The sequence below is a fragment of the Pueribacillus sp. YX66 genome (assembly GCF_041725775.1).
Taxonomy (GTDB): domain Bacteria; phylum Bacillota; class Bacilli; order Bacillales; family UBA6769; genus Pueribacillus.
This window is the reverse complement of record NZ_JBEUEL010000024.1, coordinates 1-46,936: the sequence shown is the minus strand read 5'-3', so window position 1 is coordinate 46,936 and position 46,936 is coordinate 1. Positions and strand designations below refer to the sequence as shown.

Below are 46,936 nucleotides of genomic sequence, written 5' to 3'. Positions count from 1 at the left end.
ACTTGTTTTCCCATCTCTGGATCAGGAATAGCCTCATAATCACGTTTCTTAATAATATCTTTAGGGATGTTATATTCCTTACGAAGATTTCTAACGTAGGACCTAACGGTACTTTCAGACACTTCTAATTCTGGGAATCTCTCTTTCAACCAATCTTCGACCTGAGAAGCTTTCATGTCTGGATGTTCTCGAAGCCAAGACAATATTAACTTTTTATACGGATCAAGTTTTTTCTTTCTTGTTTTAGTAGAATCAATCCATTCAGCCATTTCTTTTGGACTTTTATCTAAATAGCGATACAGTGTAGGTCTTGAAATTCCTAATTTTTTTGCTATAGAAGTTTTTGTAAATCCCTGTTCTAATAATTGACGAATCTGAATATACACTTCAAACTTGTCCACCTTTCTAAAACCTCCATCACCACTACCATAGTTGTTCTACTATTGAATATACCAGTGATGGAGATGTATTTTAATAGAATTGGTTGGGTAAGAAGGGGGGATTTTCAGCCCCTTCCAAATAAGAAGTGTAAAATCTTATTTATCTAAAACTGTTAATTATATTTTATCGGTTAGAGCTTTTCTCGGTTTTGTATAACATAACTTTATTTTCCCTCTATCGCGCTATCGATTGCTATCCTAAGTGGAATTCGTAAAATTCTAAAAAGCAAACAAACCGTAACGAATTAAGGGGAATAGGAAACTATTTTAAATAATCATTTTCCTATCATTGAAGAGTTAGCTGTCTCTAAGCTTATTGAACTTTTTTTCTCCAATTGATGGAGTTATGGTTGGCGTATCCATAGAAAATTACGAACAGTTTGCTTCACTTTATGGATTCTATTTTGAGAATCATTATCTGACCGTATTATTTTAATTTTCTGGGTTTTCTTTATTCCTATACATGCCTCGCTTTTTTATTTGAAATACTTTTCGATTGGATTCGATTGCCACCAAAGCTCCTCATCTCTAATGTAATCCTAATAGTTTAAGAAATACGTGCGGAGCGTGCGCACCTTTTCAATTTTTATACCGCGGATATTTTCAGTATTTGTATATCCTTCTGTTCATTCAGCTTTATTTTTGCGTTCAGCTTTTGCTTTTCCATAAGCGAAACTAAACATAACGAAGAAAAAGTGAAGAAGATGTAACTGATGAAAAGATGAATGAAGATTAAAGCATAAATTATTTAAGATGAAGAACGAAAAAAGGCCTACAAGTAAAAGACTTTGTCAACATAGGGTTTGCTCTTGCAACGGGATCCATTTTATTTAAAAGCATTTTTTCAAAAATGTGGAATTTAATGAGGTAAAATCAAGGAGAATGCCCAATAACCTAAAACAAGCGGATTAATTTACACTTTTTGTAAAATGATAAAAGAAATTAGTTCCTCTCATTTTTATTCGTATTTAATATTATAGAGAAAGAACAATATAAGAGGGTGGGTATTAGATGGACTTTACGACGTTAACTCGATTATTACCGGAAGAAAAAACGAAGCACTGGATGAATCAAGAAGCTCATCTATATGAAAAAGGTGAATATATGCTTTCGCCTGGTGAGAGTGCGATCTATGTCATATTGAAAGGAACAGCGCAAATTTTTCAACTCCATCCAGACGGAAAGGAATGTGTCATTGATATAGCAAGTAAAGGCGAGTGTATCGGATTAATTGAATTTATTTCGGAGCGTGAACCTCAACGTTTTGTTAGAGCAATGACACCGGTTAGAGCAGTGGTGCTTCCAAAAAAAGAAGTGAAGCAGATGATTAAATCTTCTTCTGAGGTTGCTTTACAACTTTTACGTTATACAGCGAATAAGTTAGAAGAGACATTTGATATATTACAGCAAGTAGCTTATGGAAAAGTAGAGGAAAGATTATTGTTCACGCTGAAAAAACTTGCAATTAAGAATGAGGATTCAGCAAAAACCTATTATGAAATCCCTTTATTTTTAACCCATAAAGATTTAGCAGGAATGATTGGTTCGACAAGAGAAACAGTCACGTTTTTAATAAATAAACTTTTGAATGAAGGAGAGTTAATTCAAAGAAATCAAACTCTTCTGGTGAAGAAAGACTAATTCTCCAAATGTCCTATGTCTTTCATCAAATCATGTAAGCTAGATTACATCCTCAAATTTTATACGCTGATATGATGGACGTATCAACGTTAAGGAGGAACATAATAATGAACGGTATCAATCTGTCAAAAGTGGAAGAAACAGTTCAAGCTATCCAGAAAGATCCACAGTTGAAATTAAGAAAATGGTATGCAAGTGCGAAATGGCTCGACGGTGTGAAAAACGAAGTAAGAATTAGAGAGTTTGTTCCATTTATTACCGATGAGCCGGAGCCATTGGGCGGGACGGATAAAGGAAGTAACCCAGTGGAAAACTTAATTGCCGCTGCATTAAGTTGCTTTATTATTACATTTGAAGTGCTGGCAACACAGGCACGTATTACGTTGAAGCAAGTAGAAGCAGAAATTGAAGCAGATTTAAATGTCGCTGTATTTTTAGGTCTTGAAGAAGGGAATGGTGGCATTATTAATCCAAAAATTAAACTTAATGCTGTCACCTCCGGATCTGAGGAAGAAGTTCGGCAGATTGCTGAAACTGCACTTGGTAAATCACCTGTCCTTACGAGTCTTAAAGCAAGTGTACAACTTGTTTAATTAAATTAATAATGTAAAGAAGCTGAATCATATGGGGCTGATAGACCTTTGGTTCAGCTTTTTGCATTTCAAGAAATGTATTAATCTGGGCTCTTAATTCAGGATATGCGTTCATCAATTTTAGATAAAGTCAAAATTAAATCTATTTCATATTAGTCTCTTTTTTCATGTATTGCAAAAAAGAAATAGCGACTACATTTCCTGGCATTCTCAATTACTTCTAAATCAATTGAAAATATTAGACTGTATTTTTTAAGAAATAAAAGGTAACATAAGGTTTAAATATTGTCTTTGAAGAGAAAAATAGAAGTGAATATGTATTGAAATGATTGAAGACGTTCTATTACATTAAATATAGATATTATACTATGATTCATTTATATTACAATATGTATAAGAAATGCTTTTCATACAACGTTCAAATTTATTTAGGCATTAAACTTGAATTAAATAAAAATATCTATATAATAATAATTACAACATTATAATAACTATATTATGATGTTGATATAAAATAACAAATGATTATTTAGGAGGAAAGATACTTATGTCACTAATCGGAAAAGAAGTAGAACCATTTACGCTTCAAGCATTTCGTCAAGGTGAGTTTGTCGAGGTAACGGAAGAAGATTTTAAAGGCAAGTGGAGTGTGCTTGTTTTTTACCCAGCAGACTTTACTTTTGTTTGCCCAACTGAACTAGAAGACCTTCAAAATGAATATGCAACATTAAAAGAACTTGGAGTTGAAGCGTACTCATGTTCAACAGATACACACTTTACACATAAAGCATGGCATGACACTTCAGAAGCAATCAGTAAGATTGAATATACAATGATCGGAGATCCTGCGCAAAAGCTCACTCGTATGTTCGACGTTCTTGATGAAGAGTCTGGGCTCGCGAACCGCGGTACATTCATTATCGATCCAGACGGTGTTATTCAAGCGGTTGAAATTAATGCGGAAGGCATTGGTCGTGATGCAAGTATTCTTGTTAATAAAATTAAGGCAGCTCAATATGTACGAAACAATCCGGGTGAAGTTTGTCCTGCAAAATGGGAGGAAGGCGGAGAAACTCTTAAGCCTAGCCTTGATTTAGTAGGTAAAATTTAAGAGATAGTATTCAAGGAGTTGGTAACTCATGTTAGATGCAGATTTAAAAGCGCAGCTCTCCCAGTATCTTGAAATGATGGAGGGAGATGTGCTCCTTAAAGTGAGTGCGGGTACTGATAAAGTATCTAAAGATATGCTATCTCTTATTGATGAACTCGCTACACTTTCATCAAAGATTAAAGTTGAGAATACTGAACTTGAAAGAACACCTAGCTTTAGTGTAAACCGAATGGATGAAGACACCGGCATCGTTTTTGCTGGTGTCCCGCTCGGTGAAGAGTTTACGTCACTTGTTTTAGCTCTGTTGCAAGTAAGTGGTAGAGCTCCTAAAGTGGATCAAAATGTGATTGACCAAATCAAAAACCTTGAAGGTGATTATCACTTTGAAACATATGTGAGCTTGTCTTGCCACAACTGTCCAGTCGTTGTACAAGCATTAAACGTCATGAGTGTGCTAAACCCGAACATTTCTCATACGATGATTGACGGAGCGGTGTTCAAAGAAGAAGCTGAAAGTAAGGATGTTATGGGTGTCCCAACAATCTACCTTAACGGAGAAGTGTTTGGAAATGGACGTATGTCCGTAGAAGAAATTCTCGCAAAGCTAGGTAATGCTCCTGATGCATCAGAATTTGAAAATAAAGATCCATTCGATGTTCTCGTTGTTGGCGGTGGACCTGCTGGTGCAAGTGCAGCCATTTACGCAGCACGGAAAGGTGTGCGCACAGGTATTATTGCAGAGCGTTTTGGTGGACAAATTATGGATACACTTGGTATTGAAAATTTCATTAGCGTAAAGCATACAGAAGGTCCAAAACTTGCTGCTAGTCTTGAAGAACATGTAAAAGAATATGACGTTGACATTATGAATTTACAGCGTGCGAAACGTTTAGAAAAAAAGGCTCTTTTTGAAGTTGAATTAGAAAATGGAGCCGTTCTGAAAAGTAAAACAGTTATTCTTTCAACCGGTGCTCGCTGGCGCAATGTAGGGGTACCAGGTGAAAAAGAGTTCAAAAATAAAGGTGTAGCTTACTGTCCACACTGTGACGGGCCAATTTTTGAAGGAAAACATGTTGCCGTTATCGGTGGTGGAAACTCTGGGATTGAAGCAGCGATTGATTTGGCAGGGATTGTTAAGCACGTCACTGTAATTGAATTTATGCCAGAATTAAAAGCTGACGAAGTTCTACAAGAGTCTCTATACAAACTGCCTAACGTGACGGTTATTAAAAATGCTCAAACGAAGGAAATTACGGGTACGGATAAAGTAAACGGTATCACATATATCGATAGAGCAACGGAGGAAGAACACCATATCGAATTAGAAGGTGTATTTGTACAAATTGGTCTCGTTCCGAACACGGAGTGGTTAGAAGGTACAGTCGAACGAAACCGCTTTGGTGAGATTATTATAGATAAAAATGGTGCGACAAGTCTGCCAGGCGTATTTGCTGCAGGTGACTGTGCGGATACAGCTTATAAACAAATCATTATTTCCATGGGATCAGGTGCAACAGCAGCTTTAGGTGCATTCGATCATTTAATTCGAAATTAATAAAAAGCTACAATGACAAAACGTATGAAGTCATTGTAGCTTTTTTAAGTAGGAGTGCGAATTTGTGATATTCGCTCATATAAATTGTTAACTATGGTGTAACTTACGTACAAACAGTTGCTAGTATTTTTTGGATATCATAAATGCTATCATCTTTATGAAATTGCTTGTCAATTGCTGGGTTTTCAGCACTCGATATCCAAACTTTTAACTCTGCATCAAAATTAAAACGGCCAGCGGTTTCAACGCTGAAATGGGAAATGCTTTTGTAAGGATATGAATGATATTCGACTTTTTTCCCCGTTAAGCCTTGCTTGTCGACGAGAGTTAATCGTTTATCAGTGAATGCGATTAAGTCACGAATAAGTTTAAAAGCTGTTTCGACTTCTTCTTGTTCCGTTAAAATCGGTTTTAATTCTTTTTTGACTTCCTCTTTGTTCACATTCGATGCATTACCTAATAATCCGTCAAATAATCCGATGTCATTATCCCCTTTTCAGGATAATTTGTTCTCATCTGACAGTTTATTTATAAATGATTTTTAAAAAGTGTCTACTGACAGCCCATCTAGCTTTGAGTTTGCTCCTTCTTGATCGTCATATATGGGTATTTTTGTGAAGTTGTTTCAATGTTTGGCACTTTTTGTAATTAGAGTTCAATCATCTCTCACTTCGTTTAACCGCGAGTGTGGGAAAGTGATGCTCATTTAGGTTGTTTTTTAGCTGTAGGTTTGATTTTGAGGTTTTAACTGTTCACTGTACTTTTAGTCCGAAGCGATCCAAATTTTTACTTAAAATCATACTATATCAGTTTTGTCGAATTAGCAAAGTGTATTTTCCAAAAATCATCATATTTCGCGCATGAAGGTTCTTGTAAAATAAAAACCAGAATAGCCTGGTTTTAAAACTTATAATCTAAAGATTTGTTTGCGAGGTTGACGTCATTTTGAAGAAGTTTTTGCAAGTGATATGCAGGATAAAAGCTTTTTGCATGCATGTAGCGAAAGACTCGGGCGTGGGTGTCGATAGCTCGAAGCAGTTGTTTTGTCAGTATTTGACGTAAGGCGGGTGTTGCTGTTTCTGTAATTGCAATTGCATAATTTCGCACAGATGTTTTTGCAAGACCTAACAAGTCACCAGCATAGAACGGTATGATAGCTTCCTGTTTGTTCGCTGATCGTTCTTCGGCTTGTGGAGCTAACGGGTAAAACGTTAGTAATTCTGTGATGTTTTTACTTAGCCCTCTTATAGCATGCCGATATACATTTTTTAATTGTGCATCATGAATAGAGCGGTACGCTTGTTTCAACCTCATCAGTCCGTTTGATTGAAAGGCGACTAATTCATGTATTTCTAATGTTTCGTGCCAAGCAAGATGTTGACGTTTCGCTTGGACATAATTTGCTTCCATTGTCATTCCCCCTCGAAAAATTGTCATAATACTGTATTCAACGAAAGAAATTGGGTGAATGACCTATTTTTAATAAGTTCACGAATATGGAAGTTTATGTTTTTATTGCTACTGTTTTTGTTTTGCATAATGACCGTTTGCCATACTAGCAATGAGATGTGCCTGTGACGAACAAAAATAGAAAGCTAACGACCAGTGTTACAAGAGAAGTATATTCGTTTGATCTTTTAAAACGATGAAGTGGCAACCAGAATAACAGGATAGCAGTGAGCGTATCTTAAATGTTTACATAGACTTGCATCATTGTGTAAAAAACGGAAAAAAAAAGAGATTTTTCGCAGTATAACGAAAAATCTCTTTTAAGCTTGTTTTAGTTATCGTTTGTAATCACCATAACAACGCGACGATTTTTGCTCTTGCCTTCTTCTGTTTTGTTTGAAGCAATGGGTTCGTATTCACCGTATCCGACCGCTTTAAATCGTTCGGGTTGCAATTCATGCGTTTCAACTAAATAACGAATGACCTCGTTCGCACGTGCTGTTGATAAGTCCCAATTGGACGGAAAACGTACGGTTGAGATGGGGCGGTTGTCAGTATGTCCTTCAACTTCGATTGAATTTGAAATGTCCGCTAATAATGGCGCCATATCATCTAAAAATGCAATTGCTTCATCAAGTAATTCAGCTTGACCAGATGGGAATAACATCACTTCCGGAAGAACGACTTCAATCCCTTTTTCTGTCGGTGTCACCGTCAGTTTATCTTCAAGTTTATGTTCAGTTGCATACGTATCGACGTAATTTAAAATCTCTTGAATATTTTCTTCGCGTTCAAGCATTTCTGCAAATTGTTCTTCTAAATCTTTTGGTACAATTGCGCCCTCTCCGCCATTCGAACCTTCGTCCATCATCGAGTGTTTTTGAAACGAACCCATGACAGATTTAAACTTCTCTACATCGGTTTCAGAATAGGAGTAGAGAAGAACGAAAAGGACGAGGATGACAAGTAACATATCAGCGAATGTAATGAGCCAAGGCTGATGATTTTTTTTCAACTCAAACTTGTCTTTCTTCATGTGGATCGTCTCCTATTGTTCCTTCAGCCACAATCGAATCATAGACACTTTCTGTAAGAAACAGATGGAGCTTGTCTCTTAGCATAGCAGGTCCTTCTTCATTACTAATGCTAATTAACGCATCGATAATGACTTCTTTCAAAAATACTTCTTCTTCTGTTAGTAACTGCAATTTATTTGCAATCGGATTGAAGACGAGGTTAGCAAGCAACACACCATAAAATGTTGTAATTAATGCAATCGCAATCGCTGGACCGAGCTCATGAGGGTTATTTAATTGTTGCAACATGAGAACAAGACCGATGATTGTCCCTACCATTCCCCATGCGGGAGAAAGTTCGCCAGCTTTTGTAATCATCTGCTGACCACGTGCATGTCGTTTTCGCATCGCGTCAATATCCATGTTCATGATTTTTCGAATCATGTCTTCGTCGTATCCATCAATGACGAGGCGAAGCCCTCTTTTTATAAACGGATCTGCCGTTCGTTCCATTTCTTTTTCTAGCCCGACGACGATCCCATCTGTTCTTGACGTCCGCGATAAATGGACGAGCGTATTAATAAAATCTTGAATTGGAATTTCTTTGCGACGGAATGTCGTATGTAATACTTTAAACATGTTTTTTATTTCATTGGCCCCGAATCCAACAAATAACGAAGCAAATAAACCGCCAACAACGATGAAAAAGGATGATAAACTAATAAATACAAGAACGCCATCATATCCACCCGCAAAATAAATCGCTAAAAATATTACCGCAACTCCTAACAAAATACCAATGGGGGTTAATATATCTTTTCTAAACATGTTGCACCTTCTTTCTGAGATAGGAAAATAGACTCTATTATTCATATCGGTAAAAAAGCAACTTTTTAAATTAAAAAATGTGAATAAAATGGGCACCCTCAAATGACTGAAAAGTCAAACGAATTAGTTTTTTAATAAAGTGTCAAAACGTTCAATTTTTACCCTTAAACATTTTGAAGTGAGGTCGATATATACATAAGGAATGAAATTAATATTTACAAAAAACAGATCATTAAAGGTCGTTTTTTTATGGAGTTTAAATAGGTTAAAAGTATGATGATGAAAGGTTTAAAAGGATAAATTTATACAAGCATGCGCAGTATATAGGTATTTTGTTGTGTTTATAACAACGGTCAATCTAATTTATATACGAATGAATAACCGTGTAGATGGAAGACGAGAACTTCAACGAGATATAGCATGTATCAGCGAGTCCATTGCGTTTCCAAAGTACACATAGAATCAAGTCAGAGCCTATGATTTACGTGCGAATGGAAATGATGAGTATGCCTCTGTTCGAAAAACCGTTACGCACGGTTTTAAGAAAAATATTAATTACGTAAAATTTAGGAGAGTGTGAAAGCATGTTGATGTTGAAACGTCTGTCAATCAAAACGAAGCTTATTATGACGTCACTGTTACTCGTCGTCATCCCACTCGTCGTTGTTGGCTTTTTAAGCTATAACTCTAGTAAAACTCACTTAGACGAGCTTGGCGCTACGAATTTAAAAAATAGCGTTAAAATGACTGTCGAATTGATAGAAGCGTTAAACAGTGAGGTTGAAAAAGGAAACCTCTCACTTGAGGATGCACAGGAAAAAGTAAAGGTAGCAATTTTAGGTGAGAAAGCTACTGATGGGACAAGGCCGATTAATGACCAGTTGGAATTAGGGGAAAACGGCTATGTATTTATCATTGATGAAAATGGAAATCAGGTGGCACATCCGAATATCGAAGGAGAAAACCATTGGGAAACAGAAGATTCGAATGGAGAGAAGTTTGTCCAAAACTTTATACAGGTTGGACAAAGTGGAGGTGGCATCGTGTACTACGATTGGTCACTTCCAGGTACGGAAGATCAAATTGAACCAAAAGTGACATACTCTGAAGCCGATCCGCATTGGGGCTGGATCGTGAATGCGAGTACATACATGCTGGATTTTAATGAAGATGCGAAAGAAGTGCTAACGTCCGTCATCATAACGATTGGGATTGCGATCATCGTTTCTATTATGATCATTTGGATTGTCGCATCAAGAATTGCAAACCCAATTAATGAAGTTGCAGACCAAATGCACGAACTTGCAGATGGAGATTTAACTCGTGAGCCAATCAAAGTTAGAGTACAAGATGAAATTGGCAAGCTTGCGCAAGCGATGAATAATATGCAATCAGGAATGAAAGACACCATTTACAACGTTGCCAATGCATCGGAAAGAATTTCGAGTCAAAGTGAAGAATTTACTCAATCCGCAAATGAAGTACGCGAAGGGAGCGAACAAATCGCAGCGACGATGCAGGAGTTGACGACTGGGGCTGAATCGCAAGCAAATAGTGCTACGACATTAATGGAGATGATGGAAACATTTAACTCGAAAGTATTGAATGCGAATCGTGATGGAGAAGAAATTGCCGAAACATCAAGGCGAGTATTACAGATGTCTGCGGAAGGCAATACGCTAATGACTAAATCTGTTTCACAAATGGAGCACATTCATCAACAAGTAAGTGAAGCTGTTAATGACGTGAAAGGATTAGACGGACAAACACGAGAAATTTCACAGCTCGTTCAAGTCATTCAAGAAATTGCGTCACAAACAAATTTGCTTTCATTAAACGCAGCGATCGAAGCGGCTAGAGCGGGTGAACATGGCAAAGGCTTTGCTGTTGTTGCGGATGAAGTTCGTAAATTATCAGAGCAAGTTGCTGAATCTGTCGAACAAATTACGACGATTGTGAACGGGATTTTACAAGGTTCAGATAAAGTCGTAGCATCACTAGAATCAAGCTATGAAGAAGTCCAGCGTGGAACAGAACAAATTCAAGAGACGGGTAAAACATTCACGAATATTAATAAAGCAGTGACAAACGTCGTCGAACGGATTCAAAACATTTCTGCTAACTTATTAGATTTAACGAAAAATAGCGGAGACATGAATCGTTCGATTGAAGAAGTAGCTTCCGTCGCTGAGGAAACAGCAGCAGGTGTCGAAGAGACGGCAGCGGCATCTCAGCAATCGAGCAGTGCAATGGATGAAATCGCGAAAAACGCTGTCGATTTAGCTACACTCGCTGAGCAATTAAATACACAAGTTCAAAATTTCAAACTATAAAACAATAGTTTTTTTTTACTATATTATGAAATTTCTGTTGAAACTAGTAAATAAGTCCTTTATACTAGCTTTATATAAGGCTAATTTACTAATCACGAAAAGAAAATACTGTGATTTTTCATGCATATGGATGAAAGGGCAAACTATTCCGAAAGGATAGGACGCAAAGTCTAGAGTCTAATGTCTTAATGGCGATGATTGTCGGGCTACCAAACATATTATCCAGGGTTTGGATAATTTGGCTACTCTACATATGTAGGTAGCTTATTTTTATAGGTAGAGACAAACAAGTTCATAAGAGACGTCATGAAAAAGGATGAACAGTAGACGATCGATTAGTTAATAGGTTTTTTTGCAATTGTTATTAAACCATTGATTAGGAGTGGTAGTATTGCAAACGAATCAGTATATTGAAGTGTTTCTTGAAGAAAGTCGAGAACATTTACAAGCGATAAACGATCATCTGCTTAACTTTGAAAAAAATCCCGAAGACAAGTCGATTGTGAATGAAATGTTTCGCTCTGCCCACACTTTAAAAGGGATGGCGGCTACGATGGGTTTTGAAAGTATTTCAAATCTAACTCATAAAATGGAAAACGTGTTTGACCAGTTACGCGAAGGTGAAATTGAGATCATTGATGATGTAGAAGTGATTGATCTTCTATTAGAGGTGACTGAGGTCATTGAAGAAATGGTTGATCAAATTAGTCGGGGGGAAGACGGTAAAAAGGATGTCTCCCACTTAATCACCCGTCTTGAACAAATTAGCGAAATTCGTGCGAATCAACCTAAAAAAACCATTGGTGATGGACATACAACAGTAATGGACCTTGATGAATATCAAAGTACGATTGTGTCGCTTTCAAGTGAACAAGGATATCGTGCTTATCATGTCACTGTCAAGCTAAGTGAGACATGTGTGTTAAAGTTTGCGCGCGTCTACATGGTTTTTGATGCTTTAGAAGATATGGGAGAAGTCATTAAATCAATCCCTCCTGTTGAAGATCTTGAAGAGGAACGATTTGAGTGGGATTTTTCTGTTGCGTACATATCAAAAGAGCAGGATGAAGTGATTGAGGAGCGATTATTAAAAGTCGCTGAAGTCGAAACGGTGCAAATTACCGCATTAACAGTTGAAAATGCAAAAAATACGATTAAACCCGAACAGAAAGGAAAAGCAGATGTATCTGCAACTCGAAAATCGAATGCCTTTTCGAATACGCTCAGAGTAAACAGCGAGCGTGTTGATCGGCTGATGAATCTATTTGAAGAACTCGTCATCGATCGAGGCCGCCTAGAAGATGTCTCATTGCGAATTAACGATAATGAACTAATGGAAACGGTTGAAAACATTTCACGAATTTCACGCGAAATGCAAAGCATGCTACTTACGATTCGTATGGTCCCGATTGAGCATGTGTTTAACCGATTTCCAAGAATGGTAAGAGGGATGGCAAAAGAGCTCAATAAACAAATTGCTCTTGAAATGAACGGGATTGACACTGAGATCGATCGGTCTGTCATCGATGTTATCGTTGATCCGCTCGTACATTTAATTCGTAATTCGATCGACCATGGTATTGAAACTCCGGATGTTAGAAAAAAACATGGCAAACAGCCAGAAGGTAAAATCATTTTACAAGCCTATCAAATAGGAAACAACATCTGTATTGAAATTAAAGACGATGGTGCTGGGATTAATCGAGAAAAAGTTGTAAAAAAGGCAATTGAAAAAGAACTTCTTAATAAAGAGCAAGTGGCGGCCATGTCAGAAGAAGAAATTAATTCGATCATTTTTATGCCTGGTTTCAGTACGGCGGACCAAGTGTCTGATTTATCAGGTCGTGGCGTTGGACTCGATGTTGTTAAAACGAAAATTCAAAGTTTGCGAGGAAGTATTACTGTTGAATCGAAGATTGGGGAAGGAAGCACGTTTTCTATACAGCTTCCATTAACGTTATCGATCTTATCGACGTTACTCGTACAAGTCGATCAAGAGATTTATGCGATTCCGCTTGCATCGGTTTCAGAAACGATTCTATTAAAAGCAGAGCAAATGATGAACGCACATGGGAAAAAAGTGATTGACTATCGAGGAAAAGTCATTCCGCTCGTTTTTTTAAAGGATGTGTATAAGCAGTCACAACAGAAAAATAAAGTGACACAAAATGAATATGCGATCGTCGTCATTCAGGATGGAGAGAAAATGCTCGGTTTAGTAGTCGACACGTTTTTAGGTCAACGTGAAGTCGTGCTTAAATCGCTAGGCGATTATTTAAAAAATATTTTTGCGATTTCTGGTGCAACGATACTCGGGAATGGAAAAGTTGCTTTAATTGTCGATCCAAATGCTCTGTTACATTAATAGGAGGGGTCCGGAGTGGAGCAAGAGAAATATATAATTTTTGATTTACATGAGGTTGAATACGGGATAAACGTACAATACGTATTATCGATTGAGCGGATTCAAGAGATAACCGAAGTGCCACGGACACCGAAATTTGTTAAAGGTGTCATTAATTTACGCGGTGAGATTATCCCGATCATTGACCTCAAAGAGCGGTTACACCTATCTGAAACTAAGTACACTGACCAAACCCGTGTTTTAATTGTTGCAGTCGATACGATTCAAGTCGGTCTGATTGTCGATGCAGCTACAGATGTCATGGACATTCAACATGATGACATTGAAAGCGTTTCTGAGAGTATAGGCGACATCGATGAAGAGTGCTTGGTCGGCGTTACAAAGCGAAATGAAAGATTAGTTGTTTTGCTTAGTTTAGAACATATTTTACAACGTGATACATTTGAAGAATCGACGAGTATCAAAAGATGAGGAGGAAGAATGAGACTCAATGGCACGGATTTTAATTACAGATGATGCAGCGTTTATGCGCATGCAACTGAAAGATATTTTTACAAAACTAGGTCATGAAGTCGTTGGTGAAGCTGAAAATGGAATTGTATCCATTGATAAGTATAAAGAATTAAAGCCTGATCTTGTCACGATGGATATTACGATGCCCGAGATGAATGGAGTCGAAGCGGTAAAACAGATCAAAGCAATTGATCCAAACGCAATCATCGTCATGGTTTCAGCAATGGGGCAACAAGAAATGGTTATCGAAGCGATTCAAGCGGGCGCTAAAGACTTTATCGTTAAACCTTTTACACAAGATCGAATTCAAGAAGCATTAGACAAAATATTTTAACAAAAAAGAGGTCAACATCATGATATTTAAAAACAGAAAAATGGTACGAATGAATGAATTGGTAGCAGAAAGTAAACATTTAGTCGGTATGATAAATGAAAATCCGCATACACGACTCCAAGTATCTTCGCAAGCTTCAATAGATGAGAAAAAAGTTGCCACTCACGTGAATGAGGTGTTGTCAAGAGTAGTAAAATCAGCAGAAGATGCTGAACTTCGGTTAGAGTTAGTGTCGAAAGCGATCAAAGTCGGTTTATGGGATATGACGGTCATTGCGGGTGACCCCGTTAATCCAGACAATGAATTTATTTGGTCGAATGAGTTTCGACGTATGCTCGGGTACACGGACGAACATGATTTTCCGAATGTGCTAGATAGCTGGGCATCGAGATTACATCCAGAGGATCAAGAAAGAGCACTTGCTGCTCTTAGCAACCATTTAACTGATTACACAGGAAAAACACCGTATGAGCTTGAATATCGCTTGAAACTGAAAAACGGCGAATATCGATGGTTCAAAGCGAATGGAACGACGACACGTAATAAAGACGGAGTTCCGTTACGAATTGTAGGAGCTCTTTTTGACATTCATGATGAAAAAGTTAAAGCAGAACAATTACAGTTTTTAGTCGAACGATATGATTTGATCAGTCAATGTTTAATCGAGGCCCCGTGGGATATGAGGATTACCGATGGGGATATAGATAATGCAGAAATATGGTTTTCACCTCAATATCGAAAAGCTTTAGGCTATCAAGATGAGAATGATTTTCCGAATGCATCCGATAGTTTAAACAGCATCCTGCATCCTGAAGATGCAGAAAGTATGTTAAGTGCATTTTCGCAACATCTGTCCGACTATACAGGTCAAACAAAATTTGATGTTGATTATCGACTTCGATTAAAAAGCGGCGAGTACCGTTGGTTTCGTAGTCGATGTGAGACGAAACGAGATGAGAACGGAGTCCCTCTTCATGTCGCTGGAACATTGAGTGACGTCACACTTGAGAAAAACAAAGAAAATATCGTCAAAGAATTGACTGAAAAAATGGCAGAACTTTCGACTTCTATTCAAGAAATGACGCAAGGAATTGAATCGGTATCGTCGCATGCTCAAGAACTTGCTTCAGCTCAAGAGCAGTCTACAGAAGCCGCAAATCAAGCGAAAGCAAGTACTGATGAAACGAAAAATGTTTCTCAGTTTATTCGTGAAATTGCGGAACAAACGAATCTTTTAGGATTAAATGCAGCAATTGAAGCGGCTCGTGCAGGTGAGCAAGGTCGTGGATTCGGCGTTGTTGCTGACGAAGTTCGAAAGCTAGCGGCAAATAGTGCAAGTGCAACAGGGAATATAGAACAAAGTTTGAATGAAATGAATCAACTGATCGATGAGATTTTACTTCAGATTAGTAATATGTCAACGATGACCGAGACACAAGCCGCTTTAACGGAAGAATTAAATGCATCGATCGAAGAAATTAATAATATGGCCCAAGCATTAGTAGATTTCGCGAAAACGATGTAAAGTGTTTTACTTACAGGAGTGAGTGGAATGTTGACTTTACAAGATATTCAAAATATTGTCAATGCTGTGCTCGAAGAAACCGATAAAAACGATGAATTTAGAGAATTTGCTTTAGTCAATATGGACGAGGCAATCGATTTTATCGTGAGACGTGATTTTTCATTTGAGATGCAAAAACGGTATGAACAGACAGTAACAGTTTATCGGAGATTGAACTTGCACAAAACAGGAAAGATAGATTCAAAAGGGTTAGCTACACACTTACAATTATCTAGTTTTAAAAAGCCATTATAGTACCTACTTTTGAAAGCGCATAGGAGGAATTTTAACATCATGAATGAGCAGCTGTCATTATTTAAAAAGTGGCATGAGGAAAATACGTTAGTCCATGTCGAAATTGTCATTCAAAAGGTAGGAAGAAAAGGGATATTTGGACGACTGATTAGTATCGATGAAGAGAAAGAATCTATCGTTTTATACGATGTTGATCAAAAAGAAGTGTTATCGTTCATGCTCAATCAAATTGACTCGATTACACCAGCTTCAGGTGATGTCAGTGTAGCAAGTCAATAAAACGGGGTTGCTAGCTGATGAGTCGAAAATCTTTGGAAATCTTCAAGGAGATGTCACGTTATGGGGCTAAACAAAATTAACGTTACAACTTTTATTAAACATAACAAAATCCTCACAATCACACCATTGCTCTTGGTCGTTTTCGTTTTGTTGTTTAGTGCCCCTCTTTACCAATTGGTAGGTGAGGAAAACTATGCCGTTACGCACTTAATTATGGCAATGTTTGTGATTATCGTATCTGCAACGATTACGATCCAAGCATGGATGTTTTTTCGGCATACGTTGTCATGTCATCGCCTTATGCTAGGCTCAATATTTTTATCCGTTACAATCATTGAAATTTGTCACGCCATTACATATAAAGGCATGCCTTTTTTCTTCGTTGAAAGCTCCGCCTACTACGCAACATGGTTTTATATGATTAATCGAATTATTTTAGCCGTTGTGACATTGCTCGTTGTTGTAACAAAAGAAAGAATTGCTTCTCAACGCTATTTGTGGATGTTTTATGGATTTGCTTTACTATATTCTTTCATTTGGATTGCGGTCATTTATTCTCCTGGTCAGATACTCCCTGATTTAGTCATTGATGGTGTTGGAACGACACCGCTCAAAAACGGTTTGCAGTGGTTCGTGATAACGGTACAATTCCTCGTCATATATTTGATTGTAAAAAAACATCAGTTTAGCAAACCTTTTTACAATATGGTTCTGCTAGCGTCGCTTTATTTTATTTTTAGTGATGTTTTTTATTCGGTTTATAGCAGTGTATACGATATGTTTAATTTTATCGGACATATTTTTCAAGTGTTTGCCTCGTATTCTTTATTGAAAGGATTGTACTATTCATCAGTCGAGGAACCATTCCGCAAGCAGAGGCAAGCAGAAGCTAATTTAAAGGAAAACGAAAAGTTTTTACATACGATTACGACGAATATGGGCGAAGGCTTGCTCGTATGCGACGCTGACGGCAAATTAACGTTTATGAATGATGAATCTGAGCGAATGCTCCAATGGACAAAGGACGAGCTAGTGGGTAGAAGTATATGCCGTTTTCTTTTTAATAAACATTCTTCTTATGAGTGTTCACAAACGGTTATGCTAAAAAAAACTGAAAAGTATAAAGTAGAAGAAGATTCGTTTTATCGAAAAGATGGAACTGAAATCCCTGTTTCATACACATTGACCCCATATAAAGAAAATGAAAGGCAAATTGGTTCGATTATCGTTTTTCGTGACATTACAGAGCAAAAAAAGGATAAAGATTTAATTAAATATCTCGCCTATCATGATGAATTAACAAAATTGCCGAATAGTCGCAAATTTAATGAACAATTGCAGAGGGCAATTCACGATTTTGCGACTGAAAAAATTGCCGTTTTACTTGTCGATATCGATCGGTTTAAACATATTAATGATTCTCTTGGACATCAATTCGGCGATAACTTATTAATCGAATTTGCGAAACGTTTGCGTAATGTGATCGATGAAGAGGTGCTGATTTCTCGCTACAAAGGGGATGAATTTACGCTTTTATTAGCTCCGTTACAAGACGAAGAGCATATTCGTGAAATGTGTCAATTGATTGAAGCGAGTTTTAATCAGCCGTTACCCGTACAAGATTTACATTTTACTGTATCGTTAAATTTCGGTGTCGCGATTTATCCGGAACATGGGGGGAATAGTGAGGAGCTCGTGAAAAATGCAAATATAGCGATGCTGCAAGCACTAGAGCAAAACGAAACGTATTTGATGTATCATGCTTCAATGTCAAAGGAGTTTCGCGAGCAACTTGAATTAGAAAGTGATTTGCATCAAGCTTTAGCAGATGAAGAGTTGTTTTTAGTCTATCAACCCCAAGTGAACATCGAAACGATGGAAGTGATTGCATTTGAAGCATTACTTCGCTGGGAACACCCGACGAGAGGACTCATATCTCCAGGGAAATTTATTCCGATTGCTGAACAGAGCGGTCTCATCGTACCGATTGGGGAATGGGTATTAAGACGAGCGTGCGAGCAGTTAAAACGATGGCATGATGAAGGGTATACAAATTTACGAATTGCAGTCAATTTATCCGCTCGCCAACTCTATCAAGAAAGTCTATCAAGTCTCGTTTTAGAAGTTTTGAAAGAGAACGAGCTAGCACCATCGCACTTGGAACTCGAGATTACGGAAAGCATGACAATGATTAACATTAAGCACTCTCTCAAAATACTCCATGAATTGAAAGAAATCGGTGTCCGGATTGCAATCGATGATTTCGGAACGGGCTACTCTTCACTCAGTTATTTAAAACATTTACCATTTGACCGTTTGAAAATAGACCAATCGTTTATTAAAGACTTTGTTTTAAATGAAGATACGAGTGCGATTGTTTCGATGATCGTCGCGATGGCACACCATTTGAATATGGAAGTGATCGCTGAAGGTGTTGAAACGCTACAACAATTAAAAGAATTGCGAAACATCGACTGTATTAAAATCCAAGGCTTTCTTTTCAAAGAGCCGATAAAAACAGAGCAATTTTCTTCTGACATTCACGCATTAGAAGCGAGAATTAAGCGAATTTTAACGGAAGAATTACAAACGATTTAATCCTCAATAATTAGTACATCTATAAAAATATGAGTGCAAAACATAGGTTGTGAATCGGATGATTTACTTTTTACACCGTATGCTTAAATTGAACGGATTAGCCCGTAGGCTATTAGACGAGTTTGCTCGCGTTAAAAGAAGAGAAGTAGGACAAGGATTCTCTGTCGTTACAGATCTCGATCAACATATTATTGAAACGATTCAATCTAATATAATACAAGCGACAAACGCAATGGACTCTAGTGAAAAAGAAGTCAAAGAAGGGATGACGCGCATCGTTGCGGTCGGTGACGTATTCGAGCAAATGATCGACTCGGTTCAAGAAGTTGTTTAAAGAAATTAAGGACTTAGCTACCGTAGCTGAAGAAATGTCATCAATGTCGGAGGAAATTGCGGCGGCATCAAAAGAAATTTCCAGCAGCGCTGAAGTGGCATCAGGAAATACGCAGCAAGTTGCAGCGGTAGCTGAACAGCAATTAGCGACGATGGAAGAAATGAAACGAACGTCGCAATCATTAAGAGAGTTAGTTCAAGAATTAAATGAGCTTATTCGTCAGTTCTGAGTTTCCATAGTTTTGTAGAATCTTAGAATCTCCTCATCTGAGGGAAATGAACAAAGCCTTTGAGGAAAGCCGTAAATTTTTGCGGGCTGAAACTCAAAGGCTTTATAAAGTCATTTTTTAATTTTTGAGAGCTTGAATCTCGTCACGTTCTTCGTCAGTAATTTCGTCGTTTCGTTTCACCGTCCAATTGCCAACCCATTCTTTTATGACAGCTAAGTTTTCTTCACGCTCTTCATCAGTTTCACCTAGATATTCATACATGTTCCCTGGTTTGCCATCTTCTGTATTTTCGCCGTTGTCCAACCTTCTCATGAGAGCACCGGTGTCCTCCCCATCAACATATACCATTAAACTTTCATAGTCATGCATCGGAAGGGGTGAATCTTCCCCGTGACACGTTAAGCAGTTGTTTGCAATCATTTCTTTTACGTCAGCTTCATACGTGACTTCTGCGTTTTCTTTTTCAACGACTTCTGTGTCTTGCTTTATTTTATTACCATTATCATTACCGTTATCGTCACTTGTTTCCGTATTCGAGCAAGCACTTATGAATAGTAGAGCGATCATCGTCATAAGTAGTGACATCCTTGGAAGAGGCAAATTTCTTACTTTGTTACCCATTAGCATATCTCCTTTCATTTCAAAGTCAAGAATTTTCTTGCTATGTCTATTACATCGACTAAATGTACTATTTCTTTAGTTCTATTAAAATTATTCAAAATGTTGTCAGATTTAGGCCAATGGGAAAGGTAATAACGATAAGGGTTTTGGATAATTATCATTTTGTTCAGTGGTGTAGAATTTTTTGAGGTTAGGAATAAAGGCCTATTTAAAGTTGGGTTTGCGTATTTTTGGGACGCGGAATATTCCGTGCGAAAGAAAAGATAACATTGAAGAGAGTTGGGAAATAATTTGAGGTCTACTCTTGATGGTGAGTAATTTTTACTTTGTTTATTTCAGTAGAGTTATCTTTTGATATTTTTTCATTTAATATGTTTATTTCGGCTTCGTGTTCAATCGTTCTTCTTGAAAGTATGTCGAGGATATGATCATGTGAATCTTGAGTCTTTTCAATGCGCTTTACAGTATCTGTAATCTCAACAACAACAACTTGGACAGACGCAATGTTATCTTTTGTCGCCATAACTTCCTTCATATTTCTTTGTTCAACTTCCAGATTTGATATTCTTGTTTCGAGAGTGTCGAACCTACTGTTCATTTGGGATTTTACATCCTGAATTTCAGTTTTTAAACCTTGTGTTTCGGATTTCAGTCCACTTACCTCAGATTTCAAGCCGTTCATATCGGATTTCAGTCCGCTTACCTCAGATTTCAAGCCGTTCATATCGGATTTCAGTCCGCTTACCTTAGATTTCAAGCCGTTCATATCGGATTTTAGTCCACTTACCTCAGACTTCAAGCCATTCATGTCGGATTTCAATCCGTTTACCTCTGTTTTCAGGTCATTCATGTCAGATTCCAGACCATTCACTTTGGCATTCAAGCCTTGAATTTCAGTTAGAATTTGTTGCAAAATTTGTTCGCTCATGTGTGTTACACTCCTTTCAAAATAAAAGTTTATATCGTAGTCTAGTGTAATTGATTAATGATTATTTAATTCGTTTTAATTCACCTTCATGATCAATCGATCTTCTGGAAAGAACGTCAAGTGTACGCTCATGTTCCTCTTGAGTCGTTTCGATGCGTTTCACGATTTCGGAAATTTCAGTAACGGAAACTTGGACAGTGGCAATGTTTTCTTTCATGCCTTTTTGTTCGGTTTCCATGCTTGTCATTTTAACTTCCATGTTTGCCATCCTTGTTTCAAGTGTGTCGAACCTACTGTTCATTTGAGACTTTACATCCTGAATTTCAGTTTTTAAACCTCGAACTTCAGATTCCAAGCCATTTACTTTGGAATTTAACCCGTTTACTTTGGAATTCAACCTACTTACTTCAGATTTCAAACCTTGAATTTCAGTTAAAATCTGTTGCAAAATTTGTTCGTTCATTTTGTTTTCCCCCTTTCTTTTATAAAATCAGTAACTTCTAATTACTTACTATCATATCACGAAAAATAGGGAAGCAAAATAACGACTTGTAGTTTTTTTATCTTACAACCGCATGAAATTAAGAAATCTTCAGCGTTATGTTCAACTCTAAAGGTTCTTTATAAATGAGTGTTCGGTAAAAGGATGAAAAGTCCCACTAATATACTCTCGGAAAATTTTTAAAAAATAACGAAAAAAAATTAAACATTTTCAAAAACGTGTCGATACATGTAAGTGAAGGCAAGAAGAGAGGTGTTTCGGCCGGCATCTTTCTTCGCGTCTACTTCCACAAGGATGTGGAGAAAAACAAAATTTCAAGGAGGAAAAAGAAATGATTATCAATCACAACATTTCAGCTCTTAACGCACACCGTCAACTCGGTGTAAATAACAATGCAGTAGCAAAAAGCTTGGAGAAACTTTCTTCAGGAATGAGAATTAACCGTGCGGGTGACGACGCAGCAGGTCTTGCAATCTCTGAAAAAATGCGGGGTCAAATTCGTGGGTTGGAAATGGCTTCAAAAAATGCTCAAGATGGCATTTCATTAATCCAAACAGCTGAAGGCGCTTTGAATGAAACTCATGCAATTCTCCAACGCATGCGTGAATTAGCAGTACAAGCTGCAAACGATACGAATGAAGATACAGTAGACCGTGCAGCATTACAAGCAGAAGTTGTCGCATTAATCGAAGAAATAGATGGAATTACTGAAAGAACAGAGTTTAACACACAAACATTATTGGATGGCACATTCACGGGTAAAATTTTCCACATCGGTGCAAATAAGGATCAAAACCTAACAGTTTCTATTGATAACATGGATGCGGAATCATTAGGTGTAGGTACTGTCTCAATTGGAACTCAAGCTGATGCTAATAATGCAATTGAAACGATTAATGATGCGCTTAATACAGTGTCAACACAACGATCTGCACTTGGTGCTATTCAAAACCGTCTAGAACACACTATTAACAACCTAGGTGCATCTGCTGAAAACTTAACTGCTGCAGAATCACGTATTCGTGATACTGACATGGCAAAAGAAATGATGGAGTTCACGAAGAACAACATCTTGACTCAAGCAGCACAAGCAATGCTAGCTCAAGCACAGCAAGTTCCTCAAGGAGTATTACAACTTCTTAGGTAATGTTGTGAACGGGCGTCTTATCTGGTAACGGATAAGAGCACAACTGGGTGAATTGCTGGAAATTCCTAAGAGCTTACTCAACCACAACGCAGCTGGAAACGGCAAACGTGACGGTTTGAAAATGAGTAAGATTGGACGATCAGCAGCCAAGCTCCTGTCTCGAAAGAGTGGAGAAGGTTCAACGACTAGAGAACACGGTCTACGGCACAACGCTATGACTATGAATCTCGTAGGACAGGAAATCTGTTCGAAGTGCCCAGCCCCTAACTTCATATAAAGAAGGGTGAAGAGATAGTCTATTCTATGACCGAAAGGCATAGTGGCGAAGCAAGCCAACCAAGTACCACAAGGTGTACTTCAGCTACTACGTTAATATTGGGAAATATGAAAAAGACTCTAGCCTTTGGGTTAGGGTCTTTTAATTTAGCTCTATTCTATTTGTTGGGGTAACGATATTATTTTGAATTTTGTCCAAAAAGAAATACACGCATCTCCAAATCTTTTATACTTGAAGTGACGAAAACACAAGATAAAAGGGAATGCATGTACGTGAACCTTAACATGGATTGGTTAGAAGTATATGATAACTAAAAGTGATCCACCATGACAATTGAAAACTGATCCACTCTTGATAGAAAATAACCCTAACGATTCTAGTTAGGGGGATATTCAGGAGTGTGGTTGATAACAATGCAAACATCAACCACGATCTTTCGCTGCATGTGCAGAACGTTAGCGAGTAGATTTCTTTCCATCGTGAATCATATCCTCATCACCAAGTAATTTCCTCGTTATCATTTCCATTAATTTAGTCGGCATTTCATTTATTGATTGAGCTTTCACTTAAAGCCCTCCAAAAATATACGTTCCCATTCTTTATTCTTCAAGTTTAAATGTAACGAAATGTTCCCATTTGTCCCTAACCCTTTTTCATCTGATTCCTAAACAATTTAAGTAATCGGTCGATATAGTTATTAAGACCTAATGAAGGGTTTTTGAATGAGTTAATGATATATTTTAACGTATTTAAGTGTATTGGATTTAACTTTTCAAGTTAGATAGAAAATACAATATTGTAAAAAAACATTGATCGTATCGTTTTTACTTATTTGGTTAAGTTCAGCTAAGTAATTGGGGGAATCAATTTGCTTTTAACAACATGGCGAAGAATTTGGGACTTACATGATCAAGTGAAGGATCTTTTTTTACTTTTTGTGAAACCAAATGTAAGTAAACTGATATTACACGATAAACCGAAATCTACGAATGGACAAGGGGGAGGAAATGAGAAAGAGCCACGCAGTTACACATCACGACAACTCATCGGGTTGTTTTTAGGTCCGCTTTTGTTTTTGCTCACATTGCTTTTTTTCAAGCCTGAAGGCTTGTCTGCTCAAGGTGTGGCTGTTTTAGCAAGTACGATTTGGATTGCAACGTGGTGGATTACGGAAGCGATTCCGATTCCGGTGACGTCGTTGTTGCCACTTGTGTTGTTCCCGTTAACGCAAGGATTAGAGATGAAAGTAACCGCGTCTTCTTATGGGGATGAGACGATTTTTTTGTTTATGGGCGGATTTATGATTGCGCTTGCGATGGAGAAGTGGAATTTGCATCGGCGGATTGCGGTGACGATTATTTCACTGATTGGAACAAATATGGATCGCATCGTGCTTGGATTTATGGTGGCAACTGGCTTTTTGTCGATGTGGATTTCGAATACGGCGACGGCGATGATGATGGTGCCGATTGGTCTTGCCATCATTTATCAAGTGTCTGATGCGCTAAAAGATGATCAGAGCATTGATACGTCAAAAGAAAATTTTGGCTTCGGGAAGGCGTTAATGCTTGGAATTGCGTATTCGGCATCATTAGGCGGGATTGCAACGTTGATTGGAACACCACCAAATACGCTCCTTGCCGGTGCGATTAACACGATGTATGGGATTGAGTTATCGTTTGCCAAATGGATGCTATTCGGTGTCCCATTTGCGTGGATTTTTATTTTGATCGTTTGGTTTTATTTAGTAAAAATTGCGTATCCGTCACAAGTGAAAACGATGCCAGGGGGACGGACGGTCATTGAAGAAGAACAGAAAAAGTTAGGTGCTCCTTCATCTGAGGAAAAACTCGTATTCGTTATTTTTGGTTTAGCTGCGTTTTCATGGATTACACGTACGTTTCTTTTGTCGAAATTTATCGAAGGCTTAAGCGACGGTGTCATCGCGATGATGTTCGCGGTACTGTTATTTATCATCCCGTCGAAAAGTAAAAAAGGTGACTACTTGCTCGATTGGGATACTGCAGTGAAACTTCCGTGGGGAATATTATTGCTGTTCGGTGGTGGTCTCGCGATTGCTACGGGTTTTGTTGATTCAGGGCTTTCGGAATGGATCGGCTCTCAATTGACAGGTCTTCAAGGAGTAAACTTATTTATCGTTATTTTACTTGTTGCAACACTCGTCATTTTCCTAACGGAAATTACGTCGAATACGGCTACGGCTTCAATGATGTATCCAATTATGGCATCGTTGGCAGTGGCGCTTGGTTTTCATCCATACGCATTGATGATTGCAGCAGCGGTAGCGGCGTCTTGTGCGTTTATGCTACCTGTTGCCACGCCGCCTAACGCTGTTGTGTTTGGTTCGGATTACTTGAGGATTCCCGATATGGCGAAAGCGGGCTTTGCTCTTAATGTAACCGGGGCACTATTAGTAACACTATTAATCTATTTTGTTTTGCCTTTCATGTGGGGCATTCAGTTAACAGAAATTCCAAAGATTTTTGTCATAGAGTAGTTATTAGAAGAAGGGGAGAAATTCAATTTTCTCGCCCTTCTTTTTGTAAAAAATAAAGTTCTTTTATCAAGTGCATACGTCTATCTAGTAGTGTAAAAACTTCTATGAAAACTCTTCGAATATAGAAGGCTTGACATTGAGCCTTCACGAGCATGAGTGATTACGCAAAGATGCAGCACTCCTAGTTGTGTAAGGCTTTATAGCTTATCTTGCTCGTCACTCAATGTAAAGCCTTAGTTAATCTCTTTTCATAAAGGGGGAGAGAATACTTTTTGCCCTTAAGTTCATTAGTACCAAGGGTTTTACAGTTTTTCATTAAAAACTTTTGACAATACGGCTTATCCGACTGGGGTGATTGAAATAAAAGTCTTCCAAACTGTGGTGGTAAAGAAGATGATGGAGAAGTCTATTATTGATACGTTTTCTAGCAAACGTGTGTGAGAATGAGTGCGGCTACCTCGATCGTCTTGACCGATGATGAACGTCCGAGAAACGTAAAAAGGGGAAATGAAATGACTACCAATGTCCAAACGTCAACAATTCTGTCCAAAAAGCCAAAAATATGTACGGAGTGAATCGTCATAAAATATGTTTTTATGCTGGCTGTTTGAGCACGCCGCTTTAAAAACAGACTATCGCTCATCAAGTTGCAAAACAAATTCTTGACAAAATCATGCGAAAAGCAGTTCATTGCTATCCACTATACAACTAAAAAATGTGCTTGATTATACATTGAAAATTGAGAGGCAAGTAAAACAAATCGAGGTGCTTTTTACGTTTGAATGAAATCAAGGTGAAAATTGAAGATAAGACTGAAAGTGGAAAAAGTCACAAAAACTAATTGGAACATTATCAAGGTAAACTGAAGATTAACCCGTCAATGGATGTCATCATTCCTTTTGTTTAAAACAAGCTATACGCCCATATACGTGCAAGAAAACTTGATAGAAAGACGAATTGTTTTTATTGGCTACGAAGACATTTATGCTGTTTTTTCACCGTTTCGTTCGGAGTTCGGTTAAGATGTTATTTTGAATAGCTAGTGGCGTTATTTTTACGAAACGTATGATACTCCGATTGAACACGAAAAACATTACAAGTTGATACGGATATGATGTGAACAGAATTTACGAGATTCGTTAGAGAAAGCAACTATATCTGTATCGGCTCATGTTTAACAAAATGACGGACGAATTATTTTCATCACTTCCAGGGCATTTTTCCACGAAAATTTTTCCGTTTTCGATTGGTACGATTAAATGAGCAAACCAATCTGGACAAATGAAAAGAAAAAAATTTCAATCCATCTCTTTTTGTATGGGTACGAATCAATGGACATGCGTCGAGAAGACAGCTTTACATCCATACAAACGGAGAAAACACCTTTCGGTTGAAGAAAAACAAGCGTACGTGCATATTCGTGATGCGATTAAAGCAGAATTACGAAAAATCAATAGCACAATTGGAAGATTATAAACTACGATTTGCAAATTACCCACATGTCAAATCTTAATAATGTCCCAATCGCAACATTAAAACAAAAATCAATCAAGAAATTCATCTCATTGCTGATGAAATTGATCGGGTGATGAGAGGTTAATGTATAAAGTGATTTAGTATGTCATTCATTTGTAAATATCGTCACGTGATTCGATATCTAATACAATAATCACAAATTTTTCGTCAATCACTCTAATAATGATAGTAAAGATTCGATAAGTATTCGTTCATCATTGAGGGGCGAACCTTCAATTAACATTAGGAATCACATATTTTTATTTAGGATGGCGCGTTGTTAGCTTTAACACTTTGATAAAGACATAAACAAGTTTAGTTAAGTCCATAATTTTGTGTTAATCATTAAGTCTATTTTTTGGGGAGAACTTAACCATTCTTCTTGAATTTCGGTTGGTTGATGGGATTGGAAATTAATAACAATTACAAAGTCCGAAATCTTTTATTTTCCTCGCGTCCATTTATTCTATACATCACGATAACTGTCTGTCTGTTCAATATTTTCTAAAAAATTGTAAAAATATTTAAAATTTGGAAGGAATTTGTCATTGTATGTAGAAAAGGGTATATTGCCACACTTCTTTTTAATTAGAACATCATATCACATTGACTCCTCTGAGCGCACAATCCTCGTACATAATCCTCTAGACCTTTTTCCATTGTGAAAAATAGGCGTAATTCTTTTGCAAAAGGGTGAAAGTTATTCGGGCTCCGGTACATAATCTGATTAGTAATGGGGATGAATGATTGCTTAAACTAATTGATACACAAGAATTTTAAAGACTCCGACATATTAAACAGCTAGGTTTATGTATCCAGGTGCAGAACATACAAGGTTCGCACATTCTCTTGGAGTCACTCATTTAATAAGACGATTTATTGACAAAATTTTGAGTCTAAAAGATCCTAGTTTTAAAACGTTTCATGAACAAATTCGGGAACATAGATTACTAGCCTTAACTTCGGCATTCTTACATGATATTGGCATGGACCATTCTTTCATGCAATCGAGTCTACGACAAATATTGATCACGAAAAGTTCTCAAGAGCCATTATCAATGGGGATACAAAAATCAACATGCTACTTAAAACCATCGTTCAGGCTTTCCAAATGAAGTGGGTTTCATCAGAGATGAAAAACGAGAAGTTTCATGAAAGTATATTTCACCCAAATATTATGATTAACGGGAATTGTTTGTAGAAGTTTTTTGATGAAACTGGAACTATTTATGGAAGAAAAAAGTTGCGGAAAATGATTCATCTTGTAAAGAGTTCAAGTGTTGAGTTCTCCTTTAAGTATCAATATCATCATTATGGTCCATATTCAGCGCAGGTACTTGCTGAGCAAAATTTTATCGAAGAAATTCCTGAGTCAAGCGCTTATATATCGGATTACGGAAGAGGGAAAAAAGTTCTAAACAATGCTGGGGACGAAAGGCAAATTCTTTTTTCATTTAGATGCAAGTCTTATTAATGCGTTAGCGAAGAAAAGTTCGCACTATATGCTTTTTACTTGATTCAGGTGATGAACCCGAACAAGCAAGAGTAAAAAAGCAAGCGAATTGAAACCACATTTAGAAACCATATCAATGAAGCGATTCAGTTTTATAATTAGATATTTTGCAATAACTGAAAAGTAGCTACATTTGTAAAAAACGTAGCTACTTTTTGCTTAAATTTTGCAAATCCTCATTCAATTTCCTTGATTCATTGCGAAAATAGAAGTAAAAGCTAAGCCACATGATCGTATAAATGACGATGAATATTATGATGGCTGTCATTACACTTTTTGGGTCTATGGGAACCCATCCGATGCCGAAGGCGAGGATGAAGTAGAGAATTGTGACGGTTACAAAATGCAGGATCGTTTGCATGAAAAGTTTAAGTGATTCGATTTCAAAATAGAGAGAGGCTGCGGAAAAGAACCAACCAGCGAACATGGAGCCAAGCGCGTTTTTTACAAATAAGTGACCGTCGAGTGTTGATTGATCCCCAATCCATACGATACTACACATTGTCAATACAGATAGAAAAGCTCCTAATAAGATCCCAATAACACTTCTAAACAAAAATGTCTTCATTTGTTTTTCCTCCTGTTCATTCGTAGTATTTCTTTAATCTTGCTTACGTAGTGACGTGAGATATATTCTTTTACGCCTGATTTAAAATAGACACATAGCGTGCCGTTGAACGATGCTTCAAAATGACTAAGCTCGTGAAGATTGGCGATGACGGATTTCGAAAGTCGAATAAAACGATTTGTTGGCAGCAACCGTTCAAGTTCGTATAGCTTTTCTTTCACTTTGAACTTACCTTCTGCTGTGATAGCTAAAACGGTATCACCATCCGATTGGAAATAATGAATGTCGTTCGGTTTTAAAATGTGCTGTTTGTCACCACTTTTCCCAACGATGAATTCGATGTTGCGTTCGTTTAGATAATTTAAGATCTCTTGGATCGAGTCGGTCATTTCCTTACATTGGATCGTCACCGTCGTTTCTTCATGCCTTCGATCGATATTTAGTATGACGCGCAATGTTTTTCCCCCTCGCTTCGTTTCTACCCATAGTATAGTGGCTCTCTGAGCGATTGTCTGCTCATTGTCGTTCACATGTTTAATTAAACCGATAAGTTGCTTTTCACCCCCGGTATCTTACAGTCCATTTTCGATTTGACATTTTTCTTGTAATCTAACATGCTGTTATCAGGCAAAACTTATCATTTTTTTACACGCTATTTATAGTCGCATGACTGGACAAGGAGGATCACGATGGAGAGCATACCGATTCATGAAACAAAAACAGTTCAAACCCGGCTTGTATTACCACCCGATACGAATCATTTAGATACGATTTTTGGGGGAAAAGTGCTTGCGTACATTGATGAGATTGCTGCGCTTGCAGCGATGAAACATGCGAGAGGTACGGTTGTGACGGCGTCGATTGACTCCGTTGATTTTCTATCTTCAGCAAAAGCAGGCGACACGCTGACGCTTGAAGCCTTCGTTACATATACTGGCTACAGTTCGATGGAAGTGTACGTGAAGGTGACAGCACACGATCTTCTAAAGGATGAGAAAAAATTAACGACAGAATCATTTGTTACAATGGTTGCCTTAAATGAAAACGGAGAACCGATTCCTGTTCGAAAAGTTCATCCAGAAACAGATGAGGATTGGAAATTGTATGAAACTGCCCCACTGAGAAGGGAGATACGCCAAAAGCGGATAGCAAGCCGTAAAAAGTAGGGGGAATCCTTGTGTTGCCATTTCTTTTTAAATGGAAAAAAATACAAAAGTATTGTGTAATCTGTAAAAATAAAACGGTTGATTCGAGCCGATATGTCGATGATCGGCTTTTTCTAAAAACAAAACTAATCCTTTTTCTTCATGCTCCTTTTTGATATCATAATGAATGAGTATTCATTCACAACAAAGGAGACGACAACTGATGGATTTAGAAAACATGACAATGAAACAAATTTGGGACGAGCTTAGTGTTGTATTTAAAGAGAATCCAGAGCCGCTCGCAGGTTCAGATGTGACGTATGCATTTGACTTATCAGGTGATGATGGTGGTCAATATGGGTTAAAAATTGTTGATGGACAAGCAGAAATGCTTTATGAAGGTCCTTCTGATTATGATTGTCAATTAAAAATGAGTGTGCAAAATTTCAAAAAATTACTTGGAGGGAATTTAAACGCAACGTCAGCATTTATGATGGGTCGATTGAAAGTTGACGGAAAAATTGGTTATGCGTTAAAACTAGAAAGCATTATAAAAAAGTACGATTTTTAAGTAAAAACGATCTGTCATCATCGGGCAGATCGTTTTTTACTAGCGAAAGACCTATACTAAAAGTTTGTTTCAAGATAAAACAGTAAAAATATAAAGAAAAAGACTCTATTAAATTCATACGTCCAGACTATAGAAAAAATTGGTAATAAATAGCTATATTTGAGACAGACAGACACTCTTCTTAGAGAAACATCAAACTTTTTTCAAATAGGGGGGTGTAAAGAACTTTCCTGTTTGGATCAAAAAGTAAAATAAAGTGTGGCAAGCCATCATAGGATGATAACAAGCATTTAAAATGAAGGAGGGTTTCACTTGAAAAAGTCTAAATTTTCGTTACTTTCTGCATTTATAGTCGCTATTCTTGTGCTCTCTGGTTGTTTTAGCGGTGACAAAGAACAAGCGGGTACAGGCGAAGAAGGTGGAAAAGCTGAGAAAAAGGTATTACGAATTAATAACAGTTCTGAACCTGGATCGCTTCATCCTGGTACCGCACAAGGAACGCACGATTCATGGATGCTTGAACATGCGTTTGAAGGGTTGACGAAAAAGACACCAGAAGGTGAAATCGTTGATGGCATGGCTGAAAAGTGGGATAGAAGTGAAGATGGGTTAACGTGGACGTTTCACATTAAAGATGATGTGAAGTGGTCGAACGGGGATCCAGTAACTGCAGAAGATTTTGAATATGCATGGAAATACGCGCTTCATCCTGAAACAGCTTCACAATATGCATATCAGTTATATTACCTTGCAGGTGCAGAGGAATTTAATAGCGCTGAAAATGAAGCGGACTATGCAGAATTAGAAGAAAATGTTGGCGTTAAAGCAGTTGATGAAAAGACGCTTGAAGTTACGTTAGGTGAGCCAACCCCTTATTTTCTTGATTTAACAGCATTTTACACATATTATCCCGTGAATAAAAATGTTCAAGAAGAAAATCCTGACTGGGCGTTAGAAGCGGAATCGTACGTATCAAACGGGGCATTTAAGCTTACCGAATGGAAGCATAAAGAAAGCATGACACTTGAAAAAAATGAACATTATTATGACAAAGATAAAATTAATCTCGATGAAGTTCAGATGGTCATGATTGAAGACGAAAATACAGCTTGGCAAATGTACCAGGCGGATGAACTTGACCTAGCTTATCCGCTCCCAAATGATATCCAAGGTGAGTTAGTTAATTCAAATAATGAAGAGTTTCACAATGCTCCAGATTTAGCGTTGTACTATTACAACTTAAACAATGATGTGAAGCCATTTAACAATCCTAAAGTTAGGAAAGCACTTTCGATGGCGATTGATCGGAAGTCGCTTGTAGAGCATGTTGTTCAAGGTGGACAAAAACCTGCTCTATCGATTATTCCTCCTGGTATTCCTGACGTGAGTGGTGATTTTCAAGAAAATACAGGTGAATTGTTTAAGGAAGATGTTGAAGAAGCGAAAAAGCTACTTGAAGAGGGGCTAAAAGAAGAAGGTATGAATAAAATGCCTGAGTTTACAATTTTGTACAACACACTTGAAGCCCATAAAAAAATTGCTGAAGCGATTCAAGAAATGTGGAGAAAAAATCTCGAGGTCGAAGTTAAACTTGAAAACGCTGAATTCCAAGTGAAAATCGATCGTGAGAAAGCAGGAGATTACGATATTTCACGTGCGGGATGGATAGGAGACTATGTTGATCCGATGACGTTTCTTGATCTGTGGGTGACGGACGGTCCGCATAACGATGCGAACTGGAGTAATGCGGAATATGACGAATTAATTAAAAAAGCAAAAACGACAATGGACGAAAAAGATCGGGCAGATGCGATGCATAAAGCAGAAGAAGTTCTCATTGATGAAATGCCAGTCATTCCAATTTACTTTTACACGAAACCGTACACGGTAAAACCGCATGTAAAAGGTGTTTTTGCACCGATCGATCGTTATCCGCAATTCATTTATGCAGATATTGAACAGTAGAAAATGGAAAGGTTCAGGTGGAATATTCATCTGAACCTTGCTATTCTACAAAAAGTGTTGGGGTGATTCTCATGTGGAAATATACGCTGAAGCGCTTCATGTGGGCAATCGTGACAATCTGGGTAATCATTACAGTTACGTTTTTCATAATGAAAGTCATTCCCGGTGATCCGTTTGCACAAGATGGAGGCTTGCCACCAATCGTTCAAAAAAATTTACACGCACATTATAACTTAGACAAGCCTGAAATTGTGCAATACGGGATGTATTTAAAATCAATTCTCCAATTTGATTTCGGACCGTCGATGAAGCATCGCTCAATCACTGTAAACGATTACATAAAAAAAGGATTTCCAGTCTCTCTTCATCTCGGATTGCAAGCATTGTCAATTGCTATCGCTTTTGGATTAATTTTAGGTGTAATTGCTGCACTCTATCAGAATAAGTGGCCTGATTACGTCTCGATGATCATTGCGATTATTGGAATTTCCGTTCCTAACTTTATTCTCGCAACGTTTCTTATTAATTACGTTGCTGTCCAGTGGAATCTGTTACCTGTCGCAACATGGAAATCGTGGTCACATACGATTTTGCCGACGATTTCGCTTGCGATGATGCCGCTAGCGTATATTGCACGACTGATGCGGTCAAGCATGCTTGAAGTAATGAGTCAAGATTATATTTTAACGGCAAAAGCGAAAGGTCTGAAACAGAGCACGATTATTATTAAGCATGCTATTCGGAATGCGATATTACCCGTTGTCACTGTCCTTGGTATTTTAATGACGAACTTAGTGACAGGCAGTTTTATCGTTGAATACATTTTTGGCATTCCAGGAATGGGAGACATGTTTGTGACGAGCATTTTTAATCGTGATTATTCGGTTATTTTAGGTTCGACAATTTTTTATAGCGCTATTCTCATCTTTTTGATCTTTATCGTTGATGTTGCATATACGTGGATTGATCCACGCATTAAGATCACGAAGGAGAGTAGCTAATGGAACGAGAAACGACATTTACAGAAGATATGTTTGTTCGTGATGAAACGAATCGACAAGAATCGGAAAAAATTTCGCGTCCTCCTGTTTCGTATTGGCCTGATGTGTGGCGGCGTTTGAAAGAAAATAAGCTCGCGATGGTCGGACTCGTCATTATTTTCCTCATATTATTGATGGCCATTATTGGTCCACATTTAAATGAATATTCATATTACGAGCAAGATTTTACGAAAAAGAATGTGTCACCGAATGCGGAGCATTGGTTCGGCACTGATGCTGCTGGACGTGATTTGTTTACACGTGCATGGTATGGGGCACGAATATCGTTGTTTATTGGTTTTATGGCGGCACTTATTGATTTTGCAATAGGAGTGCTGTACGGCGGAATTTCAGCACTTCGCGGAGGACGCACTGATAACATGATGATGAGAATTGCAGAAATTTTATATGCTATTCCGTATATGTTAATGGTCATCCTTATTATGATTGCACTGAAACGAGGCATTTGGCCGATCATTATTGCGATGACGATTACTGGTTGGATTCCGATGGCACGACTCGTTCGCGGTCAAGTGCTTCAGTTGAAAGAGTTGGAGTTTGTCCAAGCGGCAACGGCTATGGGGGCGAAAATGAGTTGGGTGCTTAGAAAGCATATGATTCCGAATACGTTTGGACCGATTCTTGTCAACGTGACATTGACAGTTCCGACGGCAATTTTTGCAGAAGCGACGCTCAGTTTTTTAGGGTTAGGTGTTCCAGCTCCTAAAGCGAGTTGGGGAACGCTTGCAAGTGATGCTCTCGGCAGCATTTTAGTCGGCAATTTTTATCAGCTATTTGTACCCGCGATTTTAATTTCGTTAACGATGTTTGCATTCAATGTGTTTGGCGATGGCTTGCGTGATGCCCTCGACCCGAGATTACGGAAATAACGAGGAGGGACCTGCGATGAAAACATTACTTGAAGTTGAGAATTTGCACGTATCGTTTAAAACGTACGCAGGTGTTGTAAAGGCAGTTCAAGGTGTAAACTTTGTCGTTCGAGAAGGAGAGACGATTGGTATTGTTGGAGAATCAGGTTGTGGGAAAAGTGTGACGGCAAAGTCAATTATGAAATTGTTGCCGTCTCCGCCAGCTTCTTATGAACGCGGATCCATCTATTTTAATGGAAAAAACTTGCTTAAAGTACCGGAAAAAGAGATGCAGATGATTCGCGGCAATCAGATTAGCATGATTTTTCAAGATCCGATGACATCTCTTAACCCGACAAGCAAAATTGGTAAACAAATTATCGAAGCGATCGTCACCCATGAAGAGATAGGGGTAAAGGATGCGAGAAAGCGGGCATTGCACATGCTTAAATTGGTAGGAATCCCACAGCCTGAGAAACGAATGGATCAGTACCCGCATGAATATTCAGGCGGGATGCGGCAACGGGCGATGATCGCGATGGCACTTGCATGCAATCCGAAACTATTGATTGCAGATGAACCAACGACAGCACTCGATGTAACCATTCAGGCACAGATGCTTCAGCTTATGAAATCAATTCAAGAAAAAACGGGCACAGCCATTATCTTAATTACACATGATCTTGGCGTAGTTGCAGAAATGTGTAATCGTGTTGTCGTTATGTATGCGGGAAAAGTTGTTGAAACTGGCCAAGTAAAAGAGCTTTTTGCGAAGCCTGAGCATCCATATACGAGAGGTTTATTGAAGTCTGTGCCAAGGTTAGATACGGAACGGAAAGAACCGCTTCACCCGATTATTGGTACACCTCCAGATTTGTTTGATCCCCCGAAGGGCTGTTCTTTTTATCCACGTTGTCATTATGCCATGCGAATCTGTAAAGAACACGATCCGAATTTAAAAGAAGTAGGAAAATCACAATTTTCCGCATGTTGGCTTCATCACACAATGGCAGATAAGACAGAGTGGTTAAAGGAGGGAAAGACGGTTGATCGTTAAATTGGACGGAAAACATATCGATAATGCAATGAACGGGAATACTTTGAGAAAGACTCCACTTCTTCAAGTGAAAAATTTAAAAAAGTATTTCAATGTCAATAAAAAAAAGCTGAAAGCGGTTGATGGAATCACAGTCGACATTTATGCTGGAGAAACGCTCGGTCTCGTTGGGGAAAGCGGATGCGGGAAATCGACTGTAGGTCGCACGATGATTCGTTTGCATACTCCGACAGAAGGTGAAGTCCTTTATAAAGGTGTCAATCTTTTTTCTCTTTCTGAACGTGAAATGATGAAGATGCGCAGGGACATACAAATCATTTTTCAAGATCCGTACGCATCGTTAAATCCACGGATGACGGTTGAAGAAATTATCGGAGAACCATTTGCAATCCATGGGACATTGCACGGGAAAAAGAAGCGGGAGCGAATTAAAGAGCTTCTAAACCTCGTCGGTTTGCAATCAGAGCATATGAACCGGTTTCCACATGAATTTAGCGGTGGCCAGCGGCAAAGAATCGGGATTGCTAGAGCGCTTGCACTAGAGCCACGATTTATCGTTTGTGATGAACCGATTTCCGCGTTAGATGTTTCGATTCAAGCTCAAGTTGTCAATTTGTTAAAAGAGTTACAGCAGAAGATGGGGTTGACCTATTTATTTATCGCACACGATCTGTCGATGGTAAAATACATTTCTGACCGAATTCTTGTCATGTATTTAGGTAACATGGTCGAACTGACGGATAGTGCTCACTTGTATGACGAACCGCTTCACCCCTATACAAAAGCTTTGCTTTCAGCTGTTCCGATTCCAGATCCAGAAATTAAACGAGAGCGGATCGTCTTGAAAGGAGACGTGCCAAGCCCGATCGAACCACCGAGTGGATGTGTATTTCGGACGCGCTGTCCAGAAGCGATGGACATCTGTGCACGAGTGAAGCCAACGTGGCAAGAAGTAAAACTCGATCATTATACAGCTTGTCATTTATATGAGTAAGGGAAGCGAAAAGCGCTTCTCTTTTTCACTGTTAAGCTGTACTTGAGCGATGCCCCGATGATTCAAGACTAGAAAAAACACAACGTAAGCGAATTGTTCTTGACTGTCATTCGTTCACCCCTTAAACTAGTATAGTAGTTTAGGGGGTGAATTAATTTTGAATGAGAAATTTAAAGAAGCGGCGGAACTGTTTGAAGAAGTGATGATCTACGGAACTGAACGTTTGATGAAATCGATTGATTTACCGCTTTGGTATGAGTATTCTCCTGAACAAATTCAAGTGTTGAAAATCCTCTCTACATATGGGAAGGCGACGAGTAGCAAGATCGCTCAGCTTCAAGGTGTACATAAAAGTGCGATTTCAAGCCGAATTAAAAAACTTGAAGAAAAGAGCTTAATTATGATAAAGCCTGATGAACAAGATCGTCGTTCGAAATTTATTTTTTTAACAGAGAAGGGTGAAAGGATTCTTCAGCTTTCGAATGAAGCGATTTATAAACAGTTTGAAACACTCATTTTAGATCAAGTAGATGAATATGAAATCGACCAGTTTATTGAGATTTTTAGCAAACTGAAAAAGATTTTGCAGTTAAAGGGGATGTAGTTGTTGAGGTCAGTTTTAAAGTTTAGATGGCTTATCGTTAGCTTTTTACTCATAGCAACAGTTGGGCTATTTATGCTTTCACCAAACTTAACGAAACAAGCGGAAGAAGCAGGAACGTTTCAGCTACCAGAAGACGCCGATTCGCGGATTGCAGCTGATATTTTAGAAAAAGCAAATGCAACTGATGAAACGATTTCCGTCGTCTATTCGTTAAAAGAAGGAATGGCAGCCGACAAGAAAGCGGAGATTGAACAAACGAGTAATGAAATTAAGGCGCTTGGAAAACCTGTTGAGGACGTGTTAAATCCGTTTGAAAATGAAGAGCTGGAAAAACAGCTCGTCTCAGAAGACAAAAAGACAGTGCTCATTCCGATTACAGTTGCTGGATCAGAGTCTGATGTGCTCGATCTGACGGAAAAAATTCGCTCAGACATCTTACCGAAAGATGAGGAAGTGTACGTCACAGGTGAAACGATTATTAATCATGACGTTGACATGAGTGCACAAGCCGGATTAAAACGTACTGAAGTGATTACAGTCATACTTATTTTTGCTTTACTGCTTATCGTATTTCGCTCGTTCGTGACTCCGTTTATTCCATTGATTGCCGTTGGAGTTTCGTATTTGTTGAGTCAATCGATCGTTGCCTTTTTCATTGATTGGTTTGGATTTCCTGTTTCGAATTATACGCAAATTTTTCTCGTTGCGGTTTTGTTTGGAATTGGAACTGACTACTGTATTTTGCTATTAAGTCGGTATAAGGAAGAACTGCAAGCCGGTCACTCGATTGAAGATGCAATCGTCAATACGTACAACACAGCGGGTCGGACGTTATTCATTAGTGCGCTTGCTGTATTTATCGGTTTTTCTGCGATTGGATTTGCGGAGTTTCCTATTTTTAAATCAGCAGTAGGCGTTGCGGTTGGAATCGCTGTATTACTACTCGTTCTTTATACGTTAATCCCATTTTTCATGGCATTATTTAAAGACAAATTGTTTTGGCCATCGAAAAAAGCAGCCTCACACCAAGATAGTAAAGTTTGGATCGCGTTCAGTAAAGTTTCTGTTAAGCGTCCTGTCGTCTCCATTTTGATTGTTGCGGCAATAACGGTGCCGATTTTACTTTCGTATAACAATGATATTTCGTATGATATGACTGATGAAATTGATAAAAATTATGAATCTGTGAAAGGTCTTCGTGCGATTTCAGAAGCATTTGGTGATGGGGATTCATTGCCAGTGAAAGTCGTCATTAAGCAAGATTCGGAGATAATTAAAGAAAATGTTGTTCCATATATTGAGGTGTTAAGTAAAGAGATCGAAAAGCTAGACGATGTGAAGATCGTTCGTTCAATTACACGTCCAACGGGTGAAGCGATTGAAGAGATGTATGTCGATCATCAACTTGGGCTAATGGCGGATGGGATGAGGGAAGCGATTGGAGGACTTGAGGAGATTCAAAAAGGACTAACACAAGTGCAAGGTGGACTAACACAAACAGGGAAAGCGATCCCTTCAGGTCGTGAAGCATCGGCAGGAGGGCAGCAGCTTCGTCAAGCAGCTGAAGGCATTGAACAAATTAATGAACAGATCGAAAAGATCACAGGCGGTCTTCAGTTAGGGCTTTCCCCTGAAGAAGCAGCCGGTAGTTTACAAGTGTTGTCTGCTGAACTACAAGGAATAAGCGAAGGTATTAATCTAGCCGCTAGTCAAATCGAACAATCCGGTTCCCAAGTAGGTGAACTCGGAAACGGGTTAAATGAGATGTCCTCAGGTGTTAACGCTTCAGCGAAAGGTCTCGAAGAGATTGGAACGGGACTTACTGAATTACGTAATATGTTAAATGACATGAGTGAAACGGAGATTGTGCGTGACACAGGATTGTTCATACCGAAAGGGACGTTAGACGACGAACAATTTAAACCAATCATAGATCAGTATACGTTTGGCGACGAAACAGGGGCTTTTATTGAAGTGATCCTCGAGGACAATCCGTATTCACCAGAAGCGATTGACACAATTCAAGACATAAAAACAACAATTGAACGGGTCGTTATTGGAACGCCGCTTGAGAATGTTAGCATTACGTATAACGGAGTCTCAAGTATTAATTCTGATCTTAAAGACGTGACGTCAGATGACTTTAATCACTCTGTTACGATTATGCTCATTTGTCTGTTTATCGCACTAGCCATTTTATTCCGTTCTGTCATTATGCCATTTTACATGATTGCGTCTTTACTGTTAACGTATTTTACGTCTGTCGGTGTTGCTGAAATCATTTTTGTCAACATTCTTGGGTACGATGGGATAACATGGGCAGTACCATTTTTCGGATTTGTTATGTTGATCGCGCTCGGTGTCGACTATTCGATTTTCTTGCTTGATCGGTTCCGAGAAGAAAGCATCAATGGGCTAACGGTGAAAGACGCATTAGAAGTCTCGATGGCTAAAATGGGAACGGTCATTATGACTGCTGCAGTTATTCTTGCTGGTACATTTGCTGCGATGATGCCTTCAGGTGTGTTAAGCCTAATTCAAATCGCTACGATTGTCATAACAGGTTTGCTTTTGTACGGTCTTATTATTTTACCACTCCTGATCCCAGCGATTACCGTATCATTCGGGGAAGGCGTTTGGTGGCCATTTAAACAAAGACGTAAAATCTCGGAGACTAGGAAATGATCAGTCTATTCCACTATTGTGGGTAGGTTGCTTTTTTGTTTCTATACAATGGCACAATGATTTAAGACGAGAAAAAACGAAGTGAATCCTTTGGGATTGTCGTGTCGTGTAAGCGATTTTGTTCGTTATACAATATCGATCGTTTAAGGAAAACTACCATAATAAACTAAATAAGGGACTTTTTGGGCGTGTATTTGGTATAGTGTGAGAGTCTTTCTTTATTTTTTATTTAAGTCATAACGAGGGAAGGGGTTTACGACAATGAATCATTGCACAGAATGTGGCGCAAAACGTGGCGAAGAGCAAGCCTTTTGTACCGAATGCGGCGCATCTTTTATCAAATTAGAAAATGGATCTAAAGATGCAGTACAACAGTCGAACTTACAAATGACGTCACCACCAGCGAAAAGCCCGATGTCTAAGCAGGCGAAAATCCTGCTAGGTGTTGCAGGCGGCTTACTCCTAGTTTTGTTAGGTGTGTATCAATGGATGTCAAATTACTATGATCCTGTGAAAGTGTTGCAAGAGATGGATCACGCAGTGATTGACGGGGATAGCAAAGCATTTTTGAAACATATCGAGTTTGATAAAAAGGCAATGTTGGATAAGGAAGAATACTTTGCGTTTATTAAAAAATATGAATGGGAAACGGTCAAGCCACAATTGCTAAATATGATGGAGTCAAAGCAAAAAGCACCGTTCGATTTTACAGTGAAGAGTTCAAATGGCGTGGAACTGTATAAAGTAAAACAGAAGAAAAAGCTTGGGTTATTTTCGTCATACACTTTTCGGGCGATTCCAAGTACATTACATGTTTTTTCAACGATGAATGATACTGTGCTTACGATGAATAAACAAAAATTTAATGTAAAAGAGAACGCATCGCTTGAAATTGAGAAAGTATATCCGGGAACATATAAGTATGAAGCGAAAGCGACGAATTTATTTGGTGATTTTAAAGAAAATGATGAATTTACTGTTCATTCGCGAGATGAAAATGAACTATATATTGAATTTTCGACTGAAACATATGGAATTGAATCTGATCAGATGGATGCGACTCTTTATGTCAATGGAAAAAGTACCGAGAAAACGTTGAAAGAACTAAAACATGTCGGCCCTTTTCCTGATGAAACAGAAGTAAAAATGCATGCGGAGTGGAAAAACCCAAAAGGAAAAGTGATGAAAACAAAAACAGTGACGCAACACGATAACAATTGGGGTACGATTTATTTTGAGTTCGGGTATGACGGACATGTCGATGATTATGCTTTTTCGGCTAGTACTTATGTGCTCAACTTTCGGGATGCGTATGAACAAGCGTTAAATTCAAAAGACTATAGTATCATAGCTTCCTTTATTGAAAAGGGTAGTGCTGCTGAAAAAGAATTAAAAAAATTTATTAATGATCTTGATGATATGGAGTTTCATTATGAGTTTATTAAAAATGATGTGCTTGATTCTGACTTATCAGATGATGATGTGTATAAAGTGACAACGAGAGAAAAGTTTACGTATACTCATTACGAAAAAGGCAAAGAAGAAGTCACCGATTATGATCGTGAAAAAGTGTATCACGTCAAAGTGACAGATGACGGTTATAAAATTGCAAAAATTGATTACCGCGAGACAGATCGTAACAAACATTAATGAAAGAAGGATGATCGTAGAATGCTAGTTTGTCAGCAATGTAATCATGAACAACAGTCAGGGAAATTTTGTGGGCAATGCGGCGGAGCTCTCGCCGAACAGTCAAGAACGGAAACTGCAAAGACAAATAGTGAAACGAGTGAAGCGGAAGCCGCAGTGGCAACTGAAACGACAGTAGCTCCTGTGCAACAGAAAAACTCATTTCAAACGTATGTTACATTTATTGTCAACCTTTTAAAAAATCCAACCCGTGCGTTAAAATTGAATGAAAATCAGTTCGGATATGGTCTGATTACGATGGCGATTTATGCTTTCGCTTATGCGCTTGCGAATTATTTTCTAGCGAATAAAATGGTAAAGGAAATGTTCGGACCGTTAACGCCTTCGTTACCATTCTTTGACTTAACTGTGCCATTATTTTTCTTCATTATTCTTTTTACCGTTGGGGCATTTATTAGCACATTTGCAGCCACAAAGCTAATGAATAACAGTTCATCCATAAAAAATATACTTGCTCAGTTTGGCGGATTGCTTGTTCCTTTTATGCTTATTAACGTTGCGATGATTTTATTTGGAATTGTGGGTATGGCTAAGTTTACAATCGGAATGACGAATTTGTCACTTTTATTTTCCGTTTACTTTTTGCCCGTTTTGCTTGCTTTTCATAAAGGAACGGAATTAAAAGGAGAGCAAAAAGTTTATTTTAGTCTAGGTGCAGCAGCTCTCTCGATGCTTATTTCCTACATTATCATCCGTCTAGCAATTCTCGATTTCTTGGATAAATTTGATCACGTCTATTCTTGGTTTTAAACCGAAATACAAAAAATCGTCTCCTCACCGAATGGAGACGATTTTTATTATAGGTTTACATCAGCCGTCACTCGTTGAACGACAGTAAGCACTTCATCTCGTGACATTTTTTCTTTGCCTTTTTTTAATGCTTGTAATGTCGAGTGTGCGAGTTGCAACGGAATGTTACAAAACATTTGGATATGGGTATCTTGAATATTTTCCATATATCGATCAGCTTTTTTTAAGTTGTTTTCCGCGTATTCGAACATATCTTTACGGTCCCAATCTTCTGGCATGAAACTGACACCACGTTCATCGTCCTCGTCTTGATTGCGCAAAATGTTAACTGCTTGGAGACCTCTTCCAAAAGCGATCGCTAACTCACGGTCAGTTTCGGTATTGTCATGCCATTGCCATAAATCTGATAGCATGCAACCGACAAGACCTGCAACGTAATATGTATAGTCATCGAGGTCAGCTTTAGTTCGGATCACCCAATTCCGCTTCGCCCATTTTGCCATACCTTCAGCCATTTCACTCGTGGCACTTTTAACTTTACCCACAATGTCCGTTGGACATAGTTTAAGCCAATCACTGAGTCGGTTTGTTACAGCGGGAAGCTTCATATGATAAGGCTCGATTATTTTTTTGTACGCTTGCTCATCAAACGGCTTTTTCAAAAGCTCGCTAATGGAAAGCAGTAAAGCTTGTTTTGTTTCATTTTCTAATGATTCATGATCTTCAATTTCATCAATCGCTCGCATACATAAGTATGCTGAGGCGACAGTATCTTTTAATTTTGATTTTAAGAACGTAATCGGGATGAAAAACGTACGGCTTGTCTTTTTTAACATGTCCATCGATTCTTGGTGTAATGTTGTCATCTTACTTTAAAATGCCTCTTTTCTAATCAGTCTACATACCCATCTTCACTATATCGTAGTTTCTGTTAAAAAGAAATGAAAAGGAAAAATTGTCGAATATCGTTAATAATTACGTGAATACGACAGTCAAATGGATGACTGTCGCTTGGCTATGCTTTGCACTTAACACTTTACTAACTGTGGGTACGGAACTAAATAAATCATATTTCATGGTGATAACTTGGGATTCTACCAATCATAATCATCTTCAAATCTATAGTCGACTAACAATGTGCCCGCTTCTTTTTTAAACGTTTCTTTTAGTTCCGTATCAAACTCTTTTTTCCAATCGCCTATTTTTCCTGAACGGAACGTTGCCGATTGCTCAGGCCGCTGATTAGCGATCATGTTCGAGACGATTTGCTCATAAGAACAAGGCGGTGTCGTATCTTTCCATAAAAATTGAACGAGTTTTAATAATGTTTGCCGTTGGAACTTTTCTGATTTTCTTAAATCCTCATATGATACAGCAAATGGGGTTGGATCGTTGATCCATCCATAAAAAGGGGAAATAAAAACAGAAAAAGATGGCCAAGTTTCTTTTTCACCATGTAATAGTTTTAACATCCTTTCTTTCGATGTCATGTTTGGATTTTGGAATCGTTCATGGAAGGGATGTTCTATCCACTTATTTTTAATAAAATAATTCAACGAAACAAGTACATCGCGCGGATCACGATAAATGAAAATATGCTTCATATTCAACTGACGAAGCATTTGAGTATATTGAGGCGTGTAAAAGATATGACCTAATCCAAATTCATTTTTTTGAAGTTTGCGCAGGCGGCTTTTGTGTTCCGCATATACATTGCGAGGATCAAGTTGCCAATGTGAAAAGATTTTTTTTTCTGGATCTGTGATGTCCATTGAGATATTCGGCATGCCCGTTAACAATTGATGTAGAAAAAATGTGCCACTTTTTGGCACAGACGACATTAAAAACGGTGCAAGATTGGTCACTATCTATCTCCCTCCTTGATAACATCTCTATTCACATACAGCTGTATTGAAAGGTATAGTTATCTTGACGACTACGTTGATTTTTTATTTTCGTTGTGCATGACAACGATGTTCTTAACGGTTACAAAATAAAGGTGAAATTTTGGTATAGTAAATTTGCAGATGTTGTTGAACTCTGCCAAAGTAAGGCTAAAAAATGGTAAGATGATTTTGTCGGATGGAGGAAGAGAGGGAGAGTGTCGTTGAGTAAACCGATGTATTGGGTTTTATGGGCTATTGCCCTCATATCAATCAATGTATTTGTAATTCCGTTAGCATTTTTTACTTCTTCTGAAGAAGAAACTGGATTTATAACAGAAATGTTACTCATGCTTCTCGTTTTATTGTTATGTAATCTTGCAACAATCCAATTGTTTTTAGCAGCAATGAAGGAAAATCAACAAGGTTTTTCACAAGGTTTGATTGCTGCAGGATTTTTCGTTTTGTCGATGTTTTTCATATGGCAAGGGATTGCAGTTCGCTTTGCGGTTTTTGTGCTCGTCGCCAGCATTGTCGCTGCTGCAATTTTATTTGTACTCGAATTGTATAGCATGATGAGAGGGAATCGCAATGTATAAACTTATGAAAAAATATTTATTTGCACTTGATCCTGAAACGGCTCACGAGCGGACAATATTAGCTTTAAAAGTAGCGAAACAGACAAGAATGACGGGTGTTTTACGTTCACGATATACGGTAAAAGATGAGCGGCTTCACTCTAAGCTTTGGGGGCTGCACTTTCCAAATCCAGTTGGACTAGCTGCGGGCTTCGATAAAAACGCTGAAGTGTATGAATCGCTAGCGGCGATTGGCTTTGGCTTTGTCGAAGTCGGAACGATTACTCCGTTAGGACAGTCGGGAAATACCAAACCACGACTTTTTCGTTTAGTAGAGGATGAAGCGGTTATTAACCGAATGGGGTTTAATAATGAAGGAGCAATGAAAGCTGCCGAGAATCTCCAACATTACGCGAATGCGGGTATCCCAATCGGGATTAATATTGGGAAAAATAAAGTGACACCTAATGAAAATGCTACAAATGATTACGCTACTTGTTTAGACATCCTTTATCGATACGGTCATTATTTCGTCATTAATGTAAGTTCTCCAAACACACCGAATTTACGAGATTTGCAAGAAACAGAAGGTCTTCGGCAACTCGTGAGAGGCATTCAAAAGAAAAAAGCGGAGCTCGAGAAAAAGGGAACTGTATCGAAGCCGATTTTATTAAAGGTCGCACCAGATATGGCTGATGAACAAATGCGTGATGTTGTTCAACTTGCTGCATCTGAAGGGTTATCTGGGATTATTGCGACAAACACAACTCTTTCGCGTGAAGGTCTGCAAAATGAAACGATGAAACATGAAGCAGGAGGGTTAAGTGGTAAGCCGCTCACTGAACGGTCTACCGCTTGGATTAGAGAAATCTATGAAGAAGTTGGCGACAACATTCCGATTATTGGTGTCGGCGGTATTTTTAACGGCAACGATGCGTATGCAAAAATTCGTGCAGGAGCAAGTCTCGTTCAAGTGTATACAGGGATGATTTACGAAGGTCCTGGAATAGTTAAAGCGATCAATCAAAGACTGATCGAATTGTTAGAGCGAGATGGATTGACGAACATTCATGAAGCAATAGGAGTCGACGCACGACGATCATAGGTCGTGATGTCGATCGATTTTACGCTTCATTTTTCGTTGATGTGTGGGTTATCATAATATACGTACAGTTGCGGTTTCTTTAAATCATCTATAATGTACGCTTCACTGCTTATTTTACGAAGTTGATTGTACATTGCGAAATCTCCTGCTGCTCCTCCAATTAAAAGAGCCGAAACAGAAATAAGCATCCCGTTATTAAGATAAATGCCAATTAGAAATGGCAATAGACCTGTTAGCCAAAACGGAAGTAACAGCGCTTTTTTCATCGCACGATTACGAAGCGTTTTTTTCGTACCGGCATACGCCACACCAAGTTCGCGGTTCACTCCGTAAACGAGATCGCTCCATCTGCATTTCCCCCAAACTATAAACCCGAGTAGATGAAAAAGTTCGTGTAGAACAATGCCGATGACATAAAGAAGGATAAAAAAAAGAAACTTCATAAAAGAAATTGAAAATGTGATTTCTGAATGAAAAATTGCTGCTAAAAAAAAACCAGCAAAAATGGTTGCAAACGTAAGGATAAGCATTTGAATTTGTATTTTTTTCATATTAAATGTAATCGTGTGATCAGGGTCTCTCGGTAGTTCCATCGTAAGCTCCTTTACTTTGTTTATTAGGTCGACATTATAGGCATTCAGACGTTGTTTTCATTGTTCATCTTATTATACCACTATACTTTAGTGTGGGGCTTAATATCCGATGGTCTAGTATTAACAATGAAATGATTTTTTTCAACCCCTCCACATGCCATTTTCATGAACACAAAGAACAACATACTGTCCTACGGACTTTCTCATTATCTTTTCTTGAATTGCATAAGCGGAGGGAGCAGTTCACAAAGCAATTTCCATATATCGATAAATACAATAACCGTATATGTGTAATATTTTACTCGGGGGATATTTTCACCTTATTTACTAGCCAAAAAAGAGAAGGCACTCTATCATAAAA

At 38.2% G+C, this 46,936-nt stretch carries 44 protein-coding genes, 1 pseudogene and 1 riboswitch; of the genes and pseudogenes, 32 read left to right on the top strand and 13 right to left on the bottom strand.

The genetic code is table 11. The features are described 5' to 3' along the window. Positions 1–401 (bottom strand): helix-turn-helix domain-containing protein (locus ABU914_RS11185; RefSeq protein ID WP_379669813.1); only part of this gene is annotated, 401 nt, incomplete at its 3' end. A gap of 1,050 nt (positions 402–1,451) precedes the next feature. On the opposite strand from ABU914_RS11185, the gene ABU914_RS11180 reads away from it, so the two are divergent. The 4 genes from ABU914_RS11180 (at position 1,452) to ahpF (ending at position 5,340) form a co-directional block, all read left to right on the top strand. Then, a complete protein-coding gene (locus ABU914_RS11180) occupies positions 1,452–2,081 on the top strand; it encodes a Crp/Fnr family transcriptional regulator (RefSeq protein ID WP_379669812.1) in 630 nt (209 codons plus the stop codon). A gap of 107 nt (positions 2,082–2,188) precedes the next feature. Continuing rightward, positions 2,189–2,674, top strand: a complete 486-nt coding sequence (locus tag ABU914_RS11175) for an OsmC family protein (protein WP_379669811.1) — start codon at positions 2,189–2,191, stop codon at positions 2,672–2,674. 547 nt (positions 2,675–3,221) lie between these two features. Next, positions 3,222–3,785 carry an alkyl hydroperoxide reductase subunit C gene (gene ahpC / locus ABU914_RS11170; protein WP_379669810.1) on the top strand — a complete coding sequence of 188 codons (564 nt, stop codon included), beginning with the start codon at positions 3,222–3,224 and terminating at the stop codon, positions 3,783–3,785. A gap of 28 nt (positions 3,786–3,813) precedes the next feature. Beyond that, entirely contained in the window at positions 3,814–5,340 is a 1,527-nt protein-coding gene (gene ahpF, locus ABU914_RS11165; protein ID WP_379669809.1) for an alkyl hydroperoxide reductase subunit F, read from the top strand. Positions 5,341–5,443: 103 nt separating this feature from the next. On the opposite strand, the gene ABU914_RS11160 is transcribed toward ahpF, so the two are convergent. The 4 genes from ABU914_RS11160 to ABU914_RS11145 all read right to left on the bottom strand — a co-directional run bounded on the left by ABU914_RS11160 (position 5,444) and on the right by ABU914_RS11145 (position 8,633). Then, positions 5,444–5,821, bottom strand: a complete 378-nt coding sequence (locus tag ABU914_RS11160; protein WP_379669816.1) for a PH domain-containing protein — start codon at positions 5,819–5,821, stop codon at positions 5,444–5,446. Between the two features lie 419 nt (positions 5,822–6,240). Further along, positions 6,241–6,750: a spore coat protein gene (locus tag ABU914_RS11155; protein ID WP_379669808.1), complete on the bottom strand. Its 510-nt coding sequence runs from the start codon at positions 6,748–6,750 to the stop codon at positions 6,241–6,243. Positions 6,751–7,120: 370 nt separating this feature from the next. Beyond that, the gene (locus tag ABU914_RS11150; RefSeq protein WP_379669807.1) at positions 7,121–7,825 is read right to left on the bottom strand and encodes an OmpA family protein; all 705 of its coding nucleotides are present in this window, start codon (positions 7,823–7,825) and stop codon (positions 7,121–7,123) included. Further along, the gene (locus ABU914_RS11145; protein ID WP_379669806.1) at positions 7,806–8,633 is read right to left on the bottom strand and encodes a MotA/TolQ/ExbB proton channel family protein; all 828 of its coding nucleotides are present in this window, start codon (positions 8,631–8,633) and stop codon (positions 7,806–7,808) included. The genes ABU914_RS11150 and ABU914_RS11145 overlap by 20 nt, the downstream gene beginning before the upstream one ends. Positions 8,634–9,217: 584 nt before the next feature. Between ABU914_RS11145 and ABU914_RS11140 the strand changes: the two genes are divergently transcribed. From ABU914_RS11140 to ABU914_RS11090, 11 genes and pseudogenes are all read left to right on the top strand, one after another. After that, on the top strand, positions 9,218–10,966 hold the full coding sequence (locus tag ABU914_RS11140) for a methyl-accepting chemotaxis protein (protein ID WP_379669805.1): 1,749 nt from the start codon (positions 9,218–9,220) through the stop codon (positions 10,964–10,966). A 127-nt stretch (positions 10,967–11,093) separates the two neighbouring features. Further along, a riboswitch (cyclic di-GMP riboswitch) is annotated at positions 11,094–11,180 on the top strand. Between the two features lie 177 nt (positions 11,181–11,357). Then, positions 11,358–13,331 (top strand): chemotaxis protein CheA, encoded by a 1,974-nt coding sequence (locus ABU914_RS11135; protein WP_379669804.1) that lies wholly within the window; start codon positions 11,358–11,360, stop codon positions 13,329–13,331. Positions 13,332–13,346: 15 nt separating this feature from the next. Further along, positions 13,347–13,802, top strand: a complete 456-nt coding sequence (locus ABU914_RS11130; protein WP_379669803.1) for a chemotaxis protein CheW — start codon at positions 13,347–13,349, stop codon at positions 13,800–13,802. Between the two features lie 19 nt (positions 13,803–13,821). Then, complete coding sequence (locus ABU914_RS11125) at positions 13,822–14,178, top strand: response regulator (RefSeq protein WP_379669802.1); 357 nt, start codon at positions 13,822–13,824, stop codon at positions 14,176–14,178. A 19-nt stretch (positions 14,179–14,197) separates the two neighbouring features. After that, a pseudogene (locus ABU914_RS15510) lies at positions 14,198–14,782 on the top strand (PAS domain-containing protein); the annotation flags it as partial. Between the two features lie 75 nt (positions 14,783–14,857). Continuing rightward, the gene (locus ABU914_RS15505; RefSeq protein WP_483880152.1) at positions 14,858–15,703 is read left to right on the top strand and encodes a methyl-accepting chemotaxis protein; all 846 of its coding nucleotides are present in this window, start codon (positions 14,858–14,860) and stop codon (positions 15,701–15,703) included. A gap of 27 nt (positions 15,704–15,730) precedes the next feature. Then, positions 15,731–15,997 (top strand): hypothetical protein, encoded by a 267-nt coding sequence (locus ABU914_RS11110; RefSeq protein WP_379669801.1) that lies wholly within the window; start codon positions 15,731–15,733, stop codon positions 15,995–15,997. Between the two features lie 39 nt (positions 15,998–16,036). Then, positions 16,037–16,276 (top strand): hypothetical protein, encoded by a 240-nt coding sequence (locus tag ABU914_RS11105; RefSeq protein WP_379669800.1) that lies wholly within the window; start codon positions 16,037–16,039, stop codon positions 16,274–16,276. A gap of 60 nt (positions 16,277–16,336) precedes the next feature. Then, positions 16,337–18,874, top strand: a complete 2,538-nt coding sequence (locus ABU914_RS11100) for a bifunctional diguanylate cyclase/phosphodiesterase (protein ID WP_379669799.1) — start codon at positions 16,337–16,339, stop codon at positions 18,872–18,874. Between the two features lie 58 nt (positions 18,875–18,932). Then, positions 18,933–19,208: a hypothetical protein gene (locus ABU914_RS11095; RefSeq protein ID WP_379669798.1), complete on the top strand. Its 276-nt coding sequence runs from the start codon at positions 18,933–18,935 to the stop codon at positions 19,206–19,208. A gap of 43 nt (positions 19,209–19,251) precedes the next feature. Then, positions 19,252–19,437, top strand: a complete 186-nt coding sequence (locus tag ABU914_RS11090; RefSeq protein WP_379669797.1) for a hypothetical protein — start codon at positions 19,252–19,254, stop codon at positions 19,435–19,437. Between the two features lie 117 nt (positions 19,438–19,554). Here ABU914_RS11090 and ABU914_RS11085 read toward each other — a convergent pair whose 3' ends face one another. The 3 genes from ABU914_RS11085 to ABU914_RS11075 all read right to left on the bottom strand — a co-directional run bounded on the left by ABU914_RS11085 (position 19,555) and on the right by ABU914_RS11075 (position 21,449). Beyond that, a complete protein-coding gene (locus ABU914_RS11085) occupies positions 19,555–20,058 on the bottom strand; it encodes a hypothetical protein (RefSeq protein WP_379669796.1) in 504 nt (167 codons plus the stop codon). Positions 20,059–20,356: 298 nt separating this feature from the next. Beyond that, on the bottom strand, positions 20,357–20,986 hold the full coding sequence (locus ABU914_RS11080) for a hypothetical protein (protein WP_379669795.1): 630 nt from the start codon (positions 20,984–20,986) through the stop codon (positions 20,357–20,359). 61 nt (positions 20,987–21,047) lie between these two features. Further along, positions 21,048–21,449 carry a hypothetical protein gene (locus ABU914_RS11075; RefSeq protein ID WP_379669794.1) on the bottom strand — a complete coding sequence of 134 codons (402 nt, stop codon included), beginning with the start codon at positions 21,447–21,449 and terminating at the stop codon, positions 21,048–21,050. Between the two features lie 370 nt (positions 21,450–21,819). Here ABU914_RS11075 and ABU914_RS11070 point away from each other — a divergent pair, with 370 nt between their 5' ends. The 4 genes from ABU914_RS11070 (at position 21,820) to ABU914_RS11055 (ending at position 28,060) form a co-directional block, all read left to right on the top strand. Further along, positions 21,820–22,635: a flagellin N-terminal helical domain-containing protein gene (locus tag ABU914_RS11070; protein ID WP_379669793.1), complete on the top strand. Its 816-nt coding sequence runs from the start codon at positions 21,820–21,822 to the stop codon at positions 22,633–22,635. 1,145 nt (positions 22,636–23,780) lie between these two features. Continuing rightward, a complete protein-coding gene (locus ABU914_RS11065; protein ID WP_379669792.1) occupies positions 23,781–25,430 on the top strand; it encodes an SLC13 family permease in 1,650 nt (549 codons plus the stop codon). A 1,281-nt stretch (positions 25,431–26,711) separates the two neighbouring features. Beyond that, complete coding sequence (locus ABU914_RS11060; RefSeq protein WP_379669791.1) at positions 26,712–26,906, top strand: hypothetical protein; 195 nt, start codon at positions 26,712–26,714, stop codon at positions 26,904–26,906. Positions 26,907–27,754: 848 nt separating this feature from the next. After that, positions 27,755–28,060, top strand: a complete 306-nt coding sequence (locus ABU914_RS11055) for an HD domain-containing protein (RefSeq protein ID WP_379669790.1) — start codon at positions 27,755–27,757, stop codon at positions 28,058–28,060. A gap of 546 nt (positions 28,061–28,606) precedes the next feature. On the opposite strand, the gene ABU914_RS11050 is transcribed toward ABU914_RS11055, so the two are convergent. Both ABU914_RS11050 and ABU914_RS11045 read right to left on the bottom strand, forming a co-directional pair. Next, the gene (locus tag ABU914_RS11050; RefSeq protein ID WP_379669789.1) at positions 28,607–29,026 is read right to left on the bottom strand and encodes a DUF3021 domain-containing protein; all 420 of its coding nucleotides are present in this window, start codon (positions 29,024–29,026) and stop codon (positions 28,607–28,609) included. Next, complete coding sequence (locus ABU914_RS11045) at positions 29,023–29,481, bottom strand: LytTR family DNA-binding domain-containing protein (RefSeq protein WP_379669788.1); 459 nt, start codon at positions 29,479–29,481, stop codon at positions 29,023–29,025. The genes ABU914_RS11050 and ABU914_RS11045 overlap by 4 nt, the downstream gene beginning before the upstream one ends. A 234-nt stretch (positions 29,482–29,715) precedes the next feature. Between ABU914_RS11045 and ABU914_RS11040 the strand changes: the two genes are divergently transcribed. The 11 genes from ABU914_RS11040 to ABU914_RS10990 all read left to right on the top strand — a co-directional run bounded on the left by ABU914_RS11040 (position 29,716) and on the right by ABU914_RS10990 (position 42,416). After that, complete coding sequence (locus ABU914_RS11040; protein WP_379669787.1) at positions 29,716–30,192, top strand: acyl-CoA thioesterase; 477 nt, start codon at positions 29,716–29,718, stop codon at positions 30,190–30,192. 202 nt (positions 30,193–30,394) lie between these two features. Beyond that, positions 30,395–30,742 carry an SCP2 sterol-binding domain-containing protein gene (locus ABU914_RS11035; RefSeq protein ID WP_379669786.1) on the top strand — a complete coding sequence of 116 codons (348 nt, stop codon included), beginning with the start codon at positions 30,395–30,397 and terminating at the stop codon, positions 30,740–30,742. 312 nt (positions 30,743–31,054) lie between these two features. Continuing rightward, a complete protein-coding gene (locus ABU914_RS11030) occupies positions 31,055–32,707 on the top strand; it encodes a peptide ABC transporter substrate-binding protein (RefSeq protein WP_379669785.1) in 1,653 nt (550 codons plus the stop codon). 71 nt (positions 32,708–32,778) lie between these two features. Further along, positions 32,779–33,708 carry an ABC transporter permease gene (locus ABU914_RS11025; RefSeq protein ID WP_379669784.1) on the top strand — a complete coding sequence of 310 codons (930 nt, stop codon included), beginning with the start codon at positions 32,779–32,781 and terminating at the stop codon, positions 33,706–33,708. Further along, positions 33,708–34,637 carry an ABC transporter permease gene (locus ABU914_RS11020; RefSeq protein ID WP_379669783.1) on the top strand — a complete coding sequence of 310 codons (930 nt, stop codon included), beginning with the start codon at positions 33,708–33,710 and terminating at the stop codon, positions 34,635–34,637. The genes ABU914_RS11025 and ABU914_RS11020 overlap by 1 nt, the downstream gene beginning before the upstream one ends. 16 nt (positions 34,638–34,653) lie before the next feature. Beyond that, the gene (locus ABU914_RS11015; RefSeq protein ID WP_379669782.1) at positions 34,654–35,673 is read left to right on the top strand and encodes an ABC transporter ATP-binding protein; all 1,020 of its coding nucleotides are present in this window, start codon (positions 34,654–34,656) and stop codon (positions 35,671–35,673) included. 28 nt (positions 35,674–35,701) lie between these two features. Beyond that, complete coding sequence (locus tag ABU914_RS11010) at positions 35,702–36,667, top strand: ABC transporter ATP-binding protein (RefSeq protein WP_379669814.1); 966 nt, start codon at positions 35,702–35,704, stop codon at positions 36,665–36,667. 157 nt (positions 36,668–36,824) lie between these two features. Next, a complete protein-coding gene (locus tag ABU914_RS11005; protein WP_379669781.1) occupies positions 36,825–37,271 on the top strand; it encodes a MarR family winged helix-turn-helix transcriptional regulator in 447 nt (148 codons plus the stop codon). Between the two features lie 3 nt (positions 37,272–37,274). Then, positions 37,275–39,956 (top strand): MMPL family transporter, encoded by a 2,682-nt coding sequence (locus ABU914_RS11000; protein WP_379669780.1) that lies wholly within the window; start codon positions 37,275–37,277, stop codon positions 39,954–39,956. A gap of 261 nt (positions 39,957–40,217) precedes the next feature. After that, entirely contained in the window at positions 40,218–41,606 is a 1,389-nt protein-coding gene (locus ABU914_RS10995; protein WP_379669779.1) for a TcaA NTF2-like domain-containing protein, read from the top strand. Positions 41,607–41,627: 21 nt separating this feature from the next. Then, on the top strand, positions 41,628–42,416 hold the full coding sequence (locus tag ABU914_RS10990) for a hypothetical protein (protein WP_379669778.1): 789 nt from the start codon (positions 41,628–41,630) through the stop codon (positions 42,414–42,416). A gap of 47 nt (positions 42,417–42,463) precedes the next feature. Here ABU914_RS10990 and ABU914_RS10985 read toward each other — a convergent pair whose 3' ends face one another. Next, positions 42,464–43,282: a squalene/phytoene synthase family protein gene (locus tag ABU914_RS10985; RefSeq protein WP_379669777.1), complete on the bottom strand. Its 819-nt coding sequence runs from the start codon at positions 43,280–43,282 to the stop codon at positions 42,464–42,466. 228 nt (positions 43,283–43,510) lie between these two features. Then, the gene (locus ABU914_RS10980) at positions 43,511–44,281 is read right to left on the bottom strand and encodes a sulfotransferase domain-containing protein (protein ID WP_379669776.1); all 771 of its coding nucleotides are present in this window, start codon (positions 44,279–44,281) and stop codon (positions 43,511–43,513) included. Positions 44,282–44,523: 242 nt separating this feature from the next. Between ABU914_RS10980 and ABU914_RS10975 the strand changes: the two genes are divergently transcribed. Beyond that, entirely contained in the window at positions 44,524–44,898 is a 375-nt protein-coding gene (locus ABU914_RS10975; RefSeq protein ID WP_379669775.1) for a hypothetical protein, read from the top strand. Beyond that, positions 44,891–45,982, top strand: coding sequence for a quinone-dependent dihydroorotate dehydrogenase (locus ABU914_RS10970; RefSeq protein ID WP_379669774.1), 1,092 nt, complete (start codon positions 44,891–44,893; stop codon positions 45,980–45,982). The genes ABU914_RS10975 and ABU914_RS10970 overlap by 8 nt, the downstream gene beginning before the upstream one ends. 26 nt (positions 45,983–46,008) lie before the next feature. On the opposite strand, the gene ABU914_RS10965 is transcribed toward ABU914_RS10970, so the two are convergent. After that, the gene (locus tag ABU914_RS10965; protein WP_379669773.1) at positions 46,009–46,575 is read right to left on the bottom strand and encodes a DUF3267 domain-containing protein; all 567 of its coding nucleotides are present in this window, start codon (positions 46,573–46,575) and stop codon (positions 46,009–46,011) included. Positions 46,576–46,936 lie beyond the last annotated feature (361 nt).

Bases quoted from the DNA above. Each gene is read 5' to 3' on its own strand.
- ABU914_RS11180 (WP_379669812.1), top strand. From the start codon at position 1,452: ATGGACTTTACGACGTTAACTCGATTATTACCGGAAGAAAAAACGAAG.
- ABU914_RS11175 (WP_379669811.1), top strand. From the start codon at position 2,189: ATGAACGGTATCAATCTGTCAAAAGTGGAAGAAACAGTTCAAGCTATC.
- ahpC (WP_379669810.1), top strand. From the start codon at position 3,222: ATGTCACTAATCGGAAAAGAAGTAGAACCATTTACGCTTCAAGCATTT.
- ahpF (WP_379669809.1), top strand. From the start codon at position 3,814: ATGTTAGATGCAGATTTAAAAGCGCAGCTCTCCCAGTATCTTGAAATG.
- ABU914_RS11155 (WP_379669808.1), bottom strand. From the start codon at position 6,750: ATGGAAGCAAATTATGTCCAAGCGAAACGTCAACATCTTGCTTGGCAC.
- ABU914_RS11150 (WP_379669807.1), bottom strand. From the start codon at position 7,825: ATGAAGAAAGACAAGTTTGAGTTGAAAAAAAATCATCAGCCTTGGCTC.
- ABU914_RS11145 (WP_379669806.1), bottom strand. From the start codon at position 8,633: ATGTTTAGAAAAGATATATTAACCCCCATTGGTATTTTGTTAGGAGTT.
- ABU914_RS11140 (WP_379669805.1), top strand. From the start codon at position 9,218: ATGTTGATGTTGAAACGTCTGTCAATCAAAACGAAGCTTATTATGACG.
- ABU914_RS11125 (WP_379669802.1), top strand. From the start codon at position 13,822: ATGGCACGGATTTTAATTACAGATGATGCAGCGTTTATGCGCATGCAA.
- ABU914_RS15505 (WP_483880152.1), top strand. From the start codon at position 14,858: ATGAGGATTACCGATGGGGATATAGATAATGCAGAAATATGGTTTTCA.
- ABU914_RS11110 (WP_379669801.1), top strand. From the start codon at position 15,731: ATGTTGACTTTACAAGATATTCAAAATATTGTCAATGCTGTGCTCGAA.
- ABU914_RS11105 (WP_379669800.1), top strand. From the start codon at position 16,037: ATGAATGAGCAGCTGTCATTATTTAAAAAGTGGCATGAGGAAAATACG.
- ABU914_RS11100 (WP_379669799.1), top strand. From the start codon at position 16,337: ATGGGGCTAAACAAAATTAACGTTACAACTTTTATTAAACATAACAAA.
- ABU914_RS11095 (WP_379669798.1), top strand. From the start codon at position 18,933: ATGATTTACTTTTTACACCGTATGCTTAAATTGAACGGATTAGCCCGT.
- ABU914_RS11090 (WP_379669797.1), top strand. From the start codon at position 19,252: ATGTCGGAGGAAATTGCGGCGGCATCAAAAGAAATTTCCAGCAGCGCT.
- ABU914_RS11085 (WP_379669796.1), bottom strand. From the start codon at position 20,058: ATGGGTAACAAAGTAAGAAATTTGCCTCTTCCAAGGATGTCACTACTT.
- ABU914_RS11080 (WP_379669795.1), bottom strand. From the start codon at position 20,986: ATGAGCGAACAAATTTTGCAACAAATTCTAACTGAAATTCAAGGCTTG.
- ABU914_RS11075 (WP_379669794.1), bottom strand. From the start codon at position 21,449: ATGAACGAACAAATTTTGCAACAGATTTTAACTGAAATTCAAGGTTTG.
- ABU914_RS11070 (WP_379669793.1), top strand. From the start codon at position 21,820: ATGATTATCAATCACAACATTTCAGCTCTTAACGCACACCGTCAACTC.
- ABU914_RS11060 (WP_379669791.1), top strand. From the start codon at position 26,712: ATGAAAAGAAAAAAATTTCAATCCATCTCTTTTTGTATGGGTACGAAT.
- ABU914_RS11055 (WP_379669790.1), top strand. From the start codon at position 27,755: ATGTATCCAGGTGCAGAACATACAAGGTTCGCACATTCTCTTGGAGTC.
- ABU914_RS11050 (WP_379669789.1), bottom strand. From the start codon at position 29,026: ATGAAGACATTTTTGTTTAGAAGTGTTATTGGGATCTTATTAGGAGCT.
- ABU914_RS11040 (WP_379669787.1), top strand. From the start codon at position 29,716: ATGGAGAGCATACCGATTCATGAAACAAAAACAGTTCAAACCCGGCTT.
- ABU914_RS11035 (WP_379669786.1), top strand. From the start codon at position 30,395: ATGGATTTAGAAAACATGACAATGAAACAAATTTGGGACGAGCTTAGT.
- ABU914_RS11025 (WP_379669784.1), top strand. From the start codon at position 32,779: ATGTGGAAATATACGCTGAAGCGCTTCATGTGGGCAATCGTGACAATC.
- ABU914_RS11020 (WP_379669783.1), top strand. From the start codon at position 33,708: ATGGAACGAGAAACGACATTTACAGAAGATATGTTTGTTCGTGATGAA.
- ABU914_RS11015 (WP_379669782.1), top strand. From the start codon at position 34,654: ATGAAAACATTACTTGAAGTTGAGAATTTGCACGTATCGTTTAAAACG.
- ABU914_RS11010 (WP_379669814.1), top strand. From the start codon at position 35,702: ATGAACGGGAATACTTTGAGAAAGACTCCACTTCTTCAAGTGAAAAAT.
- ABU914_RS10995 (WP_379669779.1), top strand. From the start codon at position 40,218: ATGAATCATTGCACAGAATGTGGCGCAAAACGTGGCGAAGAGCAAGCC.
- ABU914_RS10990 (WP_379669778.1), top strand. From the start codon at position 41,628: ATGCTAGTTTGTCAGCAATGTAATCATGAACAACAGTCAGGGAAATTT.
- ABU914_RS10985 (WP_379669777.1), bottom strand. From the start codon at position 43,282: ATGACAACATTACACCAAGAATCGATGGACATGTTAAAAAAGACAAGC.
- ABU914_RS10970 (WP_379669774.1), top strand. From the start codon at position 44,891: ATGTATAAACTTATGAAAAAATATTTATTTGCACTTGATCCTGAAACG.
- ABU914_RS10965 (WP_379669773.1), bottom strand. From the start codon at position 46,575: ATGGAACTACCGAGAGACCCTGATCACACGATTACATTTAATATGAAA.